The organism is Cardinium endosymbiont of Dermatophagoides farinae, from assembly GCF_007559345.1.
In the GTDB taxonomy this organism is placed as follows: Bacteria; Bacteroidota; Bacteroidia; order Cytophagales; family Amoebophilaceae; genus Cardinium.
Genome location: NZ_VMBH01000001.1, coordinates 980,415 through 1,038,085 on the forward strand (window position 1 = coordinate 980,415; position 57,671 = coordinate 1,038,085).

The 57,671-nt window shown below is 37.0% G+C and carries 48 protein-coding genes, 3 tRNA genes and 1 pseudogene (2 of these 52 cut by a window edge); 30 read left to right on the plus strand and 22 right to left on the minus strand.

What is annotated here, in order from left to right; all coding sequences use genetic code 11:
- Positions 1–112: the beginning of a magnesium transporter gene (gene mgtE, locus FPG78_RS04630; RefSeq protein WP_144086826.1), read on the minus strand. It extends 1,280 nt beyond the left edge of the window; the window shows 112 of its 1,392 coding nt (coding positions 1–112); its start codon is at positions 110–112; the stop codon falls past the left edge of the window.
- 547 nt (positions 113–659) lie between these two features.
- On the opposite strand from mgtE, the gene secDF reads away from it, so the two are divergent.
- Both secDF and FPG78_RS04640 read left to right on the plus strand, forming a co-directional pair.
- On the plus strand, positions 660–3,542 hold the full coding sequence (secDF, locus tag FPG78_RS04635) for a protein translocase subunit SecDF (protein ID WP_144086827.1): 2,883 nt from the start codon (positions 660–662) through the stop codon (positions 3,540–3,542).
- A gap of 350 nt (positions 3,543–3,892) precedes the next feature.
- On the plus strand, positions 3,893–5,113 hold the full coding sequence (locus FPG78_RS04640) for an MFS transporter (protein WP_144086828.1): 1,221 nt from the start codon (positions 3,893–3,895) through the stop codon (positions 5,111–5,113).
- 170 nt (positions 5,114–5,283) lie between these two features.
- Here the strand turns inward: FPG78_RS04640 and FPG78_RS07780 are convergent, their stop codons facing one another.
- The 3 genes from FPG78_RS07780 to FPG78_RS04650 form a co-directional block, all read right to left on the minus strand.
- Positions 5,284–5,667 carry an RpnC/YadD family protein gene (locus FPG78_RS07780; protein ID WP_223262012.1) on the minus strand — a complete coding sequence of 128 codons (384 nt, stop codon included), beginning with the start codon at positions 5,665–5,667 and terminating at the stop codon, positions 5,284–5,286.
- A complete protein-coding gene (locus FPG78_RS07785; RefSeq protein WP_223262013.1) occupies positions 5,652–6,230 on the minus strand; it encodes an Rpn family recombination-promoting nuclease/putative transposase in 579 nt (192 codons plus the stop codon). Before FPG78_RS07785 ends, FPG78_RS07780 begins: the two co-directional genes overlap by 16 nt.
- Positions 6,231–6,340: 110 nt before the next feature.
- The gene (locus FPG78_RS04650; protein WP_223262014.1) at positions 6,341–6,985 is read right to left on the minus strand and encodes an alpha/beta hydrolase; all 645 of its coding nucleotides are present in this window, start codon (positions 6,983–6,985) and stop codon (positions 6,341–6,343) included.
- A gap of 214 nt (positions 6,986–7,199) precedes the next feature.
- Between FPG78_RS04650 and nth the strand changes: the two genes are divergently transcribed.
- Positions 7,200–7,868: an endonuclease III gene (nth, locus tag FPG78_RS04655; RefSeq protein ID WP_144086830.1), complete on the plus strand. Its 669-nt coding sequence runs from the start codon at positions 7,200–7,202 to the stop codon at positions 7,866–7,868.
- A gap of 1 nt (position 7,869) precedes the next feature.
- Here the strand turns inward: nth and lepA are convergent, their stop codons facing one another.
- Positions 7,870–9,669, minus strand: coding sequence for a translation elongation factor 4 (lepA, locus tag FPG78_RS04660; RefSeq protein ID WP_144086831.1), 1,800 nt, complete (start codon positions 9,667–9,669; stop codon positions 7,870–7,872).
- 284 nt (positions 9,670–9,953) lie between these two features.
- Here lepA and rplS point away from each other — a divergent pair, with 284 nt between their 5' ends.
- Together rplS and FPG78_RS04670 are read left to right on the plus strand one after the other, a co-directional pair.
- On the plus strand, positions 9,954–10,310 hold the full coding sequence (rplS, locus tag FPG78_RS04665; protein ID WP_144086832.1) for a 50S ribosomal protein L19: 357 nt from the start codon (positions 9,954–9,956) through the stop codon (positions 10,308–10,310).
- A gap of 94 nt (positions 10,311–10,404) precedes the next feature.
- Positions 10,405–10,477 (plus strand) — tRNA-Thr (locus tag FPG78_RS04670).
- A gap of 63 nt (positions 10,478–10,540) precedes the next feature.
- Here FPG78_RS04670 and FPG78_RS04675 read toward each other — a convergent pair.
- Entirely contained in the window at positions 10,541–10,726 is a 186-nt protein-coding gene (locus FPG78_RS04675) for a hypothetical protein (RefSeq protein WP_144086833.1), read from the minus strand.
- A gap of 118 nt (positions 10,727–10,844) precedes the next feature.
- Here FPG78_RS04675 and FPG78_RS04680 point away from each other — a divergent pair, with 118 nt between their 5' ends.
- From FPG78_RS04680 to pth, 3 genes are all read left to right on the plus strand, one after another.
- On the plus strand, positions 10,845–12,368 hold the full coding sequence (locus FPG78_RS04680) for a sodium:solute symporter family protein (RefSeq protein WP_144086834.1): 1,524 nt from the start codon (positions 10,845–10,847) through the stop codon (positions 12,366–12,368).
- A gap of 141 nt (positions 12,369–12,509) precedes the next feature.
- Entirely contained in the window at positions 12,510–13,097 is a 588-nt protein-coding gene (locus tag FPG78_RS04685; RefSeq protein WP_144086835.1) for a 50S ribosomal protein L25/general stress protein Ctc, read from the plus strand.
- A 65-nt stretch (positions 13,098–13,162) separates the two neighbouring features.
- Positions 13,163–13,720 carry an aminoacyl-tRNA hydrolase gene (gene pth, locus FPG78_RS04690; RefSeq protein WP_144086836.1) on the plus strand — a complete coding sequence of 186 codons (558 nt, stop codon included), beginning with the start codon at positions 13,163–13,165 and terminating at the stop codon, positions 13,718–13,720.
- Between the two features lie 551 nt (positions 13,721–14,271).
- Here the strand turns inward: pth and FPG78_RS04695 are convergent.
- The gene (locus tag FPG78_RS04695; protein ID WP_144086837.1) at positions 14,272–14,559 is read right to left on the minus strand and encodes an HU family DNA-binding protein; all 288 of its coding nucleotides are present in this window, start codon (positions 14,557–14,559) and stop codon (positions 14,272–14,274) included.
- Positions 14,560–14,795: 236 nt separating this feature from the next.
- On the opposite strand from FPG78_RS04695, the gene FPG78_RS04700 reads away from it, so the two are divergent.
- Positions 14,796–14,869 (plus strand) — tRNA-Asp (locus tag FPG78_RS04700).
- 171 nt (positions 14,870–15,040) lie between these two features.
- Entirely contained in the window at positions 15,041–15,499 is a 459-nt protein-coding gene (locus FPG78_RS04705; protein WP_186292467.1) for a DUF4293 domain-containing protein, read from the plus strand.
- Between the two features lie 93 nt (positions 15,500–15,592).
- On the opposite strand, the gene FPG78_RS04710 is transcribed toward FPG78_RS04705, so the two are convergent.
- Positions 15,593–15,666, minus strand: a tRNA-Arg gene (locus FPG78_RS04710).
- A 55-nt stretch (positions 15,667–15,721) separates the two neighbouring features.
- On the opposite strand from FPG78_RS04710, the gene FPG78_RS04715 reads away from it, so the two are divergent.
- From FPG78_RS04715 to FPG78_RS04725, 3 genes are all read left to right on the plus strand, one after another.
- Positions 15,722–16,387 (plus strand): ABC transporter ATP-binding protein, encoded by a 666-nt coding sequence (locus tag FPG78_RS04715; protein WP_144086839.1) that lies wholly within the window; start codon positions 15,722–15,724, stop codon positions 16,385–16,387.
- 17 nt (positions 16,388–16,404) lie between these two features.
- Positions 16,405–17,427 carry a DNA polymerase III subunit delta gene (gene holA / locus FPG78_RS04720; RefSeq protein WP_144086840.1) on the plus strand — a complete coding sequence of 341 codons (1,023 nt, stop codon included), beginning with the start codon at positions 16,405–16,407 and terminating at the stop codon, positions 17,425–17,427.
- Between the two features lie 105 nt (positions 17,428–17,532).
- Positions 17,533–18,108, plus strand: a complete 576-nt coding sequence (locus FPG78_RS04725) for an NUDIX hydrolase (RefSeq protein ID WP_144086841.1) — start codon at positions 17,533–17,535, stop codon at positions 18,106–18,108.
- 169 nt (positions 18,109–18,277) lie between these two features.
- Here FPG78_RS04725 and FPG78_RS04730 read toward each other — a convergent pair whose 3' ends face one another.
- Complete coding sequence (locus FPG78_RS04730) at positions 18,278–18,712, minus strand: NUDIX domain-containing protein (RefSeq protein WP_144086842.1); 435 nt, start codon at positions 18,710–18,712, stop codon at positions 18,278–18,280.
- Positions 18,713–19,075: 363 nt separating this feature from the next.
- On the opposite strand from FPG78_RS04730, the gene FPG78_RS04735 reads away from it, so the two are divergent.
- The 10 genes from FPG78_RS04735 to FPG78_RS04775 all read left to right on the plus strand — a co-directional run bounded on the left by FPG78_RS04735 (position 19,076) and on the right by FPG78_RS04775 (position 32,293).
- The gene (locus FPG78_RS04735) at positions 19,076–20,044 is read left to right on the plus strand and encodes a GTP cyclohydrolase II (protein WP_144086843.1); all 969 of its coding nucleotides are present in this window, start codon (positions 19,076–19,078) and stop codon (positions 20,042–20,044) included.
- Between the two features lie 309 nt (positions 20,045–20,353).
- Positions 20,354–23,326 (plus strand): sodium:solute symporter family protein, encoded by a 2,973-nt coding sequence (locus FPG78_RS04740; protein ID WP_144086844.1) that lies wholly within the window; start codon positions 20,354–20,356, stop codon positions 23,324–23,326.
- Between the two features lie 18 nt (positions 23,327–23,344).
- Complete coding sequence (locus FPG78_RS04745) at positions 23,345–23,815, plus strand: HD domain-containing protein (protein WP_223262066.1); 471 nt, start codon at positions 23,345–23,347, stop codon at positions 23,813–23,815.
- Between the two features lie 218 nt (positions 23,816–24,033).
- Positions 24,034–25,833 carry an AAA family ATPase gene (locus tag FPG78_RS04750; protein WP_144086846.1) on the plus strand — a complete coding sequence of 600 codons (1,800 nt, stop codon included), beginning with the start codon at positions 24,034–24,036 and terminating at the stop codon, positions 25,831–25,833.
- A 354-nt stretch (positions 25,834–26,187) separates the two neighbouring features.
- Entirely contained in the window at positions 26,188–29,172 is a 2,985-nt protein-coding gene (locus FPG78_RS04755; RefSeq protein ID WP_186292468.1) for a tetratricopeptide repeat protein, read from the plus strand.
- 260 nt (positions 29,173–29,432) lie between these two features.
- Positions 29,433–29,561 (plus strand): hypothetical protein, encoded by a 129-nt coding sequence (locus tag FPG78_RS08155; RefSeq protein WP_255431756.1) that lies wholly within the window; start codon positions 29,433–29,435, stop codon positions 29,559–29,561.
- Between the two features lie 314 nt (positions 29,562–29,875).
- The gene (locus FPG78_RS04760; RefSeq protein WP_144086848.1) at positions 29,876–30,754 is read left to right on the plus strand and encodes an aKG-HExxH-type peptide beta-hydroxylase; all 879 of its coding nucleotides are present in this window, start codon (positions 29,876–29,878) and stop codon (positions 30,752–30,754) included.
- A 95-nt stretch (positions 30,755–30,849) separates the two neighbouring features.
- Positions 30,850–31,449 (plus strand): hypothetical protein, encoded by a 600-nt coding sequence (locus FPG78_RS04765; RefSeq protein ID WP_144086849.1) that lies wholly within the window; start codon positions 30,850–30,852, stop codon positions 31,447–31,449.
- Positions 31,428–31,970 carry a hypothetical protein gene (locus FPG78_RS04770; protein ID WP_144086850.1) on the plus strand — a complete coding sequence of 181 codons (543 nt, stop codon included), beginning with the start codon at positions 31,428–31,430 and terminating at the stop codon, positions 31,968–31,970. Before FPG78_RS04765 ends, FPG78_RS04770 begins: the two co-directional genes overlap by 22 nt.
- Entirely contained in the window at positions 31,958–32,293 is a 336-nt protein-coding gene (locus FPG78_RS04775; RefSeq protein WP_144086851.1) for a P-loop NTPase family protein, read from the plus strand. Before FPG78_RS04770 ends, FPG78_RS04775 begins: the two co-directional genes overlap by 13 nt.
- On the opposite strand, the gene FPG78_RS04780 is transcribed toward FPG78_RS04775, so the two are convergent.
- On the minus strand, positions 32,238–33,875 hold the full coding sequence (locus FPG78_RS04780; RefSeq protein ID WP_144086852.1) for an AAA family ATPase: 1,638 nt from the start codon (positions 33,873–33,875) through the stop codon (positions 32,238–32,240). The genes FPG78_RS04775 and FPG78_RS04780 overlap by 56 nt on opposite strands.
- Before the next feature lie 55 nt (positions 33,876–33,930).
- Positions 33,931–36,561: a BamA/OMP85 family outer membrane protein gene (locus tag FPG78_RS04785; protein ID WP_144086853.1), complete on the minus strand. Its 2,631-nt coding sequence runs from the start codon at positions 36,559–36,561 to the stop codon at positions 33,931–33,933.
- Positions 36,562–36,633: 72 nt separating this feature from the next.
- Between FPG78_RS04785 and FPG78_RS04790 the strand changes: the two genes are divergently transcribed.
- Positions 36,634–36,846: a hypothetical protein gene (locus FPG78_RS04790; protein ID WP_144086854.1), complete on the plus strand. Its 213-nt coding sequence runs from the start codon at positions 36,634–36,636 to the stop codon at positions 36,844–36,846.
- Positions 36,847–36,879: 33 nt separating this feature from the next.
- Here the strand turns inward: FPG78_RS04790 and queA are convergent, their stop codons facing one another.
- From queA to FPG78_RS04805, 3 genes are all read right to left on the minus strand, one after another.
- Positions 36,880–37,926: a tRNA preQ1(34) S-adenosylmethionine ribosyltransferase-isomerase QueA gene (gene queA / locus FPG78_RS04795; RefSeq protein ID WP_144086855.1), complete on the minus strand. Its 1,047-nt coding sequence runs from the start codon at positions 37,924–37,926 to the stop codon at positions 36,880–36,882.
- Between the two features lie 123 nt (positions 37,927–38,049).
- Positions 38,050–38,709, minus strand: coding sequence for an outer membrane beta-barrel protein (locus FPG78_RS04800; RefSeq protein ID WP_144086856.1), 660 nt, complete (start codon positions 38,707–38,709; stop codon positions 38,050–38,052).
- Positions 38,710–38,870: 161 nt separating this feature from the next.
- The gene (locus FPG78_RS04805; protein ID WP_144086857.1) at positions 38,871–39,761 is read right to left on the minus strand and encodes a hypothetical protein; all 891 of its coding nucleotides are present in this window, start codon (positions 39,759–39,761) and stop codon (positions 38,871–38,873) included.
- 355 nt (positions 39,762–40,116) lie between these two features.
- Here FPG78_RS04805 and FPG78_RS04810 point away from each other — a divergent pair, with 355 nt between their 5' ends.
- The 3 genes from FPG78_RS04810 to FPG78_RS04820 are packed head-to-tail and all read left to right on the plus strand — an operon-like array spanning position 40,117 to position 42,867.
- A complete protein-coding gene (locus FPG78_RS04810) occupies positions 40,117–40,482 on the plus strand; it encodes a YraN family protein (RefSeq protein ID WP_223262015.1) in 366 nt (121 codons plus the stop codon).
- A complete protein-coding gene (locus FPG78_RS04815) occupies positions 40,469–41,161 on the plus strand; it encodes an L-threonylcarbamoyladenylate synthase (RefSeq protein ID WP_144086858.1) in 693 nt (230 codons plus the stop codon). Before FPG78_RS04810 ends, FPG78_RS04815 begins: the two co-directional genes overlap by 14 nt.
- Before the next feature lie 59 nt (positions 41,162–41,220).
- On the plus strand, positions 41,221–42,867 hold the full coding sequence (locus tag FPG78_RS04820; RefSeq protein WP_144086859.1) for an AAA family ATPase: 1,647 nt from the start codon (positions 41,221–41,223) through the stop codon (positions 42,865–42,867).
- A gap of 32 nt (positions 42,868–42,899) precedes the next feature.
- Here the strand turns inward: FPG78_RS04820 and FPG78_RS04825 are convergent, their stop codons facing one another.
- The 5 genes from FPG78_RS04825 to FPG78_RS04845 all read right to left on the minus strand — a co-directional run bounded on the left by FPG78_RS04825 (position 42,900) and on the right by FPG78_RS04845 (position 47,234).
- Positions 42,900–43,484 (minus strand): lipoprotein signal peptidase, encoded by a 585-nt coding sequence (locus FPG78_RS04825; protein WP_144086860.1) that lies wholly within the window; start codon positions 43,482–43,484, stop codon positions 42,900–42,902.
- Between the two features lie 10 nt (positions 43,485–43,494).
- Positions 43,495–44,106 carry a signal peptidase II gene (locus FPG78_RS04830; protein WP_144086861.1) on the minus strand — a complete coding sequence of 204 codons (612 nt, stop codon included), beginning with the start codon at positions 44,104–44,106 and terminating at the stop codon, positions 43,495–43,497.
- A gap of 44 nt (positions 44,107–44,150) precedes the next feature.
- Positions 44,151–44,906 carry a DUF6048 family protein gene (locus FPG78_RS04835; RefSeq protein ID WP_144086862.1) on the minus strand — a complete coding sequence of 252 codons (756 nt, stop codon included), beginning with the start codon at positions 44,904–44,906 and terminating at the stop codon, positions 44,151–44,153.
- Positions 44,887–45,432 carry a hypothetical protein gene (locus FPG78_RS04840; RefSeq protein ID WP_144086863.1) on the minus strand — a complete coding sequence of 182 codons (546 nt, stop codon included), beginning with the start codon at positions 45,430–45,432 and terminating at the stop codon, positions 44,887–44,889. The genes FPG78_RS04835 and FPG78_RS04840 overlap by 20 nt, the downstream gene beginning before the upstream one ends.
- Positions 45,433–45,740: 308 nt before the next feature.
- Entirely contained in the window at positions 45,741–47,234 is a 1,494-nt protein-coding gene (locus FPG78_RS04845; RefSeq protein ID WP_144086864.1) for an AAA family ATPase, read from the minus strand.
- A gap of 720 nt (positions 47,235–47,954) precedes the next feature.
- Here FPG78_RS04845 and FPG78_RS04850 point away from each other — a divergent pair.
- Together FPG78_RS04850 and FPG78_RS04855 are read left to right on the plus strand one after the other, a co-directional pair.
- Positions 47,955–49,493, plus strand: a complete 1,539-nt coding sequence (locus tag FPG78_RS04850) for a DUF1609 domain-containing protein (RefSeq protein ID WP_144086865.1) — start codon at positions 47,955–47,957, stop codon at positions 49,491–49,493.
- Between the two features lie 485 nt (positions 49,494–49,978).
- A complete protein-coding gene (locus FPG78_RS04855) occupies positions 49,979–50,809 on the plus strand; it encodes an ankyrin repeat domain-containing protein (protein ID WP_144086866.1) in 831 nt (276 codons plus the stop codon).
- Between the two features lie 216 nt (positions 50,810–51,025).
- Here the strand turns inward: FPG78_RS04855 and uvrA are convergent.
- A pseudogene (gene uvrA / locus FPG78_RS04860) lies at positions 51,026–53,880 on the minus strand (excinuclease ABC subunit UvrA).
- A 277-nt stretch (positions 53,881–54,157) separates the two neighbouring features.
- On the opposite strand from uvrA, the gene FPG78_RS04865 reads away from it, so the two are divergent.
- The gene (locus FPG78_RS04865; RefSeq protein WP_186292469.1) at positions 54,158–55,618 is read left to right on the plus strand and encodes a mechanosensitive ion channel family protein; all 1,461 of its coding nucleotides are present in this window, start codon (positions 54,158–54,160) and stop codon (positions 55,616–55,618) included.
- Positions 55,619–55,626: 8 nt separating this feature from the next.
- Here the strand turns inward: FPG78_RS04865 and FPG78_RS04870 are convergent, their stop codons facing one another.
- Positions 55,627–56,844, minus strand: coding sequence for a trans-sulfuration enzyme family protein (locus FPG78_RS04870; protein WP_186292470.1), 1,218 nt, complete (start codon positions 56,842–56,844; stop codon positions 55,627–55,629).
- A gap of 292 nt (positions 56,845–57,136) precedes the next feature.
- Positions 57,137–57,671, minus strand: partial view of a glycoside hydrolase family 25 protein gene (locus tag FPG78_RS04875; protein WP_144086869.1) — the 3' portion only. The gene runs 311 nt beyond the window's last position; 535 of the gene's 846 nt are visible here — the last part of the coding sequence; its start codon lies off the right edge, out of view — the gene reads right to left on this strand; its stop codon occupies positions 57,137–57,139.

A 57,671-nucleotide genomic window follows, 5' to 3' on the forward strand; every position in this document is an offset into this window, starting at 1 on the left:
CAGCCACCTCTATGGGCGATGCACGCTCCAAGCAATAGGCCAACCGCTTCTCCTGCTGCTGTTTGAGTAAACGCATCCACTTAGCAAATTTATTTTCCCCTTTTAGTTTCATAATCGTAGTTTTTTGGTTCCATATGGTACAACCATGCTTAACAAGCCTAGATGAGAAAGTAGATTTGTAAAAACCCTAAAACCACGAGCGCAGCCAAAGGTTTCCTATCATGAACAAAAAAGAATAGTCCCCAGACTAAAATATAGCCCCCACATATTTCTAGCCGCAAGTAGAGTCAAGAGGAAGGCTTAACGAAAAGTAAATTTAAGAGAATCTGAAGTAAATTACCAAATAAGTAGATCCAAATCTATAATCGATTATATAGTAGCGCACACATTATACCAGTAAAACTGTTATATATAGACCTTCTGCAAAACCTATTTCTAATGGCAATTTTGGTGTCGAAGCTTGTCTATGCTCCTCAAATACATTTAGTATGCTGCGGTGCTCGACTGCGCTTCTCCTAAAAACTGCTGATCACAAATAGGTTTTGAAGAAGGTCTTATGATTTTTAACATACAGCCATCTGCACATTGCTATGATGATTTGGTTTACTAGATTAAAGAAAATATATTTACTGTAATCTAGATCAACCTATTTAAAGCCAATGAAATCTAAAAAAATAGTACTTTTTCTGACTATTGTTATAACTTTACTCTCACTCTATTACCTTTCGTTTACCTTTGTAGACTACCGGGTGCAACGCCAAGCGGAACAACAAGCAATGGATGAACAGGGGAGAATAGATTTTGATAAAAGTCAAGCTTATCTAATGGCTATATGGAAAAAGCCTGTCTATAATCTACTGGGCGCTGTTTACACCTACGAAGAGGTAAAGGAGCGTTCACTAAAACTAAGTTTAGATTTGCAAGGTGGTATGCATGTAACCATGGAGCTTGTTCCTGTAGAGCTTGTAAAAGGGTTGGCTGCTTATAATACAGATCCTGATTTTTTAGAAGCACTCGAATCGGCACAACGGGAACGAGAAAAGGGCAACCCTACCTCTTTTGGAAAGCTTTTTGTAGCAGCCTATAAAAGGCTTGCCCCAAATGGCGATTTAAGCGCTATTTTTACGGCTGCTGGGGTAAGGTCTTATAATAATTTTGCTAGTGAGGATGCTGTTATAAAAGCAATTGACCAAGAAATCGCAAGTGGATTAGATCGCTCGCTTACGATTATAAGCGCTAGGCTAGATCGTTTTGGGGCCACACAAACCAGTGTGCAAAAGCTACCTGGAAGTGAAAGGATTCAAATAGAGCTACCAGGTGTTACCCATCCAGAACGGGTTAAAAAATTATTGCAGGGTGTTGCACAGCTCCGCTTCTGGACAGTAGCAGAAGCTAGTACATATGGCCCAGCACTAGAAGCTGTGAATACCTTCTTACTGAAAAAAGAAAAAGAAACCATAGACGCAACCCCGGGGCTTACAGAAGCAGAAAAAACGGAACGCATGCCTCAAGCATCTATCCTCAAAAGGCTTTGCAAATATTCCTTCCCTTATACATTAGCCTATGCCCCTGAAGAGATGAACCAAATAGAGGCCATACTAAGCAGTAAACCGGTTAAAGCTTTATTGCCCAAAGAGATTACTTGGATGTGGGACAAAAAAGCACAAACCTTAGAAGATGGCACCAAAGCAGTTATGCTTTATGCCATCAAACAGCCTAGGGACCACAAACCTCTTTTAGAGGGCAATATGATTACACATGCTGCCCAAACCTTTACTGAAAATGGAAAACAAGCTGTAAACCTGCAAATGAATCAGAAAGGGGCACAGATATGGAAACGCATCACGGCAGATCATATTGGGAAACGTATAGCCATAGCTTTAGACGATCGGATCTACTCAGCACCAGTAGTCCATCAAGAAATTCCAAATGGCAACTCACAGATATCTGGCGATTTTACTATAGAAGAAGCCAAAGACCTAGCCAGTGTATTAGGAGCAGGTTCTTTACCAGCACCACTTAGAATGGTTGAAGAAGCCATTATGGGGCCAAGTCTGGGTAAAGCAGCCCAACACCAAGGGCTTATGGCCACAGCAATAGGTTTGGGTTTAGTACTGCTTTTTATGCTTGTGTATTATGCAAAAGGAGGCCTTATAGCCAATATAGCACTCTTATTTAATTTACTCTTTATTGTGGGCATTTTGGTAGAACTCGATGCTACGTTAACCCTACCCGGCATTGCTGGCCTTGTGCTGACGCTTGGTATGTCCATCGATGCCAATGTATTGATATTTGAACGAATACGGGAAGAGCTTATACAAAAAGTGCACATTAAAGAGGCCATCTCTCGTGGCTATTCCAAATCATATAGCTCTATTATCGATGCAAATATTACGACCTTTCTGGCTGGAGCCATACTCTATTACCTGGGCCAAGGACCAGTACGGGGCTTTGCGCTTGTCTTAATGATTGGTATCATCACTTCTGTATTTGCTGCTATATTTATTACAAGATTGATTTTCTCCTTCTTTATAGATAGCTACCGTACCCCAAACTTGACTTTTTCATATCCAGCTATTCCTATGCTTTTTAAAAATGTACAGATTAACTTTATTAAAAATCGCTACCGCTTTTATGCATGCTCTTTATCCTTTATAGCAATCGGCGCTTGCTGCTTTTATCACTATAAAGGGCTTGCCTTAGGAGTGGATTTCGCTGGTGGTCGTTCCTATACAGTCGATTTTTCAAAGCCTATGGATCCTTCCGCACTCAAGGAAGGACTATCTACTACATTCAAACAAGGCGTAGAGGTGCGCACCTATGGTGCCAATCATGTGATGCAAATCACTACCAGCTATCTAAGCAATGAGCATATTACCGACTCAGATAAAAAAGTACGCAATAAACTGGTTACAGCCTTAAAAGACTTAACACAATTAGAAGAAAATAATACCGCTTCAACCGATGGTTATTTTCATATTACAAGCAGTACCAAAGTAGGTGCTACTGTGGCGCAAGATGTCCAAAAAAGTGCAAAAAAAGCAATGGCGCTTGCTATATTGGGGATCTTTATTTACATTGCATTGCGCTTTAGAAGATGGGGATTTGGTTTAGCAGCGGTATTAGCGCTTATACATGATACTTTAGCAGTGATAGCTGGATTTTGTATAGCCCGTGCTTTAGGCGTAAGCTATGAAATAAACGAAGTATTCTTAGCTGCTATCCTTACCGTTATTGGCTATTCCATAAACGACACAGTGGTTATCTTTGACCGTATAAGGGAAAAGTTAGCCAATAAGGCTGCAGATGTACCCATAGCCATGGTTAATGATGCGATTAGGGAAACACTAAGTAGAACAGTTATTACTTCTTTTTCAACATTACTGGCTGTTGCTGTACTCTTTTTCTTTGGAGGAGAAGCATTACGGAGCTTTTCTTTTGCATTACTGCTAGGTGTCTTATTTGGCACTTATTCTTCTATCTGCATTGCAGCCCCTCTTTTAGAAGATTTTGGTCGCAAGCTTTCTACTCCTAAGCCGTAGCGACGCACCAAAATCGATAACGTTGGCCTACAATGGGCCTCTTTCGAAAGCTATTTGTGATGCGCAATTTTTATGGGAAGCACAATCGCCAGAATACTAAGACCTTCTGCAAAACCTATTTGTGATCAGCAGTTTTTAGGAGAAGCGTAGTCGCCAGAATACTAAATGTATTTGAGGAGCATAGACAAACTTCGACACCAAAATTGCCATTTAGCAATAGGTTTTGCAGAAAGTCTCTAAATCTATTTTGATGGGCACAGCACAGCTTCAACATCAAAATTGCCATTTAGCAATCGAGCTTCGAAAGGGACCTAGTTAGGCATCATAACCCAATAAAATAAGGTATGTCTATGAAAACGAAACAAATTATTCCTATTTACATGGTCTTAAATGGACTGGGCACAATGGTGCCTACCATTCTAATGATTAGCTTTTCAATCACTTTGTTTGAAAAAGATAGCAGTGGTATTTCTGCAGCTTATCTGGAACCAGCTAGCCTATTAGGGATTGGATTTGCTGGATTAATTGGAGGCTTTTTCTTTAAACGTTTTGCTTCTTATACCATAGGTATAGGCGCACTCTTATGCGCAACAACTACTTTACTAGCCTTATCGGTATATAATGGAGTGCATCTACGCGTTTGTACCATTACATTATGGGCGCTTGCCTGCATTATGAGTATTGAACACTCAAATGGTCTTGCCTTTATGAATAGGCAAATAGGGCCACGTGATAAGCCTGTTTTTTTTTCCATTTTTCAAATTTTTTTGCAGTTTTTTAATGTTTTAACACCTATAATAGCAAAAAACCTACTCACAACTATAGGCTTAAAAATGCTTTTATTACTTTGTAGCCTTATCTACATGCTGCGTATCATACCCTGGCTACTATTCCGACATCTTGGTGCAAAAGAGATGGCATTACAACCATCTGGTATGTTAACAGGTTTTAAAGAAATTGTTCAAAATCCTGGATTATTACGTATCACTAGTTTTCGTCTCGTGAGCTATATAGCCACCATAGCCTATACGGTTAGCTTGCCCATCTTGGTAGCAAGAATGGCCAATGGCAATAGCCAAGTCAACGCACAATTACACAGCTATAGCATCAGCATGATGCACCTGGGCTTTATTGTAAGTGGTATATGTGGTTCATGGATCTTAAACAGAAAACCTAAATGGATTATTTGTTTTTTTAACATCAGCCCTATCTTTATCGTATTAGCCTCAGTTATGGCTTTTTATGTAAAAGAACCATTCCACCTTCAGCTAACCGCATTGCTGCATGGCATGGGGCTTTATCTGCTTAGAACTGCTACTTCCATTATAGGACAAGCCTTAACTAAAAAAGAGAAACTGGCCCACGTTATTTTAGTAGGAGATGCAGTGGTCAAGTCTTTTGCTTATGGCATTGGTTCTTTGATACCATGTTGGATCGTCCTTCCCCCTGTATGGGGTATAGCGCCTCCATTTGTGGGATTTGTTTTATGTTCTTTGCTTTCACTGGGAATGATCAAACCCATTACGAAAATATACTTGGCATCTTTATGCAAAAAAAATAATACAAAGTAAAGAAGGGTGTATCTTACTTTTTGCTTGATCAAAAAGTAACAAAAAATCAAAGGTGCATCCTTCCTTGTCGTCGTACGTTTTGGAGTAGCAGCGCTACATGACCGCACGCACACATTGCGTGTACAGAGCAAAATAAACCTAGGCAGACTAAAGTTTATAGTTACGAAGCTCTATACAAGACCATGGATCTGAGAACGAGATAAACCAGTAAGAAGCGTAACATCCTCTAAAGGGTAGCCCTTTAAAAGCATGGCTTTAACTATCTCTAACTTACCTTCTTCTTTACCCTCTAGCTTACCTTCTAGTTTACCCTCTAGCTTGCCTTTTTCCTGACCTATTTCGATACCCTCTTCTCTATATTTTTGTGCTATAGTTCTCATAATATCTTCTTTATCTTCTTTTGGTAGATGCCCTCTAATAATATTTTCTAAATCTGGATACTTATCTTCTGGCAACTTGCTGTCAGTGTACCATAAAAAATTCTTTATATAAATATAACCTTTTTCCTTATCTAGCAGTATACAAGACTTAAAGTTTTCTAAAAATTCCTCCATAATTTAAGCGTATTACGCACGTGAACATACTTCATAAAATATTCCATCATCCCCAAGTGTGCCTTTTTCTTAATTTGATCATCCGACATAGCATATAAGTCCACCAGTTGATAATCTCCCCCCATAAGCTCTTTGGCAAGGTTAGGGTGGCTAAACAAGTCCCATAAATTTCTTGGAACATTAAAAGGTCTATTGCCATGGTATACGACCATGGGAATTATTAGTGGTAATTTTGATTTCTTTTTTGTTTTATGCCGCTCAAGTAAGAGAAACATATACTTCCATAACTTAAAAGCTGTCCAATACTTGGGGCTGATTTCTGCTTCTATTAATGTGTAAATGAATGCCTTCTCATTGTTTTTCATTTTTATAGAGAAAACCAAATCACTGAATTTTTGCTTTAGGTCTTCCTCTACAAATGATTCCTTTTCAACTTTAAGCGTGGTCAGATCCAATAATGATTTACAAGATTCGGGTAAGTAATGGCTGATAAACTCTTGAGCGGCTATTGGATCGAAAAGGATTTTTTTTGCTAACTCATCGTGTTTCAAGTTTTCTGTCATAAAAATATAGCTTATCACGAAGCGTTAAATAAATGGAAAAGAATAGTGTTAATAATCTCTAATACCTGATTATTGGAGTAGAGGTGTTGCTGCTTACTTCAAAATATAGCTTATTGATTTACACGACTATTTTTTATAAAATCAATAGCAATTTCTAAGCCTCTATGGTCTATCGAATGGGCAAGATCCTCCAACTTATGCGCGCTATATGGCACCTTATGATCAGCTAAATATTGTATGGCATAATCTATAGCATCTACTGTTACTATAGTATCCAATACACCATGTACCAAACAAATTGGTGTAGTGGTATTGATGCATTGTGAAGGGGCTACCAATAATCCAGAAAACCCTACGGTACATAAGAAAGGCTCCGCCTGTATAAGCGTTAAATAAACACCCATCATGGCGCCCTGTGAAAACCCAATAATAATGGTATCTTTACCAGCAAGATTTAATGTTATTTGCTTTTGCTTAATGATGGCTGTAACCGATGCAACATTACTTTCTAGTAACCTTTTCATCACATAGGGCGCTCGATCTTGTAGGCTAAACCATTGTCTGCCATGAGCAGCCATATCATATGGCTCTACGCCATGCGGCGCCATAAAATGACAATCTGGCAAACCGCCTTGAATATATGGAACCAGTTTGATTAAATCATGCCCATTAGAACCAACACCGTGCAATAACACTACTAATTTTTTTGCTGGTAATATTGTACTATGTACTTCAGGATGTACTAAATTGCTCATTATTGATCTGCTATTGTTGTAAACTGCTAAGGTTGCCCTCTTTATATTAGACCTTCTGCAAAACCTATTTGTGATCAGCAGTTTTTAGGAGAAGCGCAGTCGCCAGAATACTAAATGTATTTGAGGAGCATAGACAAGCTTCGACACCAAAATTGCCATTAGAAATAGGTTTTCCAGAAGGTCTATTATCCTTTTACCTATTAATAAATATATTATGGAAAAACGAATAGTTGATAAAATTTTTGAGATTTTAAGCCATAAAAATCAAAACCCTACCACTGAACTAGTCTATAAAAACGAGTTTACTTTATTAGTAGCGGTAATACTATCTGCCCAAGCTACGGATATAGCTGTAAATATAGCTACAAAACCTCTATTCGAATGGTGTGATACACCAGAGAAAATGGTACGCCTTGGGGAAGAAGGATTGAAAAAATATATACGATCTATTGGATTGTTTAATAACAAAGCCAAAAATATTATCTCTTTATGTACACTATTAATCAACCAGTATAATAGCCGTATACCCAATAGTTTTAAAGCACTGCTGGAACTGCCAGGGGTAGGAAGAAAAACAGCCAATGTGATATTAAACTGCTTGTTTAACGAGCCAACTATTGCTGTTGATACCCATGTATTTAGAGTAGCTAAAAGAATTGGGTTAGCAAAGGGGATGACACCGGAAAAAGTAGAAAGTGAGCTACTAGAGATAATAGATCAAAAATGGCTCAGATATGCCCATCATTGGCTGATACTACATGGTAGATATATTTGCAAAGCACGAAACCCCAACTGTACCATTTGCCCCATTAAAGGATATTGTAGCTATTATAAAGAACTCTCTAAATATGATAGACTTCTTTTGAAATGCTACTTCTACTGATTTAATCATCCAACTTTAACACTACCATAAAAGCTTCTTGTGGGACCTCTACTGAACCTACTTGTCTCATCCGTTTTTTGCCTTTTTTTTGTTTTTCTAAAAGTTTTCTTTTGCGTGAAATATCACCACCATAACACTTGGCAATCACATTTTTTCGCAATGATTTTACGGTTTCTCTAGCAATGATTTTTGTGCCAATAGCTGCTTGAATACTTACTTCAAACATATGTCTAGGAATAATCTCTTTAAGCTTTTTACATAAGACTTTACCCCGCTCATAAGCATTGGCCCTATGTACAATAGCCGACAGGGCATCTACCTTCTCGTTGTGTAATAGAATATCTAATTTTACTAGATCTGCATGAGCAAACCTAGATAGTTCATAATCCAAAGAAGCATAGCCACGTGAAATCGTTTTGAGCTTATCAAAAAAGTCAAAGACCACTTCTGCTAGCGGTAGCTCAAAAGTAAGCTCTACACGGTCAGCGGTTAGGTAAACCTGATTTTTAAAAATCCCCCTTCTATCCATACAAAGCTTCATAATCCCACCCACAAATTCTGATTTTGTAATAATTTGTGCCTGAATAAGTGGTTCTTCGATGCGGTCAATGGTGCTAGGATCAGGCATATCTGCAGGTGCCTGTACATCTATCCGCTGACCTTTCTGGTCTATTACATGAAACTGTACCGACGGAACGGTAGTGATAATGGTGATATTAAATTCTTTTTCTAGTCGTTCCTGTATAATCTCCATATGGAGCATACCTAAGAAACCACATCGAAATCCAAACCCTAAAGCAACAGAACTCTCTGGCTCCCAAATCAATGAAGCATCATTGAGCTTAAGCTTTTCCATAGAGTCTCTTAATGCTTCATACTCAGTGGTATCTACTGGATAGATGCCAGCAAAAACCATCGGTTTTACCTCTTCAAATCCTTTTACCGTTTCCCCTACTGGATGGCCTGCTTTGTCTACGTGCGTAACCGTATCCCCTACCTTTACCTCACTTGCATTTTTAATGCCAGCCATCATATAGCCTACATGACCTGCTTCTAAAGCGGGTTGGGGTACTTGCTGCAATTTTAAAATGCCAATCTCTTCCACTTTATAATCCAGACCTGTACTGATACATTGAACCAGGTCTCCTGGTTTAATCGTTCCATTAAAGATGCGAAAATAGACCTCTACGCCACGAAAAGTATTGTATAATGAATCAAAAATCATGGCTTGGAGTGGCCCCCGCTTATCTCCTTTAGGAGCAGGTATACGGGTCACTACCGCCTCTAGTATGGCATCAATCCCAATGCCTTGTTTGGCACTAGCAGCAATAATCTCATCTCGATCACACCCTATCAGCCCTACGATTTGATCTTTTACCTCCTCTGGCATTGCCCCTGGCAAATCAATCTTATTCAATACAGGGATAATGGTAAGATTTTGCTCCAAAGCTAGGTATAAGTTGGAAATGGTTTGGGCCTCCACCCCCTGTGCAGCATCAACCACCAGTAGTGCCCCCTCACATGCAGCAATGGAACGAGAAACCTCATAGGTAAAGTCTACGTGTCCGGGTGTATCAATTAAGTTGAGTAGATAGTGGTTACCACCGTATGCATATTCCATTTGGATCGCATGGCTTTTAATCGTGATGCCACGTTCACGCTCTAAATCCATATTATCCAGCACTTGATTTTTTTGATCGCGTATAGCAACCGTTTTAGTTACTTCTAGTAAACGATCTGCTAACGTGCTTTTTCCATGATCAATATGGGCAATGATGCAAAAATTTCGAATATTTTTCATTAAAATTGATTAGGTGAACATAAAAAAGGCTTCATCTATCCCACCATTTACGGTACTAGACTCAAAATGCGCTTATGCTGAGGAAATTTGTAAGAAGGCACAGGGCGCAAAACCAGAACCCTACTAAACCTACGTAGGGGTTTAAGCACCGGACCGGATCCACTGGATCACTGTGCAAATTACCAGCTAGCAATAGCGTTTCGAAAGAAGACCACCGCAAGGTACGGAATTTAAAAAAAAGTATTATCTTTGGATTAACTTTTATTGTAATTTTCTAACCAGTCATGCATCACTTAATAAAATATGTTGAGGCGGTATGTAATCCTCAGCCAGTCCGCACATTTCCCTCCTTTAAGGCTGGAGATACCATCAACGTCCATGTAAAAATACAAGAAGGGAATAAAGTCCGTATTCAACAATTTCAAGGAGCCGTTATTCAGCGTAAAAACCCCAACACCAATGGAGAAACCTTTACGGTACGTAAAGTGTCTAAAGAAGTTGGTGTAGAGCGCATTTTTCCTTTGCTTTGTCCTAATATCGAGAAAATAGAAGTAAAACGAAAAGGCCGTGTACGTAGGGCTAGGATTTATTACCTACGGGGCAAACAAGGCAAAGCAGCACGTATTAAAGAGCTTAGGTAAAAATTGCTTTCCTTGGTTTTAGATAAGCGCATCAATACATATATAGTATACGCTGCTACATGCGTTTGTTGTTTTTATAGCATAATCTTTAGCCGCCTCCTTAGCTCAACTGGTAGAGCAACTGATTTGTAATCAGTAGGTTGCTGGTTCGATTCCGGCAGGGGGCACTTTTGCTGCTATTAATTATTTTTATAACCTATTGCTTCATGGCTATAGACTAAACGTTGACCTTATACATTAGACCTTCTGCAAAACCTATTGCTAAATGGCAATTTTGGCACTTGTCTATGCTCCTCAAATACATTTAGTATGCCTGCGGTGCTCGACTGCGCTCCTCCTAAAAACTGCTGATCACAAATAGGTTTTGCAGAAGGTCTATTACTCCTTTTCGATAAGGCCAAATAACTGAATCGCATCCCCCATCATTTTATTTAAATTTTAATTACTTTTTACAAAAGTCTATTAACTTACAAAAGTCTATTAATATATTTTATTTAATATGCTTTTATTTATGCGACTATCAATTGCAGATACATGGCATCAAATCTTCATCTATCTATAGTACTGTATAACATCCCTCTTCTAATGGTATTGACCTTTTTGGGATTGACCCTAGTGGCAGGCCTCTATTGTACGCAAAAAGCAACTACATTTCGCGAATATGCTGTAGGCAATAAGCGATTTCACACGACTACTTTGGTCGTTACAGTGTTGGCTACAGTTTTTGAAGGAGGACTCCTAATGCGTGAAGCGCCGAATGTATATGCTATTGGCCTGCGTTACATACTCTATTTATTTGCAAAGGTGATACATGTTTGGATCATCAGCCTACTAGGGCTGCGTATGGGTCCATTTATGGAGCACTTTTCTGCTGCAGAGACGATAGGCAGTGTATATGGCAAATATCCAAGGGCTATTACCGCTGTACTAGGCATCTGTTTTTCCATTGGTGTAGTTGCCATTCAAATCAATGTAATGTCCTGGGCTATGGGCATGTGTATAGATTCGATTGACCCTCGTATCTTGACTATGTTAGCAACTTTAATCCTTATTGCCTATGCTGTGCTTGGAGGTGTGCGTGCCATTACCATTACAGATGTGTTGCAATTTGCAACCTTTATGATTATTACGGCCCTCCTTATTAAGTTTTTATTTATAAAAACAAGCAAATCATTTTTAGAGGTTCTATTGCTTATAGAAAAGCAAGAAAAACTTCAACTCAGTAGCCTCTTCCAAGTTGAAGGAAAACTATTTAAGCTTGTTAAGGTCTATGTATTTGCTGCATTTTTTCTAGCGCCCACAATTATACAGCGGGTCTATATGGCTGCTAGTCCCATTCAAGCTTATAAGGTTTTTTTGCGTGTCACACTTTTTACCGCTATTATATCGGGGTGTGTCGCCTTAATTGGCCTACTTGTTTTTGTAGGAGACCCAACACTACTGAAAACAGCAGTTTGGCCATACATTTTGGTTGATATGCCACCTGTATATAAAGGATACATCATCATTAGCTTATTGGGGCTGACTATGTCTACAGCTGATTCCAGCTTACACACTGCTGCTATTATGGTTAGCAATGATATCGTGGAAAGTATTCGAGGCGTACAAGTAGGCTCCTGTATAGACCAAATTCGCCTGGCTAAATGCACTACACTGGTTACTGGTCTACTCGCTATGATCGTAACGATTTACTATCCCAATTTAAGTAACTTAACTGAGTTTGTTGTAAAATATGCTATAGGCTTTTTTACGATTACAGTAGCCCCTCCTTTTATCTTAGCTATTTTTGGTTTTCGCGGTAGTACGCGTACCGCTTTGATCGGAATGGCTATAGGTACACTGGTCTGTTTAATCTGGAATAAATGGGGTACACTTACAACAGAAATAGATAGTGGAATTATTGCCATAGCGGCCAATGGCTTAGCTATGATGGCTGCGCATTATCTACTGCCCCAACCAATTGGTAAAGGATGGATTGGGAAAGATAGTCAAGAGAAAAGGATACGACAGCTGATACGGGCATTTAAAGCATATAAAAAAAGCATAGATCTGGAGTAAGCAAGATATCTTTTTATATCGATTATTTTTTGTTAATTTTGGTTCTCCTCGTAATGGTTACACCATGGTGGTGGTATACTAAATCCTGGATTTTAATAAATTAAAAAGATTTTATTTTTAAGTTGACTATAAACAACAGATATGAAAGTAATAGAGATTTTAGGGTATAAAAGAGCAAATCTCGGTAAGGCTGAGTCTAAAAAGCTAAGAATAGCTGCGCAAGTTCCAGGTGTATTATACGGGGGAACGGAACAAATACATTTTTATGTACCTATGGTACTTTTACGTGATTTGGTTTACACACCTTATGCCCATTTTGTAGATCTAAATATTGAAGGATCTATTTACAGATGTATTCTGCAGGAAATGCAATTCCACCCTGTAAGTGAAATGATGTTACACGTGGATTTCTTACAAATTTTTGATGATAAAAAAATTAAAATGCAGATTCCGACCGCATTCGTTGGCAAAGCCATAGGTGTGGCCAAAGGGGGGGTGCTCTCTAAAAAACAGAGAAAGCTAGCGATTGCCGCATATCCTAAGGATATGCCATCAATGGTAAATATTGACGTTTCTGATCTTGATTTGGGGCAAATTGTGCGTGTACACCAAATTCCAGTGGAAAACTATACGATTTTAGCATTGCCTAATACACCAGTAGCCTCTATTGAAATTCCAAGGGCATTGCGTAGTGCAGCTAGTAAAGAGGAAAAGAAAGGCAAGAAATAAGCGCTTTTTTGTTAGGATTACCCATATGGCTAATGGCTATATTTTCTTAGCCTACAAAATAGACTATGAAGTTATTACTCGTTGGATTGGGCAATATTGGTGCAACCTATCTTTATACAAGGCATAATGTAGGGTTTCTAGTAGTCGATTATCTAGCAGCGCAACAAAAAGTTGCATTTCAAACAGATCGATTGGCTGCTATGGCTTATTTTGCTTACAAGCATCATCAAGTCTATATGATCAAACCTACAACCTATATGAATGACAGTGGTAAGGCATTTAGATATTGGTTGCATCATTTAAAAATACCAATTGAACAAAGTTTAACTATTGTAGATGATATCGCGCTTCCCTTTGGGACGATGCGTTTACGCGCTAAAGGCTCTGATGCAGGCCACAATGGATTAAAAAGCATTGCTTATGCTTTGGCTTCAGATGGCTATCCGCGTCTTCGAATGGGTATTGGAAATGATTTTCCTAAAGGCGGACTTTCAAATTTTGTATTAGAAAATTTTAATACAAAAGAGTTACAAGCGCTCAACAACCACTTGGATAGGGCCACTCAGATATTGATGGCTTGGTTGAATGGGGGCATTATGCATGCTATGAATCAGTTTAACTAAGCAAAGATAAGGCTGCTAGCGCTGCCCCATCTCTTCATGTCAAGAGCAAGAAGCGATTTTTCGGCTACTTTTTGCTTGATCAAGCAGTAGCCAAAAAGTCAAGCGCGCTGCAAAAAGTTGCGGGAAGCACACCAAAAAAACAGAAGTCGCCTGCTAAGCGGACTTTAAAGCTGCTGTTTTTTTGGCATGTTTTCTGATCGCAACCTTTTACAAAAGGCGGTTTTCTTGCTTTGGCATGGCAGTGCCACATGGCTCAATGGATAGATAGGTTAAATGAAAAGCTTAAGCTGGCGCTATTGTCTAAAACAATAATTGGTATAGTAAAAATTTTATACCTATGCTCTTAATTTTAGCAGATTTGGCAGACCAAGCCTCAGATTTGGTAGACCAACCCTGCCATCTATCTAAATAGATGGATAGCGTTACTTCCTTAATCTGGTTTGTAGCCATCTTCTATCAAAAGCTATTTTAATATACTAGCAAAACAAACCATTCAACAGCCTATAGATCATAATACCAATGATAAGCTATATACCCAATTTGATCAAAGATTATACAGAACCAGCAGCTTTAATTTTTGCTGCGAAAAACTTAGAATGTTTAAAAAATGGAATGTAGTGCTCCTCTACAACAATGGCAGTATTGGTACTAATATTACGCCCAATTTTTTTTGCTCGTTTTTTTTTAGAAAAACTACCGAATCCACTAAAATGAACCCGATGATTATCTGTTACAGCATTTTGAATAACACGAAACAACTCATCTAACGTATTTTTGACATCTTCTTTATCAAGCCCCGTTTTACGCGAAATGGCTAAAATTACTTCTGCTTTAGTCATAGTATATATTAATTTAAAAATTATAAGACGAAGCGATCTATTATCGATTGGTGACTTTATCATTTAGACCAATAAACCGCCTCCTATAAATAACAAGTTCATTATCACGCTATGAATTTACATGAGAGCATTTGAACTTGCAATTATTTTTTGAAATAAAACGATTATTATTTTTGATAAATAGTAATTTATGCATTAAATTTGTATTTAACTGTAGCAGTTCTTGCAAATTTTAAGGTCTGGTAGTTCAGTTGGTTAGAATGCCTGCCTGTCACGTAGGGGGTCGCGGGTTCGAGTCCCGTCCAGACCGCTTCTATCCGGTATTTAGATAGAAAAATAGTTCCTCTAACGGTATAAGGGAGGATAGCTTAGTAAATAAATAGGCTATATCCATGCAGTTTTTAGTATGGCTTGCTATTTCAAGCTATATCTTTTCTTGTTCAGGTTTTTCTGTTTTTTTATATTTTTTACAGTATTCCGCATGATTCAAAGAATTCAATCTCTTTACTTAGCTACAGTTTGTATAACTATGGTTGCCTTTCTTAGGGCGGCAGTTTGGGTAAAAATAGGTTCGGATAGTCTGTTTACCATTAGGCCCTATGGGCTTATTGCTTCTACCGGGCAATATATTATATTCCCTTATGGTGCACCTTCTTTATTGATTTGTTACCTCGTTTTAACAGCAATATATGCCATTATGCGGCATGACAATAGAAGGTTGCAACTTCGTTTAATCGCTCACATGAACCTAACATTAATTGTATTGATGGTTTTGATTTTGGTACTGATTAACAAAGCCAATACAACTTATCTACCCAATGGGTATAGTAGCTATAAAATAGCCACTATATTGCCTTTTATTGCATTAATAGCCAATCTACTGGCACAGCGCCATATTAAAAAAGATGAACAACTGGTTAATCAAGATCGGTTGAGATAAGGAATTAGCATGTTACTTTTTGCTTGGTAAGAAAGTACCCTTGGAAGCAGCATTGCGGTGTCACTTGCTAACCGCAGCTTTTTCCAAGGAGCGTGCGCTCGGAAGGACTCGAACCCTCAACCTTCGGAGCCGAAATCCGACGTTCTATCCGGTTGAACTACGAGCGCGCAACTAAAATTTTATATATTTAGACCATAAAACTACAAAATTTTATGCACATATATGCTTGTAGCCAAAGCAATTTGTAAATCTTATCATGGAGATGAGATCCTAAAACAGATTACCTTATCGATCCATCCTGGAGAAATGGTGGCCATTATGGGGCCTTCCGGTGCGGGCAAAACTACTTTATTGCATCTTTTATCTACCTTAGATAAGCCAGATAGTGGTGCTTTAACGTTGGATGGAACAGATCTTACCAAACTAGAAGGTAATGCATTGGCCACATTTAGAAATAAAAAAATAGGGTTTGTCTTTCAGTTTCATAACCTGTTACCCGAATTTACACTTTTTGAAAACATTTGTATCCCTGGCTATATTGGTACTTGTGCTAAAAAAGAAGTAGCACAAAAGGCTGATGACCTTTTATCTTTGCTGGGTATTAGCCATCGAAAAAACCACCTACCAGAGGTTGTTTCTGGAGGAGAACGGCAACGTGCAGCTGTAGCTAGGGCATTGATCAACAGTCCATCTATTGTTTTTGCCGATGAGCCAAGTGGCAACCTAGACTCAAAAAATGCAGAGGTGTTGCATGCGCTTTTTTTAGCTCTCTCTAAACAATTAAAGCAAACTTTCGTCCTGGTAACCCATAACCAATCGTTGGCAGCTATTGCAGATAGCATGCTACTGCTAAAAGATGGTATATTGCAGCCAGCGTCGCGTTTTTAACCCAGTAAGTTTTCGATATGATTCAATCCGCACAAACTGTTCTACAAGACTTGCAAAAGGGTCTCTATGCGCCTATTTATTTTGTACAAGGGGAGGAAGTATATCATATTGATGCGATTACCGAATATATCGAAACAAAACTACTCACGCCAGCTGAAAAAACCTTTAACCTAACCATTGCCTATGGCAAAGAATGCAGCATGGCCACGCTGCTTACCCAAGCACGTCGCTTTCCAATGGCCACTGCGCTACAAGTAGTTATCGTAAAAGAGGCGCAAGAGATGGCAGACTTAAAAAACACTACGGGGCAGCAATTGTTATTGCATTACTTGCAACACCCGCAACCTACTACCATACTCGTTTTTGCACACAAATATAAAACAATAGATGGTCGAAGTAGCTTTGGAAAAGCGTTAAGCAAACAAAACGTTCTGATTACCGCTAAAAAACTATATGATCAACAATTGTCTGGTTTTATCAAATCTTTTGTAAAAAATCTGGAACTGTCTATAACAGAAAAAGCCGCTTGCTTACTAGAAGCCTATATAGGTAACGACCTGACAAGAATCACCAATGAACTCCATAAATTACGTATTAACCTTACACCAGGTAGCACCATTACCGATAATATGGTAGAAGCCTATATAGGCCTACACAAACCTTTCAATATATTTGAATTACAAAAGGCCATCATACAAAAAGATTACCCGAAGAGCTACCAGATCATTCGTGTTTGTGCATCCAATGCAAAGGAACATGCTGCCCTACCCATTTTAGCCATTTTATACAATCTTTTCTCTAAGCTACTTGTATTGCACCAAACAAAAGAAACGGTCCCATCTAAGATGGCCGGACAAATTGATATACACCCCTATTTTATACAAGGATATCTTGATGCAGTTCAGAACTATACCTTGCATCAAACCATGAAAAATATAACCTATCTCCACCAAGCCGACCTACAATTAAAAGGAATTGATTCTAATACAAGTGATGATCAGATTATGAAAGAATTAATCTTTAAGTTAATGCATGGCTAAAGCGGATCTTTCTAGAAGATTGTATAAAATTATTTTTTGTTGTTATCTATAATATCTATCTTATAAAGACAATTTAGAATATAGTCATAGCCTCTTATATTAAATATGTCACGTACAAAAAAAAATAATAGTCCTGAAAGCAGCGAAGATATTATAGATGTATTAGATGAGCAGGGAAATAAAACAGGCGAAGTGTTACCTAGAAAAGAAATTCATAGACTAGGCAAGATACATCGTGCCATTCATTTATATCTGTTTGACAAATCTTCCAATAAGCTACTCATACAAAGACGCTCCAGTAGTGTAGATCATTTCCCAAATATGCTGAGTATATCTGTAATGGGTCATGTTAATACTGGGGAAGAAAGTATACAAGCAGTAAAAAGAGAATTAAAAGAAGAGTTGAGCATAGATCCTAATCAGGTAAAAATGGATTTTTTGTTTTCCATTAGGCAAGACAATGTTTTAGCTCCTAGCTACATAGATCGTCAATTTAATGATGTTTATCTAGGTTGGGCTACTTTTAAAGCAGAGGAGATCCAGTTCGATCCTAATGAAGTCAGCGAAGTAAAGTTAATGCATTTTTCAGAATTTGAGCACATGGTCTTAAAGAAGAACCAAGAGCTAGCTTATGTATATATAGAAGAATGTAAACGAATCTTGCCCTATCTCAATTTGTAACTATAAAAGTTATAGTGCTATAAAAAAGATGGAGGATAAATGGACTATGCCTCTGCGAAACTGGGCCCTGATCATACCTCAGCTCGACATCTTCTTTCCCGGTAGATTAAAGGCCGAATTGAGATGAAGAGGAATCTGACACAGTTTAATGAACATTTCCGATATCACTTTATCGCTTCTCTGATCCTTGATAAATATCAAGACCAGAATTTAGCCATTTCCCTGTTTTTAAAAAAGCTGGTGCAACATGGATATCTTTCAAGGCTTCAACATCAAAAAATTGATAAGTTTTAACCGGACCATCTTGATCTAGCCAATGTTTAGGAAGCTCATCTGTACATATTTCGGCAGCAAAATAGACCTCTACTTTATGTACATTATGCTTTTTATCAAAAAATTCTGCAACATAGACAATCTGGTTTGGTTGAACGTCAATGTCAGTTTCTTCCTTTACTTCCCTTACCATGCAGGCTGGAAGCGTTTCACTTGGATGTAAGTGTCCACCAGGTGTATACCAAAGCTTATAATCATTGCTAACAAGTAACAATTGCCTATTTTTTACTATTAGCGCTCTAGCTGTTACTTCTAAAGCATAATCTTGCATTTTTATGTTTATTTATGTAATTTCAATGCTACGTACCTGTTCAATCTACTAGTTGATCAATCATATTGGCGGAACGGAAATGTGTTCTTAACTGTGTTAAGTTTATAAATTAACTAATTAAACATTAAAGGTGTTAGACCTTAATTCCAAGGAAAGTGTATTGGATCATATTATAAATCCTGTTTATCTTCCTGGTATGTAGCGTCTATTAATAACAACGATTATAGCATTATTAATGTCCACGGTTGATTCCTATTTACATAAAGAAAATGCATGATAGCCATGTCATCAGTTCATAGGCCACTAATTTTTTAACTGGATAAGTGTAAAATATTTATTGGTGAACCCTTAATAGGTTCTATTATGCAATGGCGTATGCAAGCCATATTTGAAGATGAAGATGGAAAAATAAGGGCTTCTTATGATATTATTTTTATCAATTGTTATGCTGCAACACCACATCAGGCAAAGGTAGTTTTCTTAGATATTTCAGATATTGATCTCAAACTGAATAATTTACTATCAGAACCATACCGTATATTTCAATCATATATTGATGCAAATAAGCAAACCAATAAAAAGTACATCTTAATACGTAAATGCGATATTAGTAATGTATATTATCCACATATCTTTGTTTCAAACTGCTATAGCACTTACAAGGATATAGATAAAAAAACATTAATGCATTTTCTAACTAACTTTTGCCAAGCAAATCCAGATTATATCATAGCGCATGAACAAGATTATAGTGATGTTATAGCATTTAAAAATGATAAAGTAGTGTATCATACAACAAGATTGGTAAATGCCAATTTTTCTAATAAAACTATTGTATTACAATACAATAAATGTCTACTAAAGTCTGATGTATGGAAAATGTACTATATTATTCAAGCAAAGAACCACTTACTTAACGCTTTAAAAAAAAATATCTGGTTAAGATTAGATTCTGGCTGTTCATCTAGTCAACTATATAATGATACTAGATGTGATTGTCAAGATCAGCTTATCAAGGCACTTATAGAAATAAGCAAGCTGAATAAGCATGGGTTGCTCATACACATTCCTGCACATGACCGAAAAGGATTTGGATGGATGATAAAATCAGAAGAGGCACATGCTCAGTATACGCACAAATATGATATACCGCCATTCAATATCCCATGGGATACATTAGAAAATGACGATTGGATTTCTCTAGTTAACTCCAAAGATCTAAGAACCTTCGATGGAGCAGCATCTATTTTAAATCTCCTTGAAATACAAGATGTATACCTGATCACAAACAACAGCAGTAAAATAGCATCACTAACAAAAATACAACATTAATGTAAAAAGGATACCAACAGATGGTAAATAAAATAAGTTTATATAGCCTATCTCTGATGCGGTTTGCATAAGACCTTCTGCAAAACCTATTTGTGATCAGCAGTTTTTAGGAGAAGCGCAGTCGAGCACCGCAGAATACTAGATGTATTTGAGGAGCATAGACAAGCTTCGACACCAAAATTGCCATTAGAAATAGGTTTTGCAACAGGTCTATAGATAATATCTATACCATGCTGTATATGAAATGGTTATTGTAAGCGATTTTGCCTCAAATAAGCGTAGCGACCTGGTTGATCTAATTAAAATTATATGTATACGATAGATTTGATTATAATAGGGATATTTCTAGTTGTAGCTCTTGCTATTGGGTTATACTATAGCAAAGGAATTACCACGTTTAAAGACTATGCAGTAGGCAGTAGAAAGATGTCTACGTTTGTGATTTCTACTTCACTTATAGCTACTATTTATGGTGGTGGTTTCTTACGTTCTAAATTAAATGGTTACTATCATCAAGGGTTATATATGTTACTTATAGATTTAATCAGTCCTGTTAGATTTTATTTAGCCTCCCAGTTGATCATTGTAAGAATGAAGGAATTTATAGGAGATTTTTCTATAGCTGAGTCTATGGGAAAAGTCTATGGACCGGTCGTTCGAATAATTACAGCTATATTAGGTATGATAGCGACCATAGCTAAGCTAGCCACTCAGTTTAAGATCGGCTTAACGATTCTTACAGTTACCCCACTTTTTAAATTAGTATCCTATCCAACTTGTTGGACGGTTATTTTGTCCTTATTAATTATTGTTTACACTACGTTTGGCGGTGCTAGGTCTGTAGCGTTAACAGATGTTTATCAATTTTTTCTTTTTGGTGTTTGCTTTCCTATTTTAACTTTCTCATTTATATACCATGCCCAAAATCCATGGGAAAATTGGCAAAATTTTATAAGCATATCTCAGTTCAACATATCTCATATATCCACTGCATGGAATCATTCCCTAAACCATATAATGCTTTATTTTATTTGGAATGCGATATTTACTTTTGATCCAGCACATGTTCAACGTATTTATATGTCTTCTTCAATCCAACAAGCAGCCAAAGTATTTTCTAGAAGTTCCATAATGCACATGATACTTTCCTTAGCTTTTTTAATCACTATTGCAGCTTTGTATATAGGTGGGCATAACGTACCACCTGGGCAAAGTATATTAGACTATATCATTAATCTTACTTTATTTCCTGGCATACAGGGACTATTAATCACATCTATAATTGCTTTATTGATGTCCACTGCTGACTCTAGTTTACATACTTCATCTATTTTATTTGCTAACGATTTATGGCCCTTCATTGCTAATGTTATAAAATTAAATAGTAAGCCCTCTCTTAAAGTTATACGGATTATTTCTGGCTTGATAGGTATTGCAGCCATTTTTATTGTGTTACACACAGACAGTGTCATCCAGTTAATGGCAAAAGCATTTCACTTTTATGTACCTGTTGTTACAGTACCATTTATGATGGCTTGCTTTGGATTTAGACCACGGTCTTATGCCGTTTTATGTTCTATCTCAATCAGTATAGTGCTGACAACTTATCGTATCTTTATACAGAAACAAGTTATAGGAGACAGAGATATCTTTATGGCACTGATATATAGTGCACTTGTTTTATTTATTGCACATTATCTTTTACCCAAACAGCCTAATACAGGATGGTTAGGTATTCCAGATGCTAGTCCTGTAATACTACAAAACCAAGAAACCAAACGTTGGTGGATAAGAAAAATAAAATATTTCCAATCTATTTTTACCAAATCTTACTGGAGTGATCTATTTCCTAAAAGTGTAACTACTTTTATAGCGTCAGGTATTTATTTTATTATTTACAGCTCCATACTACTTTGCTATGTGAAACAAGTATATGGATTTTCCTATATCTATTGGCACATAGCGGTTATGGCTATAGGCACAATAGTCACCATCTATCCTGCGCTTCACACTTATAAACAGGGAGGTAATAGGCTGTTGCATGCATTGTGGCCTATATTATTATATGCAGTCCTTTTTATTGCTGGCATCACCTATATAAAATTAAGCCATTTTTCACCTATGTCCTGTGCACTGCTTATAGTAAATATAGGTCTAACTAGTCTATTACTACCATATACCATAATCATAGCCATGGTAGCCACAGCGCTATTTTTCCATAGATGGATACCGCCTCATGTAGCCATTGCAAGTTGTAAAGAAGAGTGGATAACAACAGAAACAATGATAGGATTAACCATTCTACTTGGTTGCTTAGTGTATCGATATCTAAGGAATAAAAATTACATACAATTACAAACTATAGCGTTAACTAGAACCTACGAACAACAGTATGCGTTAGCTTCACTACATAATCAAGCCAACTGGAATCGACTAGACCCTACCTATAGCGGAAAAGTACTACAGGACATGGCTGATGAACTAGGACCCTATGTAGAAAACCCATTTATACAACAACATCAGAAAAAGTTATATGTATTTAGACAATCCTTACTAAAAAGGGCTAAGGAAGAACGTACCTATACGTTGGACTCAAAATCTATCCATAACGTTAGCATAGAGGACCTAGTCCTAAAATCTTATGAAATGGTTAGAAAACTAGATGTACCAATACAATTGCTTTTAACAAAACAAACCAAAGAAAAATACTTATTAACCGAACCAATTATTTTTGAAAGATTACTTACCATAAATTTTTTAAACCTATGTCAGGGTAAATATACCATAGATCATACAGTTTCTTTGACTATTTCAGACACATTGTTGTCTTACCCTTTCCCTAGGCCTTACCAGGTAGCTATACATAGTACGCATGAAAAACAATTAAGAGCGCCTATATTACCTGCACTTGCTTTTTCAATATCTACAGATACAGATAGGCCAAATATATCACCTGCTTATGCAGTTACTGATGAAATTGATTCATGCTGCTTACCTAAGACAATCAATAATCTCTATCAAGAAGAAAGCAAACAAATTGTACAAGCTCATGGAGGATATATAGAAACCATAGACACAGAAACTAGTTTGACCTGTCTTTACATATTACCTATTAATGGTAAAAAAGTTATGCGTTTTAAACCATATCATACCGATGATTTATTGAATAAGATAGCAGAAACTGATGAAAGTTTAGCTCAAGAACAGGAGCTCGTTAGTCTACTTACAAGTACAACAACCTTAACTGAAAAAACGGTAAAAGAAACAATTCAATTCATTTAAAAAGCACATGGCAATATTATACGTAAGTCAGGTGAGCCTTATTATACCCACCCTATGGGGGTAGCTAAGATTGTATTAGAGGCTACAAAGAATGCCGATACCATTTTAGCTGCTTTATTACATGACGTAATAGAGGATACAATGGTTACTTTGGAACAAATAGAACTGCTATATGGAATGGAAGTTGCTTATATAGTAGACATGCTTACGCATTATAATACTTATGGGTTGCGATGGAAATTAGATCATTCAGATAGTCAAATTATATTGAATCAGTGTAAGGACATTCGTGTCGTTCAGATTAAATTAGCTGATAGGTTGCATAACCTAAGAACTATAGCTGTACGAAAGCTAGCAGACCAAAAAAGAATAGCAAAAAACACCATGGAGTTTTATATTCCATGGTCCAAAAAAAATAATGTTTTAACCTGGTTATCAGAAATGGAGAATATATGCTATCAGATTTTACATGCTAACCCTACACTGTAAAGTTTCAACAGATAAACAAATAGGGAAGAAAGAATAGAAATTGGAAATCGCTAAGGCAATGCTATTGAAGGGTTATCCGATAGATGATATCATTACGATTACTGGGTTATCGACCAAAGAAGTAGAGCAGCTAAAACAGATCGATTAAATGCTAATAAAAACTATCTACCTTGTAGTGGGAAACACGATTATATACCTCTAAATAAAAGTAATAGAATATGGATTCTAAAAAAGGAGATACAGCGCTAAAAATAGCGGATCAACAAGGATACGTTACACTAAGTATGCAAATTCCGGTTGGCAGCGCTGATGTCAAAGAGATGATCGCACAAAAGCTGTATGCAGATAAAACGGCCTATATCACTCAACTCTTCAAGACGAATGGTATATATTATTTCTTTACAAGACCACGTAGATTTGGCAAATCTCTACTTTTAGATACTATAGACCAAATAGCAAAAGGGAATAAAGCATTATTCAAGGCATGTGCTATTTATAGAGATAAAACCTATAAGTGGAAAAAATATCCAGTTGTTTGGTTGAACTTTTCGGAGTTAGTTTCTAAAGAACCTGAGTTATTGGAAAAAGAACTTCAATATAAGCTTTTAGAAGTTGCAAATAAATATGGCATCAATAAACTAAAAGCGCCTTCACTTAGCACAAAACTGAGTGAGCTGATCAATATCCTAGGAAGGCTTCAAGAAGGTTACGAACCTACTCCCATTATTTTAATCGATGAATACGACAGTCCACTCATTTCCTGCGAAAAAGCGCAGTATGAAGAGGTACTTGCTCTACTTAGTTCATTTTTCAAAGTTTTAAAAAGTCGCCAGAAGGACTGTAAATTTATTTTTATAACAGGTGTAACTAAGTTTCACCTATCTGGCCTTACCTCAGGAGCGAATTCAGCCAATGACATATCATTTCATGAGGATTATGCAGAGATGTTGGGCTATACGGAAGAGGATATTGACAACCTATTTCTTAGTAAGAATACAATTGTTCATCCAATACTTGAAAGACTGAATAGAAAAAATAATCAGGAAGAAAAGTACACGTTTATTCAATTAAAACAAGCATTAAAAGATTATTATAATGGTTATTGTTTTACAGCTGATAAAATGGTAAGCGTTTATAATCCAGACTCCATACTAAGGTTCTTTTATGCAAAAGACTTTGAAAATTCCTGGTTTAACTCTGGAAGTCCTACCATTCTATTGCAACAAATGAAGCAAAATATAGATCGGTTTAATATAGATTGGGATAAAGGTAATTTCCCAATAGATAAGATGAGATTTAAATTCGTACATCCTTCTATCCACGAAATGCCTTTGCTACCTTTGATGTACCAAACTGGATATCTTACAATGGATCTTGATCCATCTCATCTACAAGATAAAAATAATCTAACTTATTATTTAAAGTTTCCAAACCAGGAAGTAAAATCTTCTTTAAAGCTTATATTATCTGATTTTATTGCGCACTCACAACAAGAATCAGGAAAAATATGTAGCGTTTCTATTTTACAATCTTTAAGAAACGAATCATGGATTTCTTTTCTTAACGTCATTCGTAGTTCTTGTTTGGCCAAAGCCGGTTATCGTTTTCTAGATAGAACAGAAAGGAGCTTTCAGGGTGCTTTATATTCCTTTCTGAATGGTGCTTTTCATACCACTTATGATACGTGGGCCAGTGCTGAAATAGATAGCGGAATAGGCCGTACAGATATCGTTATGGAGGACCAATATAACGATCAAAGTACTGTCTATGTTTTTGAGTTAAAAGTAGATAAACCACCCTTATACGCTCTGGAGCAAATACATAGTAAAGATTATAGCATTCAATATGATTTATGTCATAAGAAAGTGCTTATAGGCCTAAAATATGATCCTGCAAAACTCAATATTACAGAGGCAGCTATTGAAGTACATCAACGCGATGAGTCACATACTTTTCAAGTGATGCCACGTCAAAACTTTACTGTTAACGCTATGGGTTATTTTCAAGAAATGGCATAAAGCATTTTCGTAATCTCTTTCGAAAAATAGCAAGATAAAACAGAAATTCATATTTTGGCTATATGGAATTTATATACTACTTTTCGCTTGACCAAAAAGTAAAATAAAAATTCCTGATTAGGGTAACTAAGATGGTGTAATGGGTTCATTAGACCTTCTGCAGCAACCTATTTCTAATGGCAATTTTGGTGTCGAAGCTTGTCTATGCTCCTCAAATACATCTAGTATTCTGCGGTGCTCGACTACGCTTCTCCTAAAAACTGCTGATCACAAATAGGTTTTGAAGAAGGTCTCTTGGTATAGCACCAAGGCTGCTACACAAAAATGCTATTTTTTGAATTTAATATACCGACGATGCAACCAATATATTCTGTTATTTTAATGGCCATTTTGCTAATGGCTGCCCCGTACAAAGGCTTCTCCAGCAGCAATAGGCAACCTGGTCCTTTTCCAGAGGCGATCTTTCATGAAGGAAAATTGCTTTTTGACCAACATCAATACACAACCGCCCAAAAGTACTTTGAGACCTATTTAAACAGCCACAAGTATAAGAAATATAAGAAAGAAGAGGCCTCCTATTATATTATTTTAGCTGCTTTAGCAAATAAAGACCCGCATATAGCAATCCTTTTGCAATATTTTATAGTAAGGTACGCTACCAGTGCATATGTAGAAACGGTGCGTTATCACTTGGCAAAATGCTTCTCTGAAGCAGGTTTATTTGAAAAAAGTATTGCTTTATACCGAAACATTAAAGCAGATTGTTTAGCGCCACAAGAGCGCGCAGCCCTTCCATATGCAACAGGAGCTGTTTATTTGCAACTAAAAGATTGGGAAAATGCAAAAAAACACTTTACAACCATTAACGATACAAACCATCCTTATTACTATCCTGCACAATTACAAATAGGTTATATAGCTTTTGAGGAAGGGGATTATGATGGTGCGCTTGCAGCACTGGAAAAAGCAAGTAAAAAATATAGCCTAGAAACCAAAAGCTTAATCTTAAAGGTAAACCATAAAGCTGGCAGGTTTGAATCATTGGTTGATTTGATAGAACGGGATCCAGATTCATCTTTTGTCAAACAAGATCAACTTCTTATTGCAGATGCCTACTTTTTTCTCAAGCAGTATCAAGCAGCCATTATCCACTATCAGGCGGCCTTAAATGATCGCACAAACCATATGACCCGGACTAAGTTGGGCCATGCATTATATGAAACGCAACAATACACCAAAGCAATTGCTTGCTTTCAGGGCCTATTGCATAGGGAGGACCATTCCGGTCAAATTGCTGCCTACTACAGTGGTCTGATCTATGAAAAAGATGGTGCCATTCCAGCAGCGATAGCTGCTTTTTCGCAAGCTGAACGGTTAAAGTTTGATCCAAAAATCAGCGACTTAGCCGCTATCAAACTTGCAGGCTTACGCTACCAGCAAGGAGCCATTCCAGAAGCTATAGAGGCGATGGCTGCTTTTATTGAAAGCCATCAGGATAGTAAAGAGCTTTCGACTGCACAAGCCTTACTCATACAGTGTTACTATAAAACAAAAGCGTATCAAACAGTTATAGATTATATAGCAAGGCTACCTTATAAAACTGAAGCGCTTTTAAAGCTATACCAAAAAGTACTTTTTTGCCAAGGACTAGCGGCCTACAATAAAGGCACCTTAGATGACGCTATAAAATGGTTGAAGCAATCGCTCCTTTTCCCTTTTAAATCATCTTTAGTGCTACAAGCTCAGTTTTGGTTAGGAGAAGCTTTTTCTGCCCTTGGCAAATATGAAAAGGCATTAAAATTTTACACGAAATATATGGAACAAGGCAGTTTAAATACGCTGTATTACGAGAAAAATTTATATGGACTAGCCTATGGTTATTTCAACACAGGTCATTATACCACTGCAGCCAAATTCTTTGAACAATATATAGCGATAACCCAAAAACAGCCTGCTGCCACCCACTACGATGCAATCCTTAGGCTAGCTGATTGTTATTATGTAAAGAAAAATTATGAAGAAGCACTGAACCTATATGCGCGTATGTATACCTACAACCCTGCCCATGTTCGCTACCAAGAAGCGCTGATTTATCAAACATTAGGAGACAATCTTCGTTCAGAGCGTTGCCTACAAGAAATATTTACAAACCATATAGAAACCAAATATTATGAAAAAGCATGCTACCATAAAGGGTGTACCATATTCAATGCAGGTAATTATGAAGCCGCTATTCAATCATTTAGCTATCTTATGCAAAGGGAAGGAGCGCGTGACCTACAGCCAGATTTATTGATGAAACGCGCCCTTGCTTATGAAAATCTTCAAAAATATGAAGCCGCTGCTGCGGACTATACGGCCATTTTAGATGAATATCCTAACCATCTCCATGCAGAAAGCGCTTTAATGGCCCTATCGAAACTATTTACTGACACACCTGAAAAACTAGATTTCTATTTAAAAAAGTATACCCATGTTGCTCAAAAAATGGCCAGTCAGTCCGATGAACGTACCATTGATGCAGCTAGACAGCTCTTTTATAATCAGGCCTACGGTAAGGTATTGCAACAACTCACTGCTTTTGATAAGCAGTATCCAGATAGTCAGGTGCTTTCAGAGGCTTATTTTTTAATGGCAGAAAGTTATTATAGGCTACAAAAAAGCAGTCAAGCTATAAGTTATTATAAAAAAGTAGTAGCTGCCCGTCAAACTACTTTCCATAAAAAAGCATGGTTAAGAATGGCTGATCTGGCTGAACAAGGTAAACGTTTCCAAGAAGCTGTAACCTACTACCAAAAACTACAGAAGATGCAACTGACAGACAAAGAATATCACCATACCTTAATTGGGCTTATAAAAGCTAGTTTTGCGATAAAACAATATCAAATTACAACACCAGCTTGTTTGCAATTATTGAATAGTACGAAGGAAGCACCGATTGAAACGATGGGGCAGGCTGCGCTTTATCTAGGGAAAATAGCCATGCAACGATCAGAATACAAACGTGCTAGAAGCCATTTTCTAAAGGCCACTAAACCATTACATACCATTACTGCAGCAGAAGCACAATATCTATTGGCCCATACAGAATTTAAACTAAAGGCTTACAAAGCCTCCTTAAATATTTTATTTGATCTAGTAGAAAAATTTCCACATAATACCCGTTATATAGATCATGCCTTTTTACTGATGGCAGATAATTATATTATGTTAGGCAATCTTGCGCAAGCTAAAGCCACCCTAGACTCTATGATCAGTAAATCCAATAATAAAAAAAACATTGAACTGGCTAAACAGAAAAGAGCTAAAGTGGTTGCTAAAATTAAAAAGAAGCAGTAATGGCCCCAGTCTGACTGGACAGCAACAGAACACATAGCGCATCCTTTCAAGCAATGGCATCAATTTAACGATAACGCCATCCAATATAGCAACTGGTTGAAAACCAACGCGACAGACACAAACCCCATACCTGACATGCAATGAACTATTGCAAAAACCTAAAAAATGTTTTATATAGCAATTATGAATGATTATACAAGAATAATCATTGTAGCGTGTAATAATCCTAATTCTAAACATTCATTAAAACAGCATCTACTATGAACATTAAAGATATAATCGGCACTATAGAGCCATCCGATATTGCCAAAGCGGAGCAACAAGTACTTATTATTATGGAAAATGAGCATCAAGATACCCGATTCAATATGCTTGCTTTTTCAGAATAAACAGTATTAGACCTTCTTCAAAACCTATTTGTGATCAGCATTTTTAGGAGAAGCGCAATCGAGCACCGCAGAATACTAAATGTATTTGAGGAGCATAGACAAGCGCCAAAATTGCCATTTAGCAATAGGTTTTGCAGAAGGTCTATTGTTTATATCGCTATAGGTGATAAGCATTACCATCTAAAAGCAATAGCATTGAGCCATTCCATGCTATTGCTTTATTATGTTATACACTTTAAAAAAGCAGCACATTATATTTTTGCATTGCATATAATTTTAATCTATTAAACAAATAACTATAAATATAGTTTCACATGTTACATGTACTCGGAATAGAAGAAACTATTAAAAATGTTTACATGCTATCCAAAAAATTTATGAAGCGCAAGCATATATCTAATACATATGAATTAAAACCATTTTACCTTAAATTTTTAAAAAAGCATCAACCAGTACAACCTATTCCAGACACATTATCTATATCTTTTATTGCAGATACTATTGGAATATGGACGCAGCTAAATCCAGAAAGTAGTGGCAATGCATTAGATGATATACACCAACAATCTATGATTGGGGAGGCTTATTCAACAGATGAACAAGCGCAACATCTAGAAGCACTTAAGCTAGGTTATCTCCATCTGACGGAATCAAATACCGAATTAAAAGCACTTTTTGATCTCATCATCCATACTATATTTTTGAGAAAAAGCAGAACAATAGATCAGCATATTTCCTTTGGGGGCTCATCTTCTGCTGGCATAGGTCTGATTTGGATCAGTGGCCATGGAGCACTAGATCGAGCAGATATTGCTGAATTACTATTACATGAGTTAACGCATCATCAACTATTTATTGACGAACGCTGCCATATGCATTATAACTATGCAGCGTTGTGCAAACCAGAAAACTTCTCCAGCTCTGCTATTTTAAACAAAAAACGGCCTTTAGATAAGGTTGTCCATAGCATTATTGTGGCCACAGAGATTATCCTAGCAAGGAATAAATTTTTGACTCAGCAAGAGACAAAAGTTCATGCAACTTCTAAGGACTTAATGGCTAAAGCAGTGGCTGCTATTAAAGAAACCATGCGTATGGCCAATATTAATGAGCTACTAAGCGAAAGAACACGGAAGATGTTGGAAAAAGCAGAAGCATCTCTAAGCGCAATAGAAGGCAAATTAATGTCCTAAATTATCTACTATTCTAGTGAAAAATGTAGTAATTTAAGACAAAGAAATATATGCATTACTTATTTAAGAATAAATTTTTTATTTACAGCATTTCCTTGGTTTGCTTACAGCAAGTAGTTATCGGGCTTTCCACTTATTATATTGGGTTAGCAGGCCAGACTATTGCCCATAGCCCAACGATTGTCCTTAGGCATATCACACTATTTTTTGCACTAGTAGCCTTGGCATATCTGCTCGGAGCATGTGCACTATTCTTTCAGACTAAGTTATCCAATGTTTGTTGGGTCTATTATTACAAGAAAATTTTTGAGGAATTAGGTGGTGATATCCGCTTAGCAACTGCCCATAATAAGATAAAAACTCAGAACTGGATAGCTGGAGAATCTTTCCAAACTTTTCAAGAAGCCAGCCACACTTTTGTAGACGGGGTCTCTGTTTTTTTGAATATACTTTTTACGGTTATTGCCTTTACCTGTGTATTAGGCATGCAGACATCCCTAGCAGTTTGTTCCGCTCTAGTCCTTGCTGCACTATCGATGGGGCTAGCAAAGCCTTTGATCCAGAAACTCTCCAAGCAAATACAGTCCCAGAAACTCGATGCTTTACAATGCCGTTCATCTCATTTGGGACAATCTATTTTTGGGACAATCTATTTTTTGGCAATCAACATTATATGCAGGAAGCACAGCGCATAGCCCAACAGCCCATACAGCAACTATTTGTGTTGATACAACGGCATAAGATAATAGAGCAGCTATTTAGCTGCTTGCCTATCTTAATCGCCATCCCGATCATCATTATAGCAGCACGAGATCAGGTCATGAGCCATCTGGGTTCTTTAGGAGCACTGGTAGCGGTACTTCCACGGGCGTTGCAGCTATTACAAAATATCCATGCACTCTGTACTAGCTTAAACAATATGGTATTTTTATATGCCAAAATCGGTAACCTTGATAAATTTGTCGAACAATTACCTAAGCAAACATTATCTGATCCATCAGATTGTGCAGCTATCACGTTTGATTGCCTCAAAGGCCCTACTAACCAAATTTGGACCTCAAAGTTGTTTCTGGATCATGTTAAGCGTAGTGATCTGCCTCAAGGAAGATTTCTCATAACGGGTAGTAATGGAAGTGGCAAATCATCTCTATTAAGGCGTATTAAAAAAAATATCCTCAAGCCATTCTATGGGGGCCTAACATTGTGCTTGGTATAGAAACGATAGAAGGATCAATTGGAGAGCAGCACTGGAAGATTTTGCTAAATATTTTACAAAACAGTAAACATAGCTTACTACTACTGGACGAATGGGATAGTGCTTTAGATCACTTGCATACCAAAGCTATCGATGAACGACTTGATGCACTTGCGCATGATAATACGATACTTGAAGTCCGTCATAAACATATCCATGATATTGCTGTTGAAAACTATGACAAAACAAAATTGTTAACCTTGCTTATAGAATTGATAACCATACCTTTTACTCTTCCAAATGTGCTTCATGTATTTCATACTCCCAATTATCTATCATTCTAGTTTCCTCATTGAAGTTAATGCCTAGTAGTATAATGGCTTTTTGTCTGAGCAAATAAGGTTTATAATAACCGTTTGCTTTAATTTGTTCCAAGGCGACCTTTCCGCTGGATTTATACCTGATTTCTATAATATATATAGCTGATTCTAATTCTAAAACAATATCGGATCTGCCTTTACTAGAGGACGACTCACTATGCATCTGCATTTTTCTACCGCCTAGAAATCCCAATCCTTGCAACAACATATGTAAATTGCTGTGGTACTGTTTCTCTTGCCCTGTGTCGATGTAGTAAGGAAGGGTTGCAAAGGCTGTGTTGATATTATCTATAAATGATCTGATTTTTTTACCAGCCAGTACATTTCTAATTTTATCTCGTTCTTGTATGAAATAGTCTTTTACGCTCTTTTCTAAACTGGACTGTATACTTTTCTGAAAAGAGGCTTCTATTTCTCTATTAGGAAACTTTAAAGTGTATAAACCAGTAGATTCATCATAATGATCAATGGTTAGATATCCGGTTTGAAACATCAAAGACTTTAAACTAATCTCATTTCTACTTTCTGTATACATGAGGTCCTCTCTAGCAGCTTCTATTTGAAGATCATCTACATTAAGATCAAACCGATCAGGATCCGACAACATCTGATTAATCAGCAAGCTTGGACTACCTGATTCGTACCAGTAGTTTTCTAACTCACTACTCTTTAAAAATTTTAATGTAGACCAGGGATTATAGACACTTACCCCATCTTTATGGAATTTATAACCATTGTAATAAGTTGCCATACGCTCCATTACTACTTCTTTAGTTATTTTTTTATCATTACCTTGACTCCACTTTAAAGCAATACCTTCTAAATAGACTGAAAAAGTAGATAATATCTCCTCTTGGGTATAACCAAACATGGCATCAGCATCTTTGGAAATCGTAATGTCGTTTAAATGATTAGCCCCTGAAAATACATCCGATAAACTGAATTTTCTTACACCAGTGATAAAGGTGAGTTGAAAGTAGTCATTTAATGACTTCAAAGTCATAAAGAAATCTTTCATGACTTTAATATTGGATTTTTCTAGGTCTGATCCTTTTGTTAGATGAACAATAGGTGCATCGTATTCATCTATAAGGACTACTATTCTCGGTTCATAACTATTGCCTAACTGTGTCATATCTGAAACCAGATTAGAAAATTTTGCTTTAACAGCATAACCTCTAAGTGTTAGGCCATATGCCGAAGCAATTTCTGTCAGTGTATCTTCTAAAGACAATTGTAATAATTCAGGTGTATCATTGGTTAATCTAGAAAGGTCCAACCTAATCACCGGATATTTCTTCCAGTCATATCCATTTTCCAGTTTACCTATATGATAATCTTTAAATACTTCTTGCGCTCCGCTACATATAGTACCCAGTGTATTAATAAACAGAGACTTACCAAATCTTCTAGGTCTGGCTATAAATATAGGATTTCTCTTTTCTATTAACTCTTGTGCATATTTTGTTTTATCTACGTAGTAGCCTGTCTCAATGACCGATGTAACGTCTGAATAACCAATAGGTAGTGCATTTATCTTACGCATAATTTTATCTTTTTATGTTGCTTCCTCTTTTTTAAAAGGTGCACAACGCGTACTTTTAACGCATATCAGGCCCAATGGTAAAGTGATATTCAAAAACGCTTTTAGCACCACGAACATTTTTTTCAGGATCCAATTTATAGCCAAAATCAAGGCCAAGCATTGGTATAATAGGTATAGGCAAAATAAGGCGCACACCACCACCTATAGATTTTTTTATATTAGATAAGTTAAAATTTCTATAATGTAGCCAACTATCCCCTACCTCTACAAATCCCAATAGATAGCAACAAATAGGCGCAAGCATAAGCGGATAACGCAACTCCGAAACAAACTTATTAAATAAAACGCCCCCTTCTACACCTTTCGTATAATCTTTCGGTGTAAGGCTACCATCTGGGTAACCACGTAGCGAAACAAAATTGGTTCCCAATAATTTAGGGGAGGTACTTGATGTTCCACCCAAATAAAATCGCTCAAAAGGTCCTATTTCATTTTTAGACAAGCTGTGTAAAAATCCAGCATGACCACGAAAATGGAAAACACAATTACCTAACAAACGCTTAAAGTAATAAATATCTGTTATAAACTTTCCAAATTCCTTAAAACGTGGTATAGTGGTTGCAGCAGGCGCATACCCAAACAAAGTGTAAGGAGGCGTTAAGGTTAAAGCGCTATGCCACTCGCATCCAGCAGTAGGATAGTTTGGATGATTTATAGTAGAATAGTGCAATAAAAAGTCTAAAGTAAAATCATGCAGCACCCCTGACCTTTGCCTGTGATCTTCTAATAATTTACAATGTTGGTAAGTATGGTAGTGGTAATCTACACCCAAATGGGAACTCCAATATTTAGCAATATTTTTACCTAGGCTTATTCTACCACCAGTTGAGTAAATTTTAGTTTTTCTATCTTGTTTCCCAATTGGGAACATATTTAAGAATACCCAATCGTCTAATATACTCTTTTCAGTAGAATCGCTTTTGTGATAAGCACTATTGAAGCTTACAGCAAGTATATAACGACTGCCTCCCAACCAAAACCAAGGCTCTTGAAAAGAAAAACTAAAATTTTTATAATTTTTACCGTGTAGCTCAGCTGTTAAATGCAAGTCTTGACCAGCCCCTATAGGTACTTTGCCTGTAAAGAGATTCTTTAAAGAAGCATTATTAGAACCAAGTTGAAGGCTACCTATAATAGCCTTGCTATAACTCCCATTGAGCTTAAGATCGAACTTAGGCTCTTCTTCTACCACATAAGTCAGGTCTACTGTACCTTTAACTTCATCTGGATCCATTTCTGGGATTAATTTTTCAGGCTTAAAGCATCTTAACATGGCTAAGTTACGTAAAGACTCTCGCACAAGGCCTTGGTTATATTTCTCTCCAGGTAAAGTCAGCAGTTCACGGCGGATAACGTAATCATGGGTTAATGTATTGCCTACAATATCTACTTGGCGGATGGTAACTTGCTTGCCCTCTTGAATTCTAATTTCTAGGTCTACCTGATTGTCTTCTATACCCGTCTCAACAAGTTCTGCACGGAAAAAAAGATAGCCATTATTGGTATATAAATCATTAATTGTTACATCTGTAATCCCAGGGACCAATCGACTTTTAATATAAACCGGGTCATATATTCTTTTTTTCTTTAAGTTTAACAACTTATTTAGTATTTCATCACTATATAGATAATTGCCAACCCACTTGATATGACGGAGCATATATTGCTTGCCCTCTTGAATTGTTAAATGAACATTCAACTTTCCAGCACTAGAAGTTTGCAAACGCTCTGCTGCAATATGTGCGTCCCGAAACCCTTGCGACTGATAGAAAAGAATAAGGTCCTTTTTTGCCTTTAAATATTTTTCTTCCGTAAAAACAGATGAAGAAAAGGAGATATGATTAAAAAGATAACGTTTTACATCATCCATCGTTTTAGGCAACCCTAACAGTATACCGCCCTTCCGAATGGGTGCAAGGGTGATGCTTTTCTTAAAAATATCTTGTAAAAGTGTAAAACGAGGTGCTTCTTGCAATGCCTTCATATTATATAGCAAGAGATCGGCATCTAAATGGTTATTCCCTTGAAAAATAATTTTATGCACCTTGCTTTGCTTGCCTTTATTTACCTTAACTTTTAAGGTAGCTTTATGACCCATGCCTTGATGTAACATCAACTCTGTAGCAACCGCTACCTTCCTAAATCCTCTTTCTAAAAATATATTTTTAATATTAGAAGCCGTTTCTTGAAGAAAAAGTGGAGACAACGCAACATCATTAGCTATCGTGACTTTTTCAAGCACCATTTTTTGTTCTTTTTTGGTTAATCCTTCTAAAAGATAGCTGGCTAACCGGGGATGTTCCTCTACATCAATAACAAAAGTTGCTAAACCATTTGCTTGATCAACCTCAGATAAATAGATGGCAACCGATTTGATCCCATCTTGTTTGGTTATTTTTTGAATAGCACCACGAATCTCTTCAGCAGATGGATCAACCGTTTTTCCCTTTTCTAAACCAGAAAGCGCAATCAACAGGTCAGAGGCTACAAAACAATTGCCCACTATTTCAATCTTTCGTACAACGTAATGCGTTACACCAAAAGCGGACTGTGCCCACCCTATACATAGGCAAAAGAGGCATAGCAAACCTTTTACTTTTTTGATATTTATATCTATCCTTATCATAATAAATTTATAGCTTGATTAACTCCTACACATACATCCTAAAAAGATGCAGGAACCAATTACAACCATGCGGTGCGCATCGCCATTTCAAAGATTAGACCTTCTTCAAAACCTATTTGTGATCAGCAGTTTTTAGGAGAAGCGCAGTCGAGCACCGCAGCATACTATGTATTTGAGGAGCATAGACAAGCTTCGACACCAAAATTGCCATTAGAAATAGGTTTTGCAGAAGGTCTATTGAAAAATCATAACCTACATATAGGGAACAACTTTCTCCGAATATAGGAAAATATTCATGGTATAGCATAGTGCCATTATCTATATAATCAACATAGAGTCGCCATATAAGAAAAATCGATACCCTTCCTTGATAGCTTCGGCATAAGCAGTTAAAATTAACTCTTCTCCTCCAAAAGCAGCTACACTCACCAAAGAAATAGAAGAGGGAAGATGAAATGTGGTCAACAATGCATTGCAAACTTTGAATGGACAAGAAGGTAAAATAAATTTATTCGTCCAGTCACTGGCTTCTTTTAGTTGGCAAGAGACCGAAACAGAAGACTCCATAGCCCGTAACACTGAAGTACCCACTGCACAAACTTTCTTTTGATGATGCAAACTCTGGTTTACCACCTTTGTAGTCTCTTGGGTAATCATAAAGCGTTCAGAAGAAGCCCTTACCTTGGTTAAATCTTCCATGTCAATAGTACTTAGCTCACCTAAACCAATATGCAACGTAATCGGTACAACAGAAATGTTCTGTAAGGCTAAATATTTTAACAAATAAGGGGTAAAATGCAACCCAGCAGCTGGTAGTACAATACTACCTACATTTTGCGCAAATATAGTCTGATAGTATTCCCTATCTTCTGGTTTAGAAGGACGCCCTATTTGATGGGGTAAAGGCATATGGCCAATTTCATTAATCAGTGCATAGAACTCTTCTTCTGTTCTATCAAACAATAATTTAAGGGTGCGACCCCTTGAAGTAGTATTATCTATGATTTCAGCTACCAACTCCCCATTGCCAAAATAAATTTTATTGCCTATACGGATTTTACGTGCTGGCTCCACAATAGTATCCCACAAACCATGTTCATCATTTAGTTTTCGCAATAAGAGGACCTCTACTTGTGCATTTGTTTTTTCTTTACAACCATAAAGCTTACAGGGTAAAACTTTAGAGTCATTAACGACTAAAGTATCTCCTTCACTAAAATAGGTTGGCAGGTCTTTAAAGGTTTTATGCTCAATTTTTCCACTATCTTTATGTACGACCATTAAACGTGCATCTTCTTTTACCTCAATTGGATATTGTGCAATGCTGTGCGCTGGTAGCTCAAACTTAAAATTTGATAACTTCATAATATATTTTAATTAAAAAAGGTTAGCCTTCTTTTGGCAGACCGATTTGGTAGCATTATTTCGAAAGAGCGCTATTGTTAACCTTAAACCATTTATGTATGCTTAGAGTGATTGCCTATGCTATTAAAATAAACAACAGATATCAAGGCAAAAAAAGTCATTATGGCAATAATAATCTATTTGATCATTATTTGGATCTTTTTTATACATGACACCAGGCAAGTCCCAACAATAACTTAACCCTACAACCAAGCTATTGGTTAGACTAAAATCATACTTTACGCCACCACCTAAAACGATAAAACAGCCCAACGGCCGCTTGCTTAAAAAAGCGGGTCTATCTGAGTTGGATGGTGCAGTGGTCCTAGCAGGCAGATTTATAGAGGGTATAATACCCAGCTTAAAATAGATACTGGTATCAATCATCACCTCACTGGTATAAAATCTGCATAGGAGCGGTACCCACACATAATGTAAAAAATAGGCCTCACGTATAGAAGTCTTCGATTCACCCACTTCACAAGCCAAGTCAACATGCCCTAAAGCATAGGAAAGACCTACACTAAGGTTACAATGTTCCTGTAGTGCAAGATAATAGGCACCGCCAAAGTGCATCCTTATAGCACCTCCTTTAGCATAAGGTGTTAGTTCCATTTGTCTATGTCTATAGACCCTATTGGTAGCGTAAGAAGGGGAACACTCCGCACTAAAACGGCCAGGCAATGCCATAGCATTACTATGCCTGATTAGAAAATACAAAGCTAACATTACAACCCTCCTCATAGGGGACTAAATTACAGCTATTTTATGGTAAAAATAAATTTATATTTATCTAATTTTTAGAATAAGAAGTTTTTAGCTTACTTTTTGGTTGATCAAAAAGCAAGAAAAAAATCAAGCGCTGGTCAAAAAAGTTGCAGATGGATCTATAACCATATCCTTTATTAACCTCTAGGCTTGAAGAATATTTCTTTTTTCACCCCATCCAGAGTTAGAGGCTTTTTTGCGTATGCATCATCGAATAGAAAGTAATGGAAACCTAAATAACTACCGCAAGATCCTGGACATGTATATACAAACTCATAACCCTTCTTCCACACAGCAATCATTTCTTCCACAAGGCAACCGACATGAACATAGTCACCACATGGCAGTAACCCTACAGATTCTGTTAAGTGACACATAGCACAGGATATACCCTGCCCTTGTTTATTTGGGCATATAGATGGATTATTAGCAGTAAAACTCATAAGATCTTCTACCCGACGTCTGATCTGCTGCCTTTTAGATTCTACTAAATAGCCATTATATTTTTCAACAATATCGCCTCGCTTTTGAAATTTTTCTTTTGACACGCCAACATATTGATCATTCAGCACATTGAGCTCCCCACACATTCCACTTGTATCATGAAATTCTTTTATTAATCGTTGATTTTCACTAAAATCTATCACTTTTTTTAAAAGCAGGTTAAACGTTTCAATACGCTGGTTTCTTTCTTTTACATACGATGCAATCATTTGATCTCTTTCTGTAAGAGCTGTTATTCCACTAAGCTTTTGACTAAATATTTCACGACACGTTTTTTCTTCCCGCACCATCATACCCAAACGACTGATTATAGATACCTGATCCTCTTTCACTGAACCAGAATTAGGCATGGACACTACATTTGATGCAACAGGAGAAGAGGGGAAAGAAAAACCTACAGGACTAGCCTTAACTTGACTGGATAAAGTAGGAGGAGCAAGGGACCCAACAGAACTGACAGGGCCAGTTTTAATCTGGCTGGATGAAAGCAAAGGGGACCGAAGAACCTTTTTTTTCTTACACATTGTCGCAACAAAACTCAACAAAATAGCCAGACAAAAACTGTAAAGCAGATAGATCCGCTTGGAGAAATAGTTTATAATTTTCATTAATTTATAAAACTTTGTACAAAATCTACTCCTATAACCCAAATTTTTTATTTGAGGTAAAGCGATTATACGAATAAATAGACAAAATACAAACCATCCAAATCTAGATCATATGTACTTAATAAAGCATCAGACAGGTATAAGTATAACTTCACCAATAGTTTTTTATTACATAACTTATTAAAACAACATAGTGCAGACAGAACCAGTTCGGACTATTTTTTATATTCAGATGAATGATTCGCATAATTAGTATAGTACATTTTATGTCATGCCAACAAAAAACATTGCGCAAGATTTTGGTCAATACGCAGAAATGGTTGCAGCAGATTACTTGGTCAAAAAAGGTTTTAGCGTGCTGGCGCAAAATTTTCGTTACAAGCGCTTCGAAATAGATCTTATTGTTAAAAAAGGAAAATTGATTGTCTTTGTTGAGGTCAAAGCACGTAAAAACAATCTATTTGGCAACCCAGAAGCTTTTGTAGGCCAAAAGAAAATTCGTGCCCTGCGCTTGGCTGCCGCACATTACTTGCATATCCAAAATAGCTGGCAAGCTATACGTTTTGATACCATAGCTGTTCTAGGAAGTAAAGAACAAGTTACTGAAATTTTACACTTGGAAGATGGATTCTATTAAAAATCAAAACTGCTTTTACAAGAAATCTATATGCTACGCTGCTCAATACGCTGTTTCCTTGTTGAATAGAGGGTGTGTGATTGCTGTGCCTACTGATACGGTGTATGGGCTAGCCTGTTTGGTACAAAATAAGCAAGCAGTAAAAAGATTATTTGCCATTAAACAACGTGACCCTAATAAGCCAATTGCAATTTGCATTGGATCAGTTCAAGAGCTACCTAAATACTGTAAGATAGATGTAAAGGTCAGGCCTTTGCTTGATCATTTGCTCCCTGGGCCTGTCACCCTTCTTTTTGAAGTATTGCCACCTTTTCATAAAGAATTGATTCCCAACACACATTTAATTGGTGTGCGCATGCCAAATAACCCATTCATGATACATGTTGCCAGGCTTTGCAATGGAGCCATTGCGTTAACCAGTGCCAATACAAGTAATGAGCCCAGCTGTTTAGATGTTCAAGAATTTAAACAACTTTGGCCTGACCTAGATGCCGTTTTTGATGGAGGTACTTTGGGTGCCACTGATCCGATGCGATTAGGCTCTACCATTGTGGACCTCTCTGTTGAGGGTTCCTTTAGGATTATAAGAAATGGATGTGCATTGGATGATGTAAAAAAGATATTGCATGCGTCGGGGCAATGGGGGCAACAACCATACATTCATCCATCTAAATTTTAACCTATATTTGTATTGGTCTATATTCTAATTATTTCACCACTACCAATCTATAATTACTTATGAATAGATTACATGCACTTCCTATTGGTTATTCAGACGTTAAAGCAGTCATTGAAGCAGGATACTATGTAGATAAAACCCAGTATGCACAAACATTAATAGAAAAAAGAAATCCTACCTTCATAGCCAGGCCACGTAGATTTGGGAAGTCTCTGTTTATTGATACACTGGCTACTATTTGTAACGGAACGCAAGAAGTGTTTAAAAATTATCATATAGGTAAACCAGAAAATGGGTATCAATGGAAGAAATATCCGGTAATTAGACTGGATTTTTCTAGATTAACCAATGACACACCTGAGTTATTACAATTGTCTTTAGAAGACGCATTGACAGAAGTTGCTTCAACATATAGGTTAACACTTAGAGGTCACTCGGTTAAAGCAAAGTTTTCCAATCTGGTCACAGATATGACCCAGTTAGAAAATAACTATGATCCTAAAATAGTAGTTCTTATAGATGAATACGATGCACCGATTATTAATCTAACAAAAGGATCCGACCTAGAAAAGGCCAATATTAAAGTCATGAAAGATTTTTTTATGACTTTAAAATCGCTCAACAAATATTTTCAATTTACTTTCATCACTGGAGTAAGTAAATTTAGTTTATCCGATGTATTTTCTGGTGCCAATCATTTAAGCGATACAACGATTGATAAAAGTGCAGCTGCAATGTTTGGGTATACTAAACAAGAGTTATTAGAAGTCTTCTCCGATCGTATAGCCATGGTGGCTGATATTTGGAGTGAAGATCAGGCTCAACCAGTGACCCAAGAGATTGTCATGCAAGAGATCGCTAGTCATTATAATGGTTATAAGTTTTATGAGAAAGGTCCTTCGGTTTACAATCCTTGGTCTACGCTTCATTTCTTTAAAGAGGGAAAAAAAGAAGACTACTGGTACGAATCAGGTAGCCCCACCCTACTCATTAGCCAAATGCTAGCAGATCCTAATAGATTTGACTTAGATGCACTACCCATTGATGCCTACAGGCATCAGTTAATGTATACCGGTAGTAGGAGTGAAATTAGTTTAAAAGCACTGATGTTTCAAACCGGATATCTAACTATAGATAGCTATGAACCATCTACAGGCGTTTATAAGCTCAAGTTTCCTAATCAAGAAATAGAAAAGGCGTTTAAGCAAACCATTCAAGATACTTTAGAACGACGCGCCAAAGACTATTTTCTATCAAGCCAAGACCAAATCAAAATCGCGTTACAAGCAAAAGACATTGAGTCGTTTATCATTGCTATTAATATAGCCTTTGCTAGTATTCCTTACTATATAACCAGTAAAACAGAAAAGGATTATCATAGTAACTTACATATGTTGCTATATGGTTTAAACTGTTTAGAGGGGGTTCATAGCGATATGGCTAGTGAGTCTCCTTTTAGCAAAGGCAGGGCTGATATTGTGCTAACGATTGATAGCATCGTCTATATTATAGAGATCAAATATAAATCGAGTGGCAAAGTAGCCTTACAACAAATTAAAGATAATCGATACTATACCTCTTATTTATGGAAAGCCAAAGAAATTATATTGTTAGGTATTAACTTTGACCAAGAAACGAAATGTATAGATAGTTGGGCACATGAAATAGTAAACAGAGCAGCACTCAGTAAGCAGATGAATAAGTAAAATTAAAACATCTTTTCAATCCAGGCCAAACACTAATCCTTGGTACGATCAGTTGAATGAAATAGGCATAAAATAACGATTAACCCAGCAGATACCGCTACATCAGCTATGTTAAAAACAGGCAAGCAATATACATAATAACTGCCCCAAATAGGGAGCCAACTAGGCATAAGGCCAGACCAAAGGTCAATATGCAACATATCAATGACCTGACCATAAAACCATTTCATAGGCGCGTCAACAGGGGCGTTATTCAAATAGACACCATAAAAAATGCTATCGATGCTATTGCCAATCGCACCTCCTAAAACCAAAGCCCACCCGAAGATCCAAGCAGCAGATGCATTTTTTCTTATAGATTGAATGATATACCAAAAGATATATAAGGAAGCAAGCATACGAAACATAGTAATCAATAGCTTGCCATACTTAAAACCCAAATGGATGCTAAAAGCCATTCCTGGATTTAAAGTATAAGTCAGCTTAAAAACATTTCCCAAAAGATTGATTTGCCCCTCTGTTCCCATTTCCATATGAGTGTAGACCCAAAGCTTAGATGCTTGGTCTACAATAATAATCAATAATACAATAGAAAAATATTTTATAAATTGTTTCATATAGAGAAATTTACACGATAGGATTGGTTGCTTGCGCCTTCTTTTTCCATATAGGTAATGGATTCAAAGAGAAAAAAACAAAGGATAATCCCACAAAAATAGCTAGATCTGCTATATTGAAAATAGGTAAAACGCAGACCTCTTGCCCCCCCCAAATAGGTACCCAATTGGGTATAACACCAGACCAAAAATCAATATGGAGCATATCAATTACCTGGCCATGGAACCACTTCATAGGGGCTATATCGGGTACATTATTTAAATAAATACCATAAAAAATACTATCAATGGTATTGCCAATTGCACCTCCTAAAAGGCATACCCATCCCCAAATCCAAACAGAAGCCCCCTCCTGAACCAATGACCGTATAATATGAACCGCAATATATAGTGAAGCAAAAAGACGTACCAAGGTGATCAATAGCTTTCCATACTTAAAACCAAATTGTAACCCAAAAGCCATGCCATAGTTTAAGACATAGGTAAACTTAAATAGATTGCCAAGGATTTTAATGTGGTGTTCTGGACCTAATTGCATATGGGTATAAACCCAAAGCTTGGATCCTTGGTCTGCAAGAATAATCAACAACAATGCTAAAATGTATTTTACATATCGCTTCATAACAGAATAACGTCTAATGTACGCTTATACAAGATTAAATAGGGTTAAGTTACGCTTTTTTGAGAAAAATAGTGCCCGCAAACTTTATCGCTTTTCTGGAGCGGAATGCGCAATAAAATATACAAACTATAGCCGAAAGCATGATCAAATTCTGCCAATCCAAAACCTGGAATATCAAATGGAAAAGCATGTAAATCATTTTCTATTTTTTTACTGAATTTGTAACGGGCCGTACAACCAATAGATACCATACCAATCAGATGTGCCTTTCCACCTGCCACTATTTCCCACCAATGGGCTATTGCAGCACCACCGCTATGCTGCAATGCAATAGGTACAGGCTTACATTCTAGATCACAAGGTTTATCTGGCAGATGGTTGCAGTATAACTTAGTACTTTTTAATTGAAAATCAAAAAAGCTTCTAGCATAACGCAAGCCTATAAAAAACTGATTGTGATGGAGGGCAGGTGTTAAAAAATTATAATCTAAGCCTACCCTAAAATATTTACCATAAGCAGCTGCAAAGGAGCCATTATGCTGCCTGCTATCGCGTTGAATTTGTCCCCATCCATAGCCTGCACTCAATAAGATGCGGCTACAATCAATAGACCCATGGATTTCATAAGCAGGGCCTGTTTTTTGGCACCAACCCATACAAGTTTTGGCTAGATCTAAACCAATATACCAGGTAGTAGGCCAAATACTAGTGATGGATGGCTTATCTTTAGCCACTACATGCTCAGGGATAGCAGCAGCACACACCACAACAAGTAATAGTTTAATAATACAACGTAACATGCGGTTTCTCTTTCTCTTTCTCTTTTTGTAAGGGAACTGGGTTGTTAATGGTAAACTCTTTTAAAATAGCGCTTTTATTATGCTTCGTACTAAATTGTATATGCTTAATCCTATATTCTATTTGAAGTCCTCCAGCTAAAGGAGAAATCAGGTGGCGTATAGGCTCATAGCAAATGGTAACTTTTTGATAGTAGCGTTGATCTGTGCTTTCTAGCTCAAAACTGACTTCATCGACAGCTGGGTCGAGCGGTATCAATAATTCATTTGTTAACGAAAATTTTTTATCGCTTTCTGTAACGATTGGGTGTTTTATAAAATGCAAGTCTAAAAGTCTAACGCTACCCAAATCTTCTACTACCCCAGGGACCTGTTTGTCTTTTTTTATCTCAAATTTAATCTTTACCTCATACCAATATGTAGCTTCCCAGTTTTTAAAGTCCTTACATGACCAGAGGCCCAATAGGCAAAAGGGTATAAAAGCTTTCCGGAAATATTGGAGCAGGACAAGAGCAATAGAAGCAAACATGTAGAAAAAAAGTTACAAATAATGGTTAAAAGGCTGTAAAAAGCCTGAACCATCCCGCATATCATAAGGCATTGTTATCCTAAGACCTTCTTCAAAACCTATTTGTGATCAGCAGTTTTTAGGAGAAGCGCAGTCGAGCACCGCAGCATACTAAATGTATTTGAGGAGCATAGACAAGCTTCGACACCTAAATTGCCATTTAGCAATAGGTTTTCCAGAAGGTATTTACTTTTCACGCTAATAAATTTACGCCTTAAAGATATAGCAACCAAATAGACCATAGGAAACGCTACATTACCAAAGCATCGCTATTTTTTTAAGTCTTTCTTATGAGGCAATTTTTTATCATTTGATTGAACAGACGGATCTGCTTTAGGGTGATAAGGTGCATACGCTTGTTTTACATCAAAAGTGGCCATTGTACTACCTGAAATTTCATTGATCAGCTTTTGGTATTTTAATGCATCTATATATTGATCGATCACGCTGAGCAAGACACGAACCCCTTTCAAACCTATACGGGCATCTTCTGCTATAATGGCATCTATTACATGTTGACTGAGCATCGCTCGATCTATACCTTTTTTAGCAATCAGTTGATCCACATAAACGGTTGCAATGGCTTGCTTCTTTTCAGGGGTAAAACCTTGATCAAAACGAATGATTTTCACCCGACTTTCTAAGGCTGCTGCCTTATCCTCCGTCAAGGTTTCTGTAAAGGTTTTATTGGCTATCAAAATAATTTTCATCTGGGAGATATCAGGGGACGCATGATCATAACGAGCCAAAGGCATGGCCACTTCTTGTGCTTCTAAAAGGGTATGCAAAAAACTATATACCTCTGACCCATTCTTGGATACAAAATTTTTATTTTTACCCATGGCTAGCGCTTTATCAATTTCATCTAATAGGACTATCTTATTCGACCAGTTCGGTCCCTGATTAGGGGCTCCTATCAACAGATCTGCTATTACCCCTTTTTCAGGATCAGATGAATAAAAACTGTTGCCATGTACATTTTTATACTTAGAAAGATCAATAGATTGTACAGGAAGCTCCAATAAAGCGGCCAACTGCTTGGCCAAATAGGTTTTTCCCGTTCCGGGCGGCCCTACAAACATAATTGGTGTCAATTTTTTAGCCAATCGACTGCTTTTGGCATCTTCAACTATAGCTGCAACAAATGCACCAATAGCCAGACGAACCTCCTCTGGATAGTTACGCATAAATTGGTGTATAGCGCTTATATCAGGAACAACCTGCTTAGGCCCTATTGGGAATTGCAATATCTCTCTGATAACGTTGGCACATTTATGCTCAACATAATCACATCGTTGTATCCACCAGATATATTGACTTAATACCTGTTCTGTAAAACTTTGGATACTTGGCGAAAAGGTATGTTTTCTGGCTTCATACAGTTTTCTGAAACCCATAGCTTCATTCAGCCTAGGACTGAAGGAAGGAAAAAATAACATAGAGAGCGCATGTCCCATAGCTTTAAGTGGATCGCTAGCTAGATTGCTAACTAGAGGGGCAATTAAAGTAGATAATTCAAAAGGTTTGCTGGCTAAGTGATGCAGGCCAAAAACCAAACCAGCTGATAAACATAGTTGTCCAGTAGAACGAAATAATTCACCCATTTGCTCTTTTACAAAAGGATTCTTTCTACAGTTTTTCCTTTTACTTGGCTTCTTCTTTGAAGCAGTTTTGGCAGCAGTAACCTCTTGACTAACATCTACCTTATCTATATTGTTTTTTGGCTTTGCTTGAAGCGGCATTACTCCAAAAGTGGCAAACATGGCAACTCATAAATAGGCTTGCTTAAACAACCGGGTAAAATAACAACGAGTAGATTGGAATAAATCATTCATTATAAATAACAGAATTTTAATCAATAAAGATGCCCAAAAGGAAAAGTTTTCTGAAATGCCTTGGCATAAGGCCGCAATATAAAGAATTTTCTACGTGTATAATAATGAAAGGTAGTTGGGATTCTAAATTTAGGAGATGTAGCAATACATTAGCAGAGATTTTAGACCATTCTGACCATTTTATAACTAGGACAATAGCGTCAGAACTGCTCCGTATCTTAACTTTTGTTAAAGAAAACGGATTATTTATGACTACAACCTCTATGCTACAGTTTCTTTAGGAAAATATGACTGTGTTTCTGCTCGCTTTAATACTAAACTGGTAATTTCAACTTGTTTTATTTGCTTTTTAATAAAAAATTTCTGAAACTTGCATGGTATTTCTTATGCGCTGTACAAATCTTAATATTTTTATTTTTTTCATTCAATTTTATCCAAAGGAAGTATAGAACCTTAATAGCTTACGGCAGGTATCAAAGTTTAGAACATTATGCGAAATGTTGTTTATCACACCTGTTAATCAGTTAAGCAACGCATCTATCTTAATATATCGACTGTTATTTTGACACTGGATTTTCAGGCCAATCGCAATATCTTATCAAGATTCAAAAGTTTTCAACTATCATTAATTTAATTTCATTTTATCCAATGTACCATTCTTTACGATTACTAAAGAACAAACTTTCTAATAATCTTTTCTGCTCTTTTCTGCACTATTTCTTTTTTGCATGCCTTATATACGGATGCAATGCGAAAAATATTAAAAATAATGTTGCTAACCAAACTATTGAAGAGACAGGAAGCCTATCTCTCTGTCAAAGTGGTTCAATAGATGATAAACAAAACAGTGAAGAAAGTGAAATAGACAAAATTATAAACATAATTTATGAAGGCCTGAAGAATAGAGTCATCAGTAATGAAAAGAACTGGCAACGTGTATATAGAATTTTGGAAAAAACATATGGTCACAGAAAAGATACCCTATTACATATTATAGCCCAACGTGCAAGAGAAATAATGGAACCTCAAAAGCAAGTTCAAAATCTAGAACAAGCTCAAAAGGAAGTTCAAGAGCAAGCTCAAATAATTTTGAAGAAATTATTTTCCATATTTCCGATTAGAATGACCAAAAAGGACAATAATTCTGATCCAGTAAATCCATGGAACAAAATAGATGAACTTTTTAATAGTGAAAATATTGATGGACGTACATGGTTTGACATAGCAATATTCAATCAATTCTTCATCGAATTGGTATTCATGCAGCTACAAGAATATAAATCCATGTATGCTATAAGAGCACGTACACTAGAAGATGCTATTAGGGTTGCAAATAGAAGGATTCAAAAATTGAAGAATAAGCAGAAACGTACAAATACTCAAGATCCTGAAGATAAGAAATGTATCAAACATATTGAAGCTAGTATTCAAGTAATACAAAGTTACATCAATAATCAAGACCCAAAGACTCATCAAAATAAGCTAGAAGAACAAACTTCTCAAAAAGAACAAAAAACAAAAGCTACTACTCAAGCAATAAAAAATTCCACCGATAATAAAGATCAAAAACCCCTTCAAGAGGCATTAAAAGAAGATTTTCAAAACAGGGGTTTTAACTTTGCAAACTGTGTAATACGGTGGGAGCAAGCAAAAGAAAAACAAATAAGAAATTTTGACCTCCGCAAGGGAAAAAACTACAGCAATCTTTCTGCAAAAGAAATCTTTTTACACAAGGATTTCCATGACTTGAAGCCTGCAGCGTTTTTACTTTGTGCGCCAGATCGTCAATCTTACTTTTTTAAGATTTCGGATTTGCCAGACGATACCTGCCAGTACGCCTATGCGACTTACAGTATAAATGGCGAAATTTACCAAGGTAAAATTGAAATAGCCACCGATAAAAAAGATCCAAGCATTATTTTTCACCTTATGTTTAATCAAAATCAAGAGGATCAAATAAGGAATTTTTTTGCATCTATAGTAGATTTTAAATTTCAGGACTTGTCAAATAATGAAGAATCTAGGCAGTCGTGTAATAAGGATTCATTTGAAATAACAAAACAAAGGGATGCGTACGTCATTACCATGGATATTTCTAGTGGTAGTTCTACCAAGCCACCTCGTAGAAAACTTGCCATTCATCGGAAGTATCCTTCAAGCTATGTCAAGACTTCTGCTTCATCTTAACTCGAGCTTTAATCCACTGGGAAAAAAGATACTTAACCGAGATCTGGTTATGTCCATTCTATCAGCAGCATAGTCCACTTATCTTCCATCTTCTTTTACCTTAAAAAACATGCCATCCATAAAACCAATTGGATAAACTGATTGAATAGGGCGGTTGTGCCATTCATTTTGCTATATCAATGTCTAATAATTTCATATTATTAAATATTTGCATTAAATTAACTTGTCTTGTTAAGCATTTTTGTCTATACAGACTTGAATGGCCAACGAGCTATTCAGTTTTTAGGATGAAAGAGCTTGGGGACCTCCAGAACGGTATCTAATGCCAGGTATCTAATGCCAAGAGAAGTGCGACCTTATTTCAGCTCCTTAATTTAAGACAATCTTATAAAATACAAACGTACTACTCACATTAGTCGGTAGCATAATAATTTTTATGAAATAAAGAAATATTAATTTACTTAAGCAGTATACATTTTACTACCATGAATAATAAAAAAGCTAGAATAAATATAATTGCTTATTTATACTGCAAATTAATCATCAGATTAAGTTTAGGTTCATATTTAATACTGATTACTGCTTGTAATAAACTGGCCGGTAAACTTCATGGACTAGAGGAACCGCATAAATCGCAAGCCTCGCATAATATTGAACATAACTGTATAAAAGAACCCTTTCCAAAAAAAGAAGACATACATAAAAAAGATTCAACAGGTCGTACGGCTTTACATCAAGCAGCTCAAGATGGCAATATAGAGTGCATGGAGTTCTTATTAAAGAACGGGGCTAACATCAATGCGCAAGATCATGATGAAAACACACCTCTTTATTATGCAGCAAAATACAATCAAATAGATGCAGTAAAATGCTTAATAAAGCACGAGTGTGATGTCAATATTGCAAATGAATTTGATAATACCCCTATGCATATAGCATCCGGACTAGGGTACTTGGATATCGTTAACCTATTACTGCAGGCAGGTGCTGAAATCAAAAGAAATGATAAGGGAGACACTCCTATACATACGGCAGGTCGATCCAAAGAGGTTCAAAAGGCAATATATGAATCTTTAACGGAAAGATATAAATCTTTAAAAGTAAAAGAGAAAGAAGAGTGTAGTATATGCTTGAAGGCTATATACCCTGATAAGCTGCTATTTATAACTAGCTGCGCCCATTATTTTCATGAAGCATGCATAGGAGACTGGATTAAAGATTTAAAAAATGAAAATAAGGAAAAAACTTGCCCTAATTGTAGGGCAGTGATAGAATCTGGCTATACTAATGGCGAAATAATATTTTATGAAAAATGAATTTTTATGTTATTTTTTCTTGTCGTACGTTTGTATTATAAAATAATCTTATTAAGGAGCTGGAATAAGGTCGCCTTGGGTTGGGCTGGTGTGGGTAGCAGATTCCAGAGATAGGAACTAAAATGTTTGTAGTATGATGGCCGCAGCATACGAGCAACTTATAAAAACAATTGTAATACAGTTCCTTAACCCCCTGCCATATGATTGAACAGATAGCTATAACCCCAACTCTTTTTTTAAGAAATAACCAGTATGGCTCTCCGGTACCATTGCAACAGCTTCTGGGGTGCCTTCCGCTACTAGATACCCTCCATTGGACCCACCATCGGGGCCAATATCAATCACATAGTCTGCTACCTTTATAATATCCATATTATGCTCTATAATCAACACCGTATTGCCTTGATCAACTAACTTTTTTAACACAGATAACAGCGCTAGAATATCTTGAAAGTGCAAACCGGTACTGGGCTCATCTAAGATATAAAGGGTATCTCCCGTACTTTTTTTGGCTAATTCTGTGGCCAACTTAACCCGTTGTGCTTCTCCACCTGATAAAGTAGTAGCATGTTGCCCTAAGGTAATGTATCCGAGCCCTACCTGTTCTAGGGTGCGGAGCTTAACCAGTATAGATGGATGGCTTTCAAAAAAAGGAATGGCATTAGCAACCGTCATATCTAAAACATCGGCAATAGATTTACCTTTATATTGCACTTCCAATGTTTCACGACTGTATCGCTTGCCTTTACAACCATCACAGGTTACATATACCTCTGGTAAAAACCCCATTTCTATACGCTGAATGCCAGCCCCTTCACAAGCATTACACCGGCCTTCTTTTAGGTTAAAAGAAAATCTTCCTGGCTTATACCCTCTAATTTTAGCCTCTGGCAAGAGGGCAAAAAAGCTGCGTATATCTGTAAACATACCGGTATAGGTACTAGGATTAGAGCGAGGGTTCTGCCTATAGGTGACTGACTGACCTCTATAACTTTATTAATATGTTCCAATCCAAGCGCTTCTGTATACGGCAAGGGTATTGAACGGCTGTTATAGAGATAGTTTTTAAGAATGGGCAGAAGGGTTTTACGAATCAACGAAGACTTTCCACTGCCTGACACTCCTGTTACGCAAATCATTACACCCAATGGAATGGTTAGGGTTATATTTTTTAAATTATTGCCACTACATGCTTTAATGGTTAAGGTTTTACCATTGCCTTGTTGCCGATGGGTTGGAAAAGAGAAGTTCCTTTTCTGGGTTAAAAATTCAGCGGTAATGCTAGGTCGTGCCAAAAACTCGACCAAAGAACCTGCTGCCACTACTTCTCCTCCACAAAGACCAGCTTGAGGCCCTATTTCAATGAGATAGTCTGCTGCTAGCATGATTTCTTTATCATGTTCTACTACAAGCACGGTATTGCCTATATCCCTAAGCGCTTTTAAAGCATCAATAAGCCGTGCATTGTCGCGTTGATGCAAGCCAATACTGGGTTCATCAAGAATATAAAGGACACCCAATAGCTGGGTACCTATTTGTGTAGCCAGTCTAATCCGTTGTGCTTCCCCTCCTGATAGGGTACTTAAGCTTCTATTAAGATGTAAATAATGCAACCCAACATCTATTAAAAACTGTAGTCGTTTGGAAATTTCTTTTATAATTTCATGGGCAATGATTTGCTGTTTGTCTGTTAACAGCGCAGGCAGTTCAGCAAACCATTTTTTGAGTCCATCTAAGTCCATTGTAACCAAGTCAGCAATACTTTTATCATTAATTTTAAAAGACCTGGCAATTGGGTTTAATCTAGTGCCTTTACAATCTGAGCATATAGCTGTATATACAAACCCATCTTCTAGGCTGCCATTCCGTGTAACGGTTTCACGTTCTTGTTGTTTAATCAGTGCAGTGACAATGCCTTCAAAAGGTTCCACACAATCGGCAACAAGGAGCGTATGATGTTTTGTAACATTGCCAAATAACAACAAATTCAATACAGCTGGAGGTAATGTTTCAACTGGATCCGTAATCTTACATTGGAAAAACCTGAGCAAGGCTTCTATTTTTTTAAAAAGTAAAGATCCTTTATAAGGTCCCAAGGGTAGAATGGCGCCATTTTGAATGCTTATGCTTTTATCTGGAATCACAGTATCCATATCTATTTGGGTCACTTCACCTAACCCATCGCAAGCAGTACATGCCCCATAAGGTGTATTAAAAGAAAAAAGATTGGGCTCCGGCGCATCATAGGCAAGCCCAGTTTCTTCATCCATTAAATAGGTAGAGAAGTAGTATTCTTTTTGCTCAGAATCTACTACCAATATGGTTCCTTTGCCATATTCTATACCCAATTGTAGTGCATTTTTGATACGGTCTAATGCCCTTAAGTCTATTAAAATATGATCTATAACCAAGGCAATGTCATGCTTCTTATGGCGGGCCAGCTTTAAATTATGAGTCAATTCGACAATGGAACCATCCACGCTCACCTTATTGAAACCCAGGTTGATAAAACGTTTGAGCAGCGCCTCATGCTGCCCTTTTCTACTTCTAACAACAGGAGCCATTAAGGTAACCCTTTTTCTAGAAAAGGTACGCAATAGATGGGCAAGGATTTGTTCCTCATTCTGTGTTACCATTCTGTTACCCGTAGTATAGGCATACGCATCGGCTATTCGCGCAAAAAGCAAACGCATAAAGTCATAGATTTCTGTAGTCGTCCCTACAGTAGACCGTACATTGCGATGGCTTGTTTTTTGTTCAATGGCAATAACAGGACTTAACCCATTTATTTTATCTACTTCCGGCCTAGTCAAGCTACCTAAAAAACCCCGTGCATAAGCGCTAAAACTTTCCCTATACCGCCTTTGCCCCTCTGCATTTATCGTGTCAAAAGCCAAAGAAGACTTTCCACTACCACTTACACCTGTAATAATAACCAATTGATTGCGTGGAAAAACTACATCAATATTTTTTAAATTATGGGTTCTTGCACCCAAAACTTCCACATAATCAAAGCCATAACGATCTTGGCAAGTTTGATGGGTCTGTTTCGTATCGATTTTATCTACCATATAACTCAAGAAATTTAACCAGCGACAACAGCAAATGGGAAATATAAAAATTTGATTTCCATAACTTTAACCTATTCAAAATTTTAAACATCTTTTTTTTGTATAAAACGAAAGATATAGCTTAATTTAGCTGGAAAATAAGCCAGATGCAATCAGCATAAATAATATAAACATGAACAGCACCCATCGATTTTGTGTCATTCTAAGTAAGATAACAACCTATTTCTTCCTACCAGTAAAACAAATAGGCTACATTATTTTATTTGTATGCGGATCTATGCTAGCACCGATTATAGCAGCAGCACACAACAGACGCATAGATGACCTTAAGATCAATTTGAGTTCTCCATATGATACCGTATATACCCATTTTATGCTTTTAAATCCTGGTAATAAAGCCGCTGAACATGTAGGCACTGTATTTCTACATGGAGAAACATTTAACAAAAAAAGCAAAGAAATGGCTATTAAGTTAAAAAGATTACTGACCCTTAAAGGGATCAATATTGAAACCATACCCAAAGATCCTAATTACATGGATCCAACCATCAATGAAAATAGATTTATTTTGTCTAAAAAGCTACCAAAAGTGTACTTAATTAAAGAAGGTGAACAATGGCGTTACAGCAAAGAAACACTAGACTTTATCAGGGAATATGAAGTATCTGACAGATTACACACGCTTTTATATTACTTTTTACCTAAAACATTTTGTAAAAAAAAGATATTAAACCTTGCCATTTGGCAATATATTATGCTGATAGGCTTAGCCATGATTATTTGGCTCACCCATAAAGTTATGCCTTATTTTTTGAAGCTTATGGTATACAAGTTTATAGGTAGCAAAAAATCATTTGCTATGGAACGGTTGCTTATGCTGGTGATTAGCATGTACTTCTTAAAAAGTGGCCTGACCATGTTCCAATCTGAGTCTTTACCCTCTTTTATCAATCGGGTCATAGAAGGTGCCATTTCTTTTGTATGGATGTGTTTGGCCTATGAATGTATCAATTTGATGCAATATAAAATAAAAATTGCCAAGAAACATCATAAGTTTATGATTCATATTTTGCCTCTTTTTAGCATAACGGCTAAAATCATTGTAGGGATTGTTGGATTGGTACAAACAATTGATAACCTTGGATTTGAAACAGGTTCCTTAGTACAGGCGCTCTCTTTTAGTACACTTGGTATTGGTTTGGCTTGCCAAGATACTATTAAAAATCTATTTGGATCATTGATGATTACGATGGACCGGCCTTTTAGTGTAGAAGATGAAATTGTTTCCGGAGGCATTCGTGGCAAAGTAGAAGAAGTGGGTTTACGCTCGACCTTACTGCGTACAAAGGAGGGTTCTTTGGTTTACATACCCAATGCAAAACTGGCTGATGCCTATATCGATAACTTTGGCAAAAGAACTTCTCGAATGGTTTCCCTAGAAGTGCCACTAAGCTATACGACACCTTTGGAATTATTACCAAGATTTATACAGGGATTACGAGAAATTGCCGCATCTCAACCATTGGTAGAGCCGGAAAGAACAAAGATATACTTTGATAAAATGAACGAAAACGGATTTGTAGTCATTTTTACTTTCCATTTGGATACCACTGAAAGCAATATAGAATATGCATGTAAGAATAGGGCCATACCGCTTATCTTAAAACTTGCCCACCAACTCAACATACGTTTGGGCAACGTACAATACATTACGCATATAGAAGCACTGCATCGATAAGAAAGCCTTTAACATAAATCAAGGGTTGCTTTAAGTGCATCAATAAGATCTTGTGCATCCTCAATCCCACAAGATACACGTACAAAACCTTGGCTGATGCCAATGGCTTCTAATTGCGCGGCATCCATTGTTCCATTAGACATAACAGCAGGGTAGGCAATCAAACTCTCTACGCCACCTAAATTGGCACCAAAACTCCATGGACGATGGAGTGCTTTCATAAACTTGCTGCTGGTACCGGCACCTCCTTTCAATACAAAATACAACATCCCACCATGGAGTCCATTAGTATGCTGTCTGTCTGCCAATGATTTTTGGGGGAAGTCAGCCAATCCTGGATACCCCACTTGCGCTACCTTAGCATGCCCTGCTAAAAATGTTGCAATCTGCGCTGCATTGGCAGACTGGGCGCGTATGCGCAAGTGCATGGTTTTAATCGATTGTAAGGTAAAAAAGGCAACCATAGGACTCATAATGCTACCATGCCTATTTCTATAGGAAAAAATTTGAGGGCCATCTGCTGCAGCTGCACAAGCTACTGCTCCACCAATGGTCATATTATGCCCATCATAGTATTTAGTAGTAGATTGAATCACTATATCGGCACCAAACGTTAACGGACAAATCACCATAGGAGAGGCTAATGTACTATCACAAACATGTTTGGCGCCTGCCTGGTGGGCCAATGCACTAACGACAGCCAAATCGGTTAAAGCAAGTGTTGGGTTGGTCGGATACTCTGAAAAAATCAATTTCGTATTGGGTTGTATAGCGGCTTCTATTTCGGCTAGATTGGTAAAATCTACAAAAGAAAAGGCGATACCCAGTTGACCAAAAAGGTCACGTGCCACTTCTTGCGTAGTGGCATAACAGCCATTTGAGAGTATGCAATGGTCCCCATGGCGTAAAAAAGTAGCCATGGTGGTAACAATAGCAGCCATCCCCGAGCCAAAACAATAAGCGGCTTCTGCTTTTTCCAAAGCAGCAATCTTTGCTTCCAATACTGCAACGGTAGGGTTTCTTGAACCAGAATAGGAATGACCCTTGGCCAAATAGGTTTCAATCGATTCCTGCACAAATACAGATGATTGAAAAATAGGTGTAAGAATCGCACCAGTATGGGGTTCTGGACTAACACCAGCATGTACTACTTGGGTAGCTACTTGTAAATGGCTACTAGCCCATCTATGCGTGCCAGGGGTAGCAGGTGGTAATGAGTGGGGCATGACAAAAAAATAAAGTGAAACAAGAAAAATATAGGTTAGCAGCTTCCCGCTTAATATCGCCCGCAAGTTAAAAAAATAGCTTGGAAAAGAAAAACAGCCATAGGAATGCCATTGAAAAGTTTGAGGAAAGGATAAGGGTAGACCTTCTACAAAACCTATTGCTAAATGGCAATTTTGGTGTCGAAACTTGTCTATGCTCCTCAAATACATTTAGTATGCTGCGGTGCTCGACTGCGCTTCTCCTAAAAACTGCTGATCACAAATAGGTTTTGAAGAAGGTCTAATATTTTCGCTATACTATCTTCATCTTATTCAGGTCTACTGGACCGGCAATACCTGGAACCTGCCCTTGATCAGTATATTGCCATATTTTCCAGCTATCCCAACCATTTGGCAATTCGTCTGGCTTCGGTTGGGTTGCACGCCATCTAGCAATCCATAATGGGCATGCTTTAACTATATCAGGCGTTTCTGATACATACGTATCCCAGAAAGATGTTCTTGTATAGATGAAAGGAGTGATGTTGCTATCTTCGAGTAACCGAACACTTTCCTCCGTCACAGACTGAACTAAGTCATATTTAGCCCCCTTGTGTTCCTCTATATCTAGTGCTATGATAGGCTCCCTTAGGTCAGGCAATACGGCCTTCAGCGCTTCTATTTGAGATATAAAATTTTTCATTTGATCCTTAAGCAAACTCGAACCAAACCTTAGAAAGTGATAGGCACCTATTTTCCGGAAGCCTGCAGCCCATGCATGCTTAGCATATGCTATAAACATAGGATCTTGATAGGTTGCACCCTCTGTTGCTTTTGCAATAATAAAC

Bases quoted from the DNA above. Each gene is read 5' to 3' on its own strand.
- FPG78_RS04845 (WP_144086864.1), bottom strand. From the start codon at position 47,234: ATGTTTGCCACTTTTGGAGTAATGCCGCTTCAAGCAAAGCCAAAAAAC.
- FPG78_RS04870 (WP_186292470.1), bottom strand. From the start codon at position 56,844: ATGCCCCACTCATTACCACCTGCTACCCCTGGCACGCATAGATGGGCT.
- FPG78_RS04820 (WP_144086859.1), top strand. From the start codon at position 41,221: ATGAATAGATTACATGCACTTCCTATTGGTTATTCAGACGTTAAAGCA.
- FPG78_RS04760 (WP_144086848.1), top strand. From the start codon at position 29,876: ATGTTACATGTACTCGGAATAGAAGAAACTATTAAAAATGTTTACATG.
- FPG78_RS04750 (WP_144086846.1), top strand. From the start codon at position 24,034: ATGGATTCTAAAAAAGGAGATACAGCGCTAAAAATAGCGGATCAACAA.
- FPG78_RS04815 (WP_144086858.1), top strand. From the start codon at position 40,469: ATGGATTCTATTAAAAATCAAAACTGCTTTTACAAGAAATCTATATGC.
- FPG78_RS04715 (WP_144086839.1), top strand. From the start codon at position 15,722: ATGCTTGTAGCCAAAGCAATTTGTAAATCTTATCATGGAGATGAGATC.
- FPG78_RS04695 (WP_144086837.1), bottom strand. From the start codon at position 14,559: ATGACTAAAGCAGAAGTAATTTTAGCCATTTCGCGTAAAACGGGGCTT.
- FPG78_RS04840 (WP_144086863.1), bottom strand. From the start codon at position 45,432: ATGTTTGCTTCTATTGCTCTTGTCCTGCTCCAATATTTCCGGAAAGCT.
- lepA (WP_144086831.1), bottom strand. From the start codon at position 9,669: ATGAAAAATATTCGAAATTTTTGCATCATTGCCCATATTGATCATGGA.
- FPG78_RS08155 (WP_255431756.1), top strand. From the start codon at position 29,433: ATGAACATTAAAGATATAATCGGCACTATAGAGCCATCCGATATTGCC.
- FPG78_RS04675 (WP_144086833.1), bottom strand. From the start codon at position 10,726: ATGCGATTCAGTTATTTGGCCTTATCGAAAAGGAGTAATAGACCTTCT.
- FPG78_RS04730 (WP_144086842.1), bottom strand. From the start codon at position 18,712: ATGCAAGATTATGCTTTAGAAGTAACAGCTAGAGCGCTAATAGTAAAA.
- FPG78_RS04705 (WP_186292467.1), top strand. From the start codon at position 15,041: ATGATTCAAAGAATTCAATCTCTTTACTTAGCTACAGTTTGTATAACT.
- FPG78_RS04855 (WP_144086866.1), top strand. From the start codon at position 49,979: ATGAATAATAAAAAAGCTAGAATAAATATAATTGCTTATTTATACTGC.
- FPG78_RS04735 (WP_144086843.1), top strand. From the start codon at position 19,076: ATGCAATGGCGTATGCAAGCCATATTTGAAGATGAAGATGGAAAAATA.
- FPG78_RS04685 (WP_144086835.1), top strand. From the start codon at position 12,510: ATGAAAGTAATAGAGATTTTAGGGTATAAAAGAGCAAATCTCGGTAAG.
- FPG78_RS04800 (WP_144086856.1), bottom strand. From the start codon at position 38,709: ATGAGGAGGGTTGTAATGTTAGCTTTGTATTTTCTAATCAGGCATAGT.
- FPG78_RS04740 (WP_144086844.1), top strand. From the start codon at position 20,354: ATGTATACGATAGATTTGATTATAATAGGGATATTTCTAGTTGTAGCT.
- FPG78_RS04835 (WP_144086862.1), bottom strand. From the start codon at position 44,906: ATGTTACGTTGTATTATTAAACTATTACTTGTTGTGGTGTGTGCTGCT.
- FPG78_RS04755 (WP_186292468.1), top strand. From the start codon at position 26,188: ATGCAACCAATATATTCTGTTATTTTAATGGCCATTTTGCTAATGGCT.
- FPG78_RS04830 (WP_144086861.1), bottom strand. From the start codon at position 44,106: ATGAAGCGATATGTAAAATACATTTTAGCATTGTTGTTGATTATTCTT.
- pth (WP_144086836.1), top strand. From the start codon at position 13,163: ATGAAGTTATTACTCGTTGGATTGGGCAATATTGGTGCAACCTATCTT.
- FPG78_RS04650 (WP_223262014.1), bottom strand. From the start codon at position 6,985: ATGAGCAATTTAGTACATCCTGAAGTACATAGTACAATATTACCAGCA.
- FPG78_RS04640 (WP_144086828.1), top strand. From the start codon at position 3,893: ATGAAAACGAAACAAATTATTCCTATTTACATGGTCTTAAATGGACTG.
- FPG78_RS04785 (WP_144086853.1), bottom strand. From the start codon at position 36,561: ATGATAAGGATAGATATAAATATCAAAAAAGTAAAAGGTTTGCTATGC.
- FPG78_RS04810 (WP_223262015.1), top strand. From the start codon at position 40,117: ATGCCAACAAAAAACATTGCGCAAGATTTTGGTCAATACGCAGAAATG.
- FPG78_RS04865 (WP_186292469.1), top strand. From the start codon at position 54,158: ATGCTAGCACCGATTATAGCAGCAGCACACAACAGACGCATAGATGAC.
- rplS (WP_144086832.1), top strand. From the start codon at position 9,954: ATGCATCACTTAATAAAATATGTTGAGGCGGTATGTAATCCTCAGCCA.
- FPG78_RS04825 (WP_144086860.1), bottom strand. From the start codon at position 43,484: ATGAAACAATTTATAAAATATTTTTCTATTGTATTATTGATTATTATT.
- FPG78_RS07780 (WP_223262012.1), bottom strand. From the start codon at position 5,667: ATGGAGGAATTTTTAGAAAACTTTAAGTCTTGTATACTGCTAGATAAG.
- FPG78_RS04680 (WP_144086834.1), top strand. From the start codon at position 10,845: ATGGCATCAAATCTTCATCTATCTATAGTACTGTATAACATCCCTCTT.
- FPG78_RS04725 (WP_144086841.1), top strand. From the start codon at position 17,533: ATGTCACGTACAAAAAAAAATAATAGTCCTGAAAGCAGCGAAGATATT.
- holA (WP_144086840.1), top strand. From the start codon at position 16,405: ATGATTCAATCCGCACAAACTGTTCTACAAGACTTGCAAAAGGGTCTC.
- FPG78_RS04780 (WP_144086852.1), bottom strand. From the start codon at position 33,875: ATGCGTAAGATAAATGCACTACCTATTGGTTATTCAGACGTTACATCG.
- queA (WP_144086855.1), bottom strand. From the start codon at position 37,926: ATGAAGTTATCAAATTTTAAGTTTGAGCTACCAGCGCACAGCATTGCA.
- FPG78_RS07785 (WP_223262013.1), bottom strand. From the start codon at position 6,230: ATGACAGAAAACTTGAAACACGATGAGTTAGCAAAAAAAATCCTTTTC.
- secDF (WP_144086827.1), top strand. From the start codon at position 660: ATGAAATCTAAAAAAATAGTACTTTTTCTGACTATTGTTATAACTTTA.
- FPG78_RS04805 (WP_144086857.1), bottom strand. From the start codon at position 39,761: ATGTGTAAGAAAAAAAAGGTTCTTCGGTCCCCTTTGCTTTCATCCAGC.
- nth (WP_144086830.1), top strand. From the start codon at position 7,200: ATGGAAAAACGAATAGTTGATAAAATTTTTGAGATTTTAAGCCATAAA.
- FPG78_RS04770 (WP_144086850.1), top strand. From the start codon at position 31,428: ATGCAGGAAGCACAGCGCATAGCCCAACAGCCCATACAGCAACTATTT.
- FPG78_RS04850 (WP_144086865.1), top strand. From the start codon at position 47,955: ATGTACCATTCTTTACGATTACTAAAGAACAAACTTTCTAATAATCTT.